At 73.5% G+C, this 57,444-nt stretch carries 50 protein-coding genes (1 of these 50 only partly in view); 32 read left to right on the forward strand and 18 right to left on the reverse strand.

Going from position 1 to position 57,444, the window contains the following annotated elements; all coding sequences use genetic code 11:
• The first annotated feature begins 179 nt into the window (after positions 1–179).
• Positions 180–662: a YbaK/EbsC family protein gene (locus RNC47_RS12680; protein ID WP_311598338.1), complete on the forward strand. Its 483-nt coding sequence runs from the start codon at positions 180–182 to the stop codon at positions 660–662.
• Positions 663–729: 67 nt separating this feature from the next.
• Positions 730–1,569, forward strand: a complete 840-nt coding sequence (locus RNC47_RS12685; RefSeq protein WP_311598339.1) for an arylamine N-acetyltransferase family protein — start codon at positions 730–732, stop codon at positions 1,567–1,569.
• Positions 1,570–1,573: 4 nt separating this feature from the next.
• Here the strand turns inward: RNC47_RS12685 and RNC47_RS12690 are convergent, their stop codons facing one another.
• The 5 genes from RNC47_RS12690 to RNC47_RS12710 are packed head-to-tail and all read right to left on the reverse strand — an operon-like array spanning position 1,574 to position 7,648.
• Complete coding sequence (locus tag RNC47_RS12690; protein ID WP_311598341.1) at positions 1,574–3,628, reverse strand: glycoside hydrolase family 31 protein; 2,055 nt, start codon at positions 3,626–3,628, stop codon at positions 1,574–1,576.
• Between the two features lie 48 nt (positions 3,629–3,676).
• Positions 3,677–4,513 carry a carbohydrate ABC transporter permease gene (locus RNC47_RS12695; RefSeq protein ID WP_311598342.1) on the reverse strand — a complete coding sequence of 279 codons (837 nt, stop codon included), beginning with the start codon at positions 4,511–4,513 and terminating at the stop codon, positions 3,677–3,679.
• 5 nt (positions 4,514–4,518) lie between these two features.
• Positions 4,519–5,400: a carbohydrate ABC transporter permease gene (locus RNC47_RS12700; protein ID WP_311598343.1), complete on the reverse strand. Its 882-nt coding sequence runs from the start codon at positions 5,398–5,400 to the stop codon at positions 4,519–4,521.
• Positions 5,401–5,402: 2 nt separating this feature from the next.
• Positions 5,403–6,617: a sugar ABC transporter substrate-binding protein gene (locus tag RNC47_RS12705; RefSeq protein ID WP_311598345.1), complete on the reverse strand. Its 1,215-nt coding sequence runs from the start codon at positions 6,615–6,617 to the stop codon at positions 5,403–5,405.
• A 47-nt stretch (positions 6,618–6,664) separates the two neighbouring features.
• Positions 6,665–7,648, reverse strand: coding sequence for a LacI family DNA-binding transcriptional regulator (locus RNC47_RS12710; protein WP_311598347.1), 984 nt, complete (start codon positions 7,646–7,648; stop codon positions 6,665–6,667).
• A gap of 270 nt (positions 7,649–7,918) precedes the next feature.
• Here RNC47_RS12710 and RNC47_RS12715 point away from each other — a divergent pair, with 270 nt between their 5' ends.
• A complete protein-coding gene (locus RNC47_RS12715) occupies positions 7,919–8,983 on the forward strand; it encodes a helix-turn-helix transcriptional regulator (protein WP_311598352.1) in 1,065 nt (354 codons plus the stop codon).
• A gap of 64 nt (positions 8,984–9,047) precedes the next feature.
• Here RNC47_RS12715 and RNC47_RS12720 read toward each other — a convergent pair whose 3' ends face one another.
• A complete protein-coding gene (locus RNC47_RS12720; protein WP_311598354.1) occupies positions 9,048–10,625 on the reverse strand; it encodes a class I tRNA ligase family protein in 1,578 nt (525 codons plus the stop codon).
• Positions 10,626–10,852: 227 nt separating this feature from the next.
• Here RNC47_RS12720 and RNC47_RS12725 point away from each other — a divergent pair, with 227 nt between their 5' ends.
• On the forward strand, positions 10,853–12,304 hold the full coding sequence (locus RNC47_RS12725) for an MFS transporter (RefSeq protein ID WP_311598355.1): 1,452 nt from the start codon (positions 10,853–10,855) through the stop codon (positions 12,302–12,304).
• A gap of 45 nt (positions 12,305–12,349) precedes the next feature.
• Here RNC47_RS12725 and RNC47_RS12730 read toward each other — a convergent pair whose 3' ends face one another.
• The 3 genes from RNC47_RS12730 to RNC47_RS12740 all read right to left on the reverse strand — a co-directional run bounded on the left by RNC47_RS12730 (position 12,350) and on the right by RNC47_RS12740 (position 15,896).
• The gene (locus RNC47_RS12730; protein WP_311598357.1) at positions 12,350–14,332 is read right to left on the reverse strand and encodes an APC family permease; all 1,983 of its coding nucleotides are present in this window, start codon (positions 14,330–14,332) and stop codon (positions 12,350–12,352) included.
• A 265-nt stretch (positions 14,333–14,597) separates the two neighbouring features.
• The gene (locus tag RNC47_RS12735) at positions 14,598–15,272 is read right to left on the reverse strand and encodes an RNA polymerase sigma factor (protein ID WP_311598358.1); all 675 of its coding nucleotides are present in this window, start codon (positions 15,270–15,272) and stop codon (positions 14,598–14,600) included.
• A gap of 39 nt (positions 15,273–15,311) precedes the next feature.
• A complete protein-coding gene (locus RNC47_RS12740; RefSeq protein WP_311598359.1) occupies positions 15,312–15,896 on the reverse strand; it encodes a hemerythrin domain-containing protein in 585 nt (194 codons plus the stop codon).
• A 176-nt stretch (positions 15,897–16,072) separates the two neighbouring features.
• Between RNC47_RS12740 and RNC47_RS12745 the strand changes: the two genes are divergently transcribed.
• From RNC47_RS12745 to RNC47_RS12780, 8 genes are all read left to right on the forward strand, one after another.
• On the forward strand, positions 16,073–18,826 hold the full coding sequence (locus tag RNC47_RS12745; RefSeq protein ID WP_311598360.1) for a LamG domain-containing protein: 2,754 nt from the start codon (positions 16,073–16,075) through the stop codon (positions 18,824–18,826).
• A gap of 261 nt (positions 18,827–19,087) precedes the next feature.
• Positions 19,088–19,921: a helix-turn-helix domain-containing protein gene (locus tag RNC47_RS12750; RefSeq protein WP_311598361.1), complete on the forward strand. Its 834-nt coding sequence runs from the start codon at positions 19,088–19,090 to the stop codon at positions 19,919–19,921.
• 6 nt (positions 19,922–19,927) lie between these two features.
• The gene (locus RNC47_RS12755) at positions 19,928–20,128 is read left to right on the forward strand and encodes a DUF397 domain-containing protein (RefSeq protein ID WP_311598363.1); all 201 of its coding nucleotides are present in this window, start codon (positions 19,928–19,930) and stop codon (positions 20,126–20,128) included.
• A 54-nt stretch (positions 20,129–20,182) separates the two neighbouring features.
• Positions 20,183–20,734, forward strand: a complete 552-nt coding sequence (locus RNC47_RS12760) for a Uma2 family endonuclease (protein WP_311598364.1) — start codon at positions 20,183–20,185, stop codon at positions 20,732–20,734.
• A 304-nt stretch (positions 20,735–21,038) separates the two neighbouring features.
• Entirely contained in the window at positions 21,039–21,443 is a 405-nt protein-coding gene (locus RNC47_RS12765) for an ATP-binding protein (protein WP_311598366.1), read from the forward strand.
• 127 nt (positions 21,444–21,570) lie between these two features.
• Positions 21,571–22,518 (forward strand): M56 family metallopeptidase, encoded by a 948-nt coding sequence (locus RNC47_RS12770; protein WP_311598367.1) that lies wholly within the window; start codon positions 21,571–21,573, stop codon positions 22,516–22,518.
• Between the two features lie 255 nt (positions 22,519–22,773).
• Complete coding sequence (locus tag RNC47_RS12775; protein ID WP_311598369.1) at positions 22,774–24,363, forward strand: multicopper oxidase family protein; 1,590 nt, start codon at positions 22,774–22,776, stop codon at positions 24,361–24,363.
• 45 nt (positions 24,364–24,408) lie between these two features.
• Positions 24,409–25,728: a geranylgeranyl reductase family protein gene (locus tag RNC47_RS12780; protein WP_311598371.1), complete on the forward strand. Its 1,320-nt coding sequence runs from the start codon at positions 24,409–24,411 to the stop codon at positions 25,726–25,728.
• Positions 25,729–25,735: 7 nt separating this feature from the next.
• On the opposite strand, the gene RNC47_RS12785 is transcribed toward RNC47_RS12780, so the two are convergent.
• Positions 25,736–27,562, reverse strand: a complete 1,827-nt coding sequence (locus tag RNC47_RS12785) for a protein kinase domain-containing protein (protein ID WP_311598373.1) — start codon at positions 27,560–27,562, stop codon at positions 25,736–25,738.
• A 97-nt stretch (positions 27,563–27,659) separates the two neighbouring features.
• The gene (locus RNC47_RS12790) at positions 27,660–28,205 is read right to left on the reverse strand and encodes a carboxymuconolactone decarboxylase family protein (RefSeq protein WP_311598375.1); all 546 of its coding nucleotides are present in this window, start codon (positions 28,203–28,205) and stop codon (positions 27,660–27,662) included.
• A 99-nt stretch (positions 28,206–28,304) separates the two neighbouring features.
• Between RNC47_RS12790 and RNC47_RS12795 the strand changes: the two genes are divergently transcribed.
• From RNC47_RS12795 to RNC47_RS12805, 3 genes are all read left to right on the forward strand, one after another.
• Complete coding sequence (locus tag RNC47_RS12795) at positions 28,305–29,306, forward strand: pirin family protein (RefSeq protein ID WP_311598377.1); 1,002 nt, start codon at positions 28,305–28,307, stop codon at positions 29,304–29,306.
• Positions 29,303–29,647 (forward strand): GNAT family N-acetyltransferase, encoded by a 345-nt coding sequence (locus tag RNC47_RS12800; protein ID WP_311598378.1) that lies wholly within the window; start codon positions 29,303–29,305, stop codon positions 29,645–29,647. Before RNC47_RS12795 ends, RNC47_RS12800 begins: the two co-directional genes overlap by 4 nt.
• 276 nt (positions 29,648–29,923) lie before the next feature.
• Entirely contained in the window at positions 29,924–30,844 is a 921-nt protein-coding gene (locus RNC47_RS12805; protein ID WP_394814767.1) for a lytic polysaccharide monooxygenase auxiliary activity family 9 protein, read from the forward strand.
• A 157-nt stretch (positions 30,845–31,001) separates the two neighbouring features.
• Here RNC47_RS12805 and RNC47_RS12810 read toward each other — a convergent pair whose 3' ends face one another.
• The 6 genes from RNC47_RS12810 to RNC47_RS12835 form a co-directional block, all read right to left on the reverse strand.
• Positions 31,002–31,691 (reverse strand): hypothetical protein, encoded by a 690-nt coding sequence (locus RNC47_RS12810; RefSeq protein WP_311598379.1) that lies wholly within the window; start codon positions 31,689–31,691, stop codon positions 31,002–31,004.
• The gene (locus tag RNC47_RS12815; protein ID WP_311598381.1) at positions 31,691–32,404 is read right to left on the reverse strand and encodes an SDR family NAD(P)-dependent oxidoreductase; all 714 of its coding nucleotides are present in this window, start codon (positions 32,402–32,404) and stop codon (positions 31,691–31,693) included. Before RNC47_RS12815 ends, RNC47_RS12810 begins: the two co-directional genes overlap by 1 nt.
• Positions 32,405–32,429: 25 nt before the next feature.
• Positions 32,430–33,200, reverse strand: a complete 771-nt coding sequence (locus RNC47_RS12820) for an SDR family NAD(P)-dependent oxidoreductase (RefSeq protein WP_311598383.1) — start codon at positions 33,198–33,200, stop codon at positions 32,430–32,432.
• Positions 33,193–34,539: an MFS transporter gene (locus RNC47_RS12825; RefSeq protein ID WP_311598385.1), complete on the reverse strand. Its 1,347-nt coding sequence runs from the start codon at positions 34,537–34,539 to the stop codon at positions 33,193–33,195. The genes RNC47_RS12820 and RNC47_RS12825 overlap by 8 nt, the downstream gene beginning before the upstream one ends.
• Positions 34,540–34,623: 84 nt before the next feature.
• Positions 34,624–35,511, reverse strand: coding sequence for a polysaccharide deacetylase family protein (locus RNC47_RS12830; protein WP_311598388.1), 888 nt, complete (start codon positions 35,509–35,511; stop codon positions 34,624–34,626).
• Positions 35,512–35,601: 90 nt separating this feature from the next.
• The gene (locus RNC47_RS12835; RefSeq protein WP_311598390.1) at positions 35,602–36,663 is read right to left on the reverse strand and encodes an asparaginase; all 1,062 of its coding nucleotides are present in this window, start codon (positions 36,661–36,663) and stop codon (positions 35,602–35,604) included.
• Positions 36,664–36,862: 199 nt separating this feature from the next.
• Here RNC47_RS12835 and RNC47_RS12840 point away from each other — a divergent pair, with 199 nt between their 5' ends.
• Both RNC47_RS12840 and RNC47_RS12845 read left to right on the forward strand, forming a co-directional pair.
• Entirely contained in the window at positions 36,863–37,888 is a 1,026-nt protein-coding gene (locus RNC47_RS12840) for a LacI family DNA-binding transcriptional regulator (RefSeq protein WP_311598392.1), read from the forward strand.
• Positions 37,889–37,922: 34 nt separating this feature from the next.
• Complete coding sequence (locus tag RNC47_RS12845) at positions 37,923–38,765, forward strand: SDR family NAD(P)-dependent oxidoreductase (RefSeq protein ID WP_311598394.1); 843 nt, start codon at positions 37,923–37,925, stop codon at positions 38,763–38,765.
• 22 nt (positions 38,766–38,787) lie between these two features.
• Here the strand turns inward: RNC47_RS12845 and RNC47_RS12850 are convergent, their stop codons facing one another.
• Complete coding sequence (locus RNC47_RS12850) at positions 38,788–40,002, reverse strand: ROK family transcriptional regulator (RefSeq protein WP_311598396.1); 1,215 nt, start codon at positions 40,000–40,002, stop codon at positions 38,788–38,790.
• Between the two features lie 216 nt (positions 40,003–40,218).
• Between RNC47_RS12850 and RNC47_RS12855 the strand changes: the two genes are divergently transcribed.
• The 15 genes from RNC47_RS12855 to RNC47_RS12925 form a co-directional block, all read left to right on the forward strand.
• Complete coding sequence (locus RNC47_RS12855; protein ID WP_311598564.1) at positions 40,219–41,727, forward strand: sugar ABC transporter ATP-binding protein; 1,509 nt, start codon at positions 40,219–40,221, stop codon at positions 41,725–41,727.
• Between the two features lie 70 nt (positions 41,728–41,797).
• Positions 41,798–42,832, forward strand: a complete 1,035-nt coding sequence (locus RNC47_RS12860; RefSeq protein ID WP_394814768.1) for an ABC transporter permease — start codon at positions 41,798–41,800, stop codon at positions 42,830–42,832.
• A gap of 108 nt (positions 42,833–42,940) precedes the next feature.
• Positions 42,941–44,008, forward strand: a complete 1,068-nt coding sequence (locus RNC47_RS12865) for a substrate-binding domain-containing protein (RefSeq protein ID WP_311598398.1) — start codon at positions 42,941–42,943, stop codon at positions 44,006–44,008.
• 64 nt (positions 44,009–44,072) lie between these two features.
• The gene (locus tag RNC47_RS12870; RefSeq protein WP_311598400.1) at positions 44,073–45,290 is read left to right on the forward strand and encodes a Gfo/Idh/MocA family protein; all 1,218 of its coding nucleotides are present in this window, start codon (positions 44,073–44,075) and stop codon (positions 45,288–45,290) included.
• 86 nt (positions 45,291–45,376) lie between these two features.
• Complete coding sequence (locus tag RNC47_RS12875; RefSeq protein WP_311598401.1) at positions 45,377–46,324, forward strand: sugar phosphate isomerase/epimerase family protein; 948 nt, start codon at positions 45,377–45,379, stop codon at positions 46,322–46,324.
• Between the two features lie 139 nt (positions 46,325–46,463).
• Positions 46,464–48,584: a PQQ-dependent sugar dehydrogenase gene (locus RNC47_RS12880; RefSeq protein ID WP_311598403.1), complete on the forward strand. Its 2,121-nt coding sequence runs from the start codon at positions 46,464–46,466 to the stop codon at positions 48,582–48,584.
• Between the two features lie 90 nt (positions 48,585–48,674).
• The gene (locus tag RNC47_RS12885; protein ID WP_311598405.1) at positions 48,675–49,856 is read left to right on the forward strand and encodes an inositol-3-phosphate synthase; all 1,182 of its coding nucleotides are present in this window, start codon (positions 48,675–48,677) and stop codon (positions 49,854–49,856) included.
• Positions 49,853–50,785: an SCO3242 family prenyltransferase gene (locus tag RNC47_RS12890; RefSeq protein WP_311598406.1), complete on the forward strand. Its 933-nt coding sequence runs from the start codon at positions 49,853–49,855 to the stop codon at positions 50,783–50,785. Before RNC47_RS12885 ends, RNC47_RS12890 begins: the two co-directional genes overlap by 4 nt.
• Positions 50,782–51,639: a sugar phosphate isomerase/epimerase family protein gene (locus tag RNC47_RS12895; protein ID WP_311598408.1), complete on the forward strand. Its 858-nt coding sequence runs from the start codon at positions 50,782–50,784 to the stop codon at positions 51,637–51,639. The genes RNC47_RS12890 and RNC47_RS12895 overlap by 4 nt, the downstream gene beginning before the upstream one ends.
• Positions 51,636–52,250, forward strand: a complete 615-nt coding sequence (locus RNC47_RS12900; RefSeq protein ID WP_311598411.1) for an EboA domain-containing protein — start codon at positions 51,636–51,638, stop codon at positions 52,248–52,250. The genes RNC47_RS12895 and RNC47_RS12900 overlap by 4 nt, the downstream gene beginning before the upstream one ends.
• Entirely contained in the window at positions 52,250–53,119 is an 870-nt protein-coding gene (locus tag RNC47_RS12905; protein WP_311598413.1) for a TatD family hydrolase, read from the forward strand. Before RNC47_RS12900 ends, RNC47_RS12905 begins: the two co-directional genes overlap by 1 nt.
• 33 nt (positions 53,120–53,152) lie before the next feature.
• Positions 53,153–54,343 carry a metabolite traffic protein EboE gene (eboE, locus tag RNC47_RS12910; protein ID WP_311598414.1) on the forward strand — a complete coding sequence of 397 codons (1,191 nt, stop codon included), beginning with the start codon at positions 53,153–53,155 and terminating at the stop codon, positions 54,341–54,343.
• A complete protein-coding gene (locus tag RNC47_RS12915) occupies positions 54,340–55,722 on the forward strand; it encodes an alkaline phosphatase family protein (protein WP_311598416.1) in 1,383 nt (460 codons plus the stop codon). Before eboE ends, RNC47_RS12915 begins: the two co-directional genes overlap by 4 nt.
• A gap of 43 nt (positions 55,723–55,765) precedes the next feature.
• Complete coding sequence (locus RNC47_RS12920) at positions 55,766–56,335, forward strand: Chromate resistance protein ChrB (protein ID WP_311598418.1); 570 nt, start codon at positions 55,766–55,768, stop codon at positions 56,333–56,335.
• 8 nt (positions 56,336–56,343) lie between these two features.
• Positions 56,344–57,444 carry the 5' portion of an MFS transporter gene (locus RNC47_RS12925; protein WP_449657347.1) on the forward strand. 45 nt of this gene lie beyond the right edge of the window, so the window shows 1,101 of its 1,146 coding nt (coding positions 1–1,101); it begins with the start codon at positions 56,344–56,346; the stop codon falls past the right edge of the window.

The following is a 57,444-nucleotide window of genomic DNA, read 5'->3' on the forward strand; positions in this document are numbered from 1 at the left end:
AGAAAGGGCGGGTGGGTGGGGGAAACACGCCCCGCGCGAAGCGCCGGGCATCCGGCGGCGGAGCCGCGCCCACCCACCGCCCTCTCCGGGCGGGTCGTCGCGCGGCCCGTCCCGCGCGCACCGCGCGGAGCGCGGAGTGCCTTTGCCGGCCGCTGTTCGGATGGCTACGCTCGCGAGCTGTGACGAGTACGGGTGCGACATCAGCCTTGGAGCGCGTGCGGGCGGGCCTGGTCGGCGCCGGCCACGCGGACGAGATCGTCGAGCTGGCCACCGAGGTGCCCACCGCTGCGGCCGCCGCGGAGCGGTTGGGTTGCCCGGTCGGGGCGATCGCCAACAGCCTGGTCTTCGAGGCCGACGGCGCGCCGCTGCTGGTGGTGGCCAGCGGCGGTCACCGGGTGGACGTGAGGAAGGCCGCGCGCCACCTCGGGGTGCGCAAGGTCAGGCGCGCCACCCCGGAGTTCGTGTTCCAGGCCACCGGCCAGCTGGTCGGCGGAGTGGCGCCGGTCGGTCATCCCGCGCCGCTGCGGACCCTGGTGGACACGGCGCTGGCCGACCACCCCGAGGTGTGGGCGGGGGCCGGCGTCTCGCACGCCATGTTCCGCACCACGTTCGCCCAGCTGGTCACGCTGACCGGCGGCGATCCGGTCGACGTGGGCCAGTGAGCCTCCGGCGACCAGGGCGACCAGGGCGACTAGTCTGTTCACCTGTTCGAACAGATGAGGGAAGAGCATGATCGACGTCGACGGGTACCTGGCCGTGCTGGGGGTGGACCGACCGGCGGCCCCGACCGCGGAGGCGCTGTGGGCACTGCACCGGGCACAGGTGGAGCGGGTCCCCTACGAGACCCTCGACAACCAACTGGGCCGCCCGTCGAGCATCGGCGCCGCGGAGTCCGTGGCCCGGATCCTGCGCGGGCGCGGCGGCTACTGCTTCCACCTCAACGGCGCCTTCGCCGCGCTGCTGGAGGCCCTCGGCTACGACGTGACCCTGCACCGGGCCGGGGTGCAGGACGAGGTCGAGGACCCCGAGGGCCCGGGCGGCGACCACCTCGCGCTCACCGTGGGGCTCGACGGCGAGCGGTGGCTGGTCGACACCGGGCTCGCCGGCGGGATGTACGAGCCACTGCCGCTGCGCGCGGGCACCTACACCCAGGGGCCGTTCACCTACGGGATGGCCCCGTCGGCGGTGGTGCCCGGCGGCTGGCGGTTCGCCCACGACCCGCGCGGCGCCTTCACCGCGATGGTCTTCGCGCCGGAGCCCGTGGAGCTGTCCTCCTTCGCCGCGGAGCACCGCCGGCTGTCCACGTCCCCCGAGTCCGGGTTCGTCCGGGTCCTCCAGGTCCAGCTCCGCGACGCCAAGGGCGTGGACATGCTGCGCGGCTGCGTGCTGCGCCGGATCGACGCCGGGGGCACGGAGGAGCGGACCATCGACGCGGCCGACGACTGGTACGACGTCCTGGCCGACGTGTTCCACCTGAACCTGACCGACGTCGCCGCCCCCGAGCGGGCGGCGCTGTGGGACCGCGTCCGCGCCGCACACCGGGAGTGGGAGGCGGCGGCGCGCCGGTGACGGGTCACTCCCCGGCGATCGGCAGTCGGGCCTCGTCCCGCAGCAGCAGCGGGATCCGGTCCAGCGGCGCGTCCAGCACCACGGTGGCGCCGCCCGGACGGGTCTCGCCGGTCCAGGCGCAGGTCCAGGTCGCGCCGGCCGGCAGGTAGACCTCCCGGCTGGTGGCGCCGGCCTCCGTGACCGGGGCCACCAGCAGGTCGGGGCCGAGCAGGAACTGGTCGGCGACGGTCCAGGCGCGGTCGTCGTCCGGGAACTCCAGGAACAGCGGCCGCATCACCGGCAGCCCTTCGCGGGCCGCGGTGCGCATCTGCTCGCCCACGTAGGGGCGGATGCGCTCCCGCACGGCCAGGTAGCGCGCCATGATGTCGTACGCCTCCTCGCCGTAGGACCAGACCTCGTTGGGGCCGCCGGTCATCGCGCCGCCGAGCGGCAGCCACGGCAGCCGGAAGCCGTGCAGCCGGAAGATCGGGCAGAAGGCGCCGAACTGGAACCAGCGGACCAGCACCTCGCGGTAGGCCGGGTCGTCCGGGTCGCCGCCGTGGAAGCCGCCGATGTCGGTGGTCCACCAGGGGATGCCGGAGATCCCGATGCTGAGCCCGGCGGCTATCTGGGCGCGCAGCGCGGCGAAGTCGGTGCCGATGTCGCCCGACCAGACCGCGGTGCCGTAGCGCTGGCTGCCGGCCCAGGCGGAGCGGCTGAACGACATGCCGTCGGTGTCGCCGGAGGAGGCCATGCCCTCGTGGAAGGTGCGGGCGATCTCCCTCGGGTAGAGGTTGGCGACCTCCTGTCCTTGGCCCGCGTGGTAGCGGAGGTTGGCCGGGTGGGCCGGCTTCATCTCCGGCTCGCAGGCGTCGAGCCACCACAGGTTGATGCCGAGGGACTGGTAGTTGGCGCGGACCTTCTCCCACACGAACGCCCGGGTGGCCGGGTTGGTGGGGTCGAGGAAGGAGACGGTGATCCGGTGGTCGGCGCCCTTGTCGACCCAGGTCGCGTGGGCCGCGGTGCCGAACTCGTTGGCGGCGAACAGGCCGCGGCGGGCCAACTCGTCGTAGTTCTCGCTCGACTGGTTGACGGAGGGCCAGATGGAGACCATCAGCTTGATGCCGAGCTCCGCCAACTCCCGGACCATGGCGGCCGGGTCGGGCCACTCGGCCGGGTCGAAGCGCCAGTCGCCGAGCCTGGTCCAGTGGAAGAAGTCGGCGACGATCACCGACATCGGCAGGCCGCGCCGCTTGTGTTCCCTGGCCACGGCGAGCAGTTCGTCCTGGGTGCGGTAGCGGAGCTTGCACTGCCAGAAGCCGGTGCCCCACTCCGGCATCTCGGGGGCGTGGCCGGTGGCGTCCGCGTAGGAGCGCAGGATGTCGGCCGGGGTGTCGCCGGCGGTGATCCAGTAGTCGATCTGGCGGGCCGCGTCGGCGACCCAGCGGGTGCCGGTCTCCACCAGCTCGACGCGGCCCACGGCCGGGCTGTTCCACAGCAGCCCGTAGCCGCGGTTGGAGAGCGCGAACGGGATGGAGATCTCGGTGTTGCGCTGCACCAGGTCGAGCACGGTGCCCTTGCGGTCGAGACGGCCCTGCTGGTGCTGGCCCAGGCCGTAGAGCCGCTCGCCCTCGTACGCGGCGAAGTGCTGTTCGAGGCGCCGGTAGCCGTGGCCGACGGGGGTGTGCACGCGGGTGCCCGGCCACCAGAAGTGGGCGCGGCGCTCGGCGAGCAACTCCCGTCCGTCGTCGGTGCGGACGAACCGCAGCCGGCCGTCGACGGTGAGCTCGGCGGTGAGGCGGCCGTTGACGAGCCGGGCTGGCGGGACGGGGTCGGTGGGCGAGCCGAGTCCGTTGGCGAACACCGTGAGCCCGGTCAGGTCGGGCACGGTGATCTCGGCCCGGCCGGCGGGGCGTTCCAGCAGCGCGCCGGGGATGTCGTCGCGGATCGGCCCGAGGGTGGCGCGGACCCGGACGGCGTCCGGACCCCAGGGTTCGACGCGCAACGTCTCGTGTTCGCCGGTCCATTCGAGGCCGCCTGCGTGCTCGGTGAACGTCGCGCCCGGGTCGGTGCTCGGCATGGTGTGGTGCTCTCCAGAGGGGTGGGTGCGGTGGGGGATGGGAGGTGGTCAGTCCTTGACCGAGCCGCCGGTGAGGCCGACCGAGATGTAGCGCTGGGCGACCACCAGCAGCACGGCGGCCGGCACCGAGGCGAGGACGGCGGAGGCCATCAGCGCGTTCCAGTCGGTGGCGTTGGCCCCGACGAAGCGGTAGATGCCGACGGTGACCGGGGTGATCGCGTCCCGCGAGGTGAGGGTGACGGCGAAGAGGAAGTCGGCCCAGGAGAAGAGGAACGCGAACAGGCCCGCGGTGATCACGCTGTTGCGGCTCATCGGCACGACGATCCGCAGGAAGGTGCGCCAGGCGCCCGCGCCGTCGAGCGCCGCCGCCTCCACCACCTCGGTCGGGATCTCCCGGAGTTGGGCGCGCAGCAGCACGGCGGCGAACGGCACGGACAGCGTGGACTGGGCGAACATCAGGCCGATGGTGTTGTTGAGCAGCCCGAGCTCGCTGTACAGCTCGAAGAGCGAGTTGGCCTTCACGATGCCGGGCAGCATCTGCACGATCAGCAGCACGAAGAGCAGCAGGGCCGCGTAGCGCAGCCGGAACTTCGCCAACGCCCAGGCCAGCGGCGCCGCGAGGGCCAGGGTGATCAGCACGTTGCCGCAGGCCACGAAGAGGCTGATGACCAGGTGCCGGCCCTGGGAGTCGAACGCGGCGCGGTAGCCGTCCAGCGTCGGGTGGTCGGGGAACCAGCGGGGCGGGATGCTCAGCAGCTCGTGGCTCGGTTGCAGCGAGGCGTTGAACATCCAGTACAGCGGGAAGAGCAGTACGCCGACGATCAGCAGCGCCAGCAGGGTCAGGCCGAGGCGGCGGGCGCCCGCCGTCGCTCTGGGTATGGACATGATGGCTACCTCCCGGCCTGTTCGCGGCGCACGGCCCGCAGGTAGACGAGCGCGAACAGCATGGCGATGACGATCAGCACGTTGCCGACGGCCGCTCCCTGGCCGAAGTGCAGTTGGGTGAAGGAGAGTTGGTAGGACCAGGTGGACAGCAGCTGGGTGGCGTCGGCGGGGCCCGCCTGGGTGAGGACCATGACGACGTCGAACGCCTTGACGGTGTAGACGAGTCCGAGCATCAGGACCACGGAGGTGACCGGGCGCAGCAGTGGCCAGGTGATGTGCCGGAACCGCTGCCAGGCACCCGCGCCGTCCAGGGCCGCGGCCTCGTAGAGCCCCGGCGGTATGGAGGTGAGACCGCCGTAGAGGATCACCATGTTGAAGGGGATGCCGATCCACACGTTGGCGATGACGACGGCGGCCATCGCGTGGTCGGGGCTGACCAGCCACGGCACCGGGTCGTCGATCAGCCGCAGGTTCAGCAGCACGTGGTTGAGCACGCCGTAGTCCTGGTCGAGCAGCCAGCGGAAGACGGTGCCGGAGACCAGCAGCGGCAGCAGCCAGGGCAGCAGGAGCAGGGCGCGCAGCACGCCGGCCAGCGGGAAGTGGCGGCGGAAGAACAGCGCGAGGCCGAGGCCGATGGCGAACTGGAAGGCCAGCGAGGCGACGGTGAAGACCAGGGTGTTCCACAGGGTGGTGGAGAACAGCTCGTCGCCGAACACCTCGGCGTAGTTGTCGAGGCCGGTGAAGGGGGCGCCGCCGTCGTAGAAGGACGTCACCGTGTAGTCCTGGAAGGACATCACGACGTTGGCGACCAGCGGGTAGCCGAAGAACACGGCCAGGTAGAGCACGGCCGGCACGTAGAAGCTGAGCCTGGCCAGGCGCGGGGTCATGGTCACGATGCGTCGGCCGCCTCTCGCTGGGCCCGGGCCAGGGCCTCCGCCGGGTCGAGCTGCCCGGTGGCGACCCGCTGCAGCGCGGTGGATATCGCCTGCGACACGGCCGGGTAGCCGGTGCCGAGGTCGACGGTGCGGGCCTCGGCGCTCGGGGCGCTGGCCACGAACGGCGCCAGGTCGGGCTGCTCACCCACCAGGCGCTCGGCCACGTCCGGATGGGCCGGCACGTCGGCCCGCAGCCGCGCCCACTCGTACATGTGGTCGGGGGACAGTACGCAGTCCAGCAACTCGACGGCCTGCTCCTGCCGTTCGCCGCGCGGCACGGCCCAGGTCTCGCCGCCGAGCGGGGTGGCGGGCCGGTCGCCGGCGTTCGGCGTGGGCAGCGGCACCACGCCGTAGTCCAGCTCCTCCTCGGCGTCGAGCGCGGCGAGCTGCCAGGAGCCGTTGATCATCATGGCGGCGTGCCCGCCGACGAACTGCTCGGCGACGTCGGACTGTTGCCAGTTGAGCGCCGAGGCGGAGACCGAGCCGTCGGAGAAGAGCGAGGCCCAGAAGGTGAGGGCGGTGACGGCCTGCGGCGAGTCCAGGTCGGTGAGTTCGGCGCCCGCGCCCCACAGGAAGGGCTCGAACTGCCAGGTGCCCTCCTCGGTGCCGATCGCCGAGAGCGCGAGGCCGTAGCGCGAGCCCTCGGTGAGCGCGGCGGCTGCCGCGCGCAACTCGTCCCAGGTGGTGGGCGGTTCGATCCCGGCCTCGGCGAAGACCGCCCGGTCGTAGAAGAGCGCCAGGCCGTTGACGCCGGGCGCGACGCCGTAGAGCTCGCCCTGGTAGCTGCCGGCCGCGAGCACGCTGTCGTAGAAGCCCTCGGTGTCGACGCGGCCGTCGAGCGGCAGCAGCGCCCCGGTCGAGGCCAGCTTGGCGAGGTCCGGGTTGTCGCTGAGCACCAGGTCGGGGAGGGTGCCGGCGGCGCCGTCGCGGAGCAGCTTGGGCACCAGCTGGGAGCGCGGCATGACCTCGCGCACCACGGTGACCCCGGTCTGCTCGCCGCAGGCGCGCAGGATCTCGGTGAGCGCCGTGTTGCCCGGCTCGGCGGTGTAGTAGTCCGCGACCGTCAGGGTGTTGGGCCCGGTCTGCGCGGTGATCAGGCCGCAGCCGGGGACCGTGGCCAGCACGGCGGCGGTGGCGGCGGCGGTGGCTAGGGAACGGCGGGCGGGCATGGCTGGTCCATGGGGGTGGCTCTCCGAAACGTGCGGTGGTGGGGATCTCAGTCGACGCGGCCCGGGGCGGGCGGCGCGGTGCTTCCCCTGGCGGTCAGTCGGGGGGTGAGCAGGACGGGCCCCGGGTCGGGTCCCCGCTCGGTCATCAACAGGTCCATCGCGGTGGCGGTCATCTCGCCGGCGGGCACCGCGACGGAGGTGAGCGGCGGGGTGCCGGCGGTCGCCACGGCGTCCGAGCCGAGCACCACGACGGACAGGTCCTCGGGGATGGCCCGGCCGTAGCCGCGCAGCAGCGGCGCCAGGTGCGGGGTGGCGGCCTCGTTCTGCACGATGAGCGCGGTGGCGCCCGGTCGTTCCTGGAGCACCCGGGTGAGGGTGCCGGCGGTGGCGTCCCAGTCGCCCTCGGTGGGGCGGTGGGTGAGCCTGACGTTCCTGGCCGCGGCCTGTTCCAGCGCGCCGGCGACCGTGCGCTCGGCGAACCCGGCCCGCCGCCGGTAGGCGGCGGGCGGGGCGCCGAGCAGGACGACCTCGCGGTGCCCGAGGTCGGCGAGGTGGTCGACGCACAGCCGGCCCGCGGCCCGGAAGTCGAGGTCGACACAGGCGAGGCCCGCCGGGTCGCGGGGCAGGCCGAGCAGCACGGTCGGCACCGGCAGCCGGCGGACGGTGTCCAGGCGCGGGTCCATGACCTCGATGTCCATCAGGATCAGCCCGTCGAGCAGCGCGGCGTCGAGCAGCCCGTGCTCCTCCTCCTCGGTCAGCAGCAGCACGTTGCGGCCGTGCCGGCGGGCGGCGACGCTCGCCGAGAGCATGAACTCGGCCAGCAGCGGCCGGTGCGTGCCGTCGTCGACGCGCAGCGCGAGGCCGACGATCCCCGCCCTCGTCCCGCGCGGCGGCCGGTAGCCGAGGCTGATGACGCTGTCCAGCACCCGCTGCCTGGTGGGCGGCGAGATGGGGCGCTTGCCGCTGAGCACGTAGGACACGGTGCTGACCGCGACGCCGGCGTGCCGAGCGACCTCGGTGATGCTGACCATGCCCTGCCTCCTCACGGGCGCGCGGAGGGAGCGTCGTCGAAACTCTTCGACGATCGATCGGGGAGCTCGTCCTCCGTGCGCGGCGTCGGCGACATTAGGGCGGGTTAAACGGGCTGTCCATAGCTTCGATCCGGTTTCGACGTATTTCGACGATCCGGCGGTTCCCCGGTCGCCGGCCGGTCCCGGGGCGTGCGGTGCCGGTGGCTAGGATTCCGTCGTCCTGACGGTCCGTTCTGTCAGGGATCGGATACGACGAGGGGGTACCGGCGTATGACGGGCAGGGCGGGGCGCAACCGGCGGTCGGCGGTCGGCGACGATCCGGTGATCGCCGTCTACCAGGAGATACGGGCGCGCGGTTCCGCCGATTTCGGCGAGGTCAGCGCGGAGCTCGGCCTGACCGCCGAGGAGGGTGAGGGGCACCGGGCCGAGCTGCTGCGGCTCGGGCTGCTCGTGCCGGCCGGCGCCCGGCACGCGCCGCGCGAGGAGTTGGACGGCGGCCGGCCGCTCCCCGGCGACCGGGACCGGGTGACGGCCGTGCTGCCGGAGATCGCGCTGCTGCGGGTCCTGGACCGGGAGCGGGGCACGCTGCGGGAGCACCTGGACCGGGCCGACCGGTTCCACGAGGTGGTCTCCGCCCTGACCCACCGTTTCCTGGCCACCGGCGGCGACCTGGCGGACCCGGAGACGGAGGTCGAGTTCGTCGCGGACTACCGCCGCATCCAGCAGTTCCTCAACGACATGGCCGACTTCGCCCGGCAGGACATCAGGACCCTGTCCCCGGCGGCCCCGGGCCGGGAGCTGCCGGAGCGCGTCCTCGACCGGGACCGGCGCGTCATCGGGCGGGGCGTCACGGTGCGGTCCATCTACAGCCGGCACGCCTGGGCCCAGCCGGACTCCGCCGACCTGATCGCCCGGCGCCGCGAGGCGGGGGTGGAGATCCGGCTGTCGACCGTGGTGCCGATGAACCTGGTGCTCGTCGACGACCACCTGGCCCTGGTGCCGGCCGACCCCGACGACCGGGACGCGGGCGCGGTGCTGGTGCGCGGGCCGGCACTGGTCCGCTCCTACCGGGCCTTCTACGAGCACTGTTGGTACGCGGCGGCACCCTGCCCCGAGGGCGACGCCGCGCAGCGCGGAGTCCAGGCGTTGACGGAGCAACAGCACGCGGTGCTGCGGATGTTGGGGGCCGGCATGAAGGACGAGCGGATCGCCCGCGCGCTCGGCGTGTCGCTGCGCACCGTGAGCCGGCTGGTCGCGGAGCTGATGCAGGAGCTGAACACGGCCAGCCGGTTCGAGGCGGGGGTGCGGGCCGCCCGGCGCGGCTGGCTGGACTGACGCGTCCGCGCCGGCACCCGGGACGCCGTCCGCGCCGGCGTCCGCGCCGGCGCCTCAGCCGCACTCAGCTGCCGAAGACCGGCGCCGGCGGGGGCGGCAGCCGGGTCCCCGGCGGGGGCGGCGTCAGGGCGTGCTCGTCCACCCGGCGGACCGCCGGCAGGCGGAGCGCGGCGGCCAGCCTGGCGGCTCCCTCCGGCATCACCGGCCAGGCCCACGCCGCCAGCGCCGCGGCCACCGCGAGCTGCGCCACCAGGGCCGCCTGGTGGCGGCGCGCGCCCTCGGGACGGTCGCGGTGGTGGTGGGCGTTGGCGTGCCCGAAGTCGGCGGCCTGGTGGACGACCTCGTCGAGCAGGGCCAGCACGCGGCGCGGGTCGAACTCCTCGGGCCCGTACGCCTCCCGCAGGTCGGCGGCCGTGCGCAGCAGCCGGTCCCGCAGCCGCTCCCAGCCGGCGCCCCCGGGCTCCACCGCCGGCACGACGCCGCCGCAGTCCGTCCGCACGGCGCCGAGCAGCCGCTCGAGCCACGCCTCCCACGGCTCGCGCAGGACCTGCCAGGACCGTTCGAGGTCGGCCGCGCGGAACGCCGTGGGCCGGGTGCCTGGCCGGTCCCGCAGCACGTGGCGGCGGAGCGTGTCGGAGCCCCACTCGGTGACCAGGTCGAGCACCCAGGCCCCGTGCCGGCTGCCGTGCGAGAGCGGCCGGCCGTCGAGCTCGTATGGGTCGTTGAGGCGCAGGGTGGTCGGCAGCTTGAGGCCGCGCGCGATCTGGAGGGCGGGCAGCACGACCGCCTGGTCGAAGGCGTGCGAGAACCCGGCGAAGGCGATGGCGTGTTCCGGCGGTGGCCGGTCGTCGGGGCCCCAGGCGTGGAGCTGGGCGGCGGCGTTCTCGAAGGCGGTGTCGATCCGCTGGTCGGCGTAGCCCTCGACCGGGACCGGCAGGCCCCATCGGGACGGCCGGGTGACGGCGGGGGAGGGCAGCGCGTCCTCGACCAGGTCCTCGCAGAGCGCGGCCAGCCGGGGCGACAGGTCGGAGCTCGACCAGTAGTCGGTGAGCTGGTCCCTGAGCGGTTCGAGCAGCAGGTGGAGGCGCCGGAGGCGGCGCGTGGTCGGCGGCGCGGCGCAGACCGCGCAGCGCGGTTCGACGAGTTCGCCGCCGGGCCGGGAGCAGGCCCGGCAGACGTCGCCGCCGCGCGTGGCGCCGCAGCGCGGGCAGCCGCCGGTGACCAGGGTGCCGTACAGCCAGGTCTCGCAGGCCGGACAGTAGGGCAGCGGCCGGGTCCTGGCGACGATCAGGCCCTCGGCGTGCAGCCGGCGGAACGTCTCGCCGAGCCAGGCGTGGAATCCGACGTCGGCGGCCGGGTGCGTGACCAGGTCGAAGGCGACGCGGGCGTGGGCGAGGTCGGCGACGATCGCCTCGTGGTAGCCCTCGGCGATGTCGCCGGGATCGCGACTCGCGCGCCTGGCCCGCAGCTCGACCGCGTCGGTGTGCTGGGCGGTCGCGGTGGTGAGGCGCACGGTCCTGCCCTCGGCGCGCAGGAAACGGCTGAGCACGTCGGCGGCCACGTAGGGCCCGGCGAGGTGGCCGACGTGCAGCTCGCCGTGGGCGCCGGGCGGGGAGGCGGTGATCCAGAGCGGCCCGCTCACTCGGAGCTCCTTTCTGGGACGGACACGGCCGGGACGTGCCCCGGCCGACACGGTCAAGACTCCCAGCGGAGGGGGCGTCGTCGCACGTCAGAGCGGTGTCGGAAGCACGCAACTGCGTGTGCGCGCCAGCGGGGTGAGGGACCGACAGCGTTTGCGGATATACCCCGGGGGGGTATAGTCTCCCCGTGTTTCCAATATACCCCCCGGGAGTATGATAGGTGAGTGGGATGTCCGTGTCGAACGCGCCGGATCCGCGCCGCTGGGCGGCCCTGGCGTTCATCGCCCTGGCGCAGTTCATGGTCATCATGGACACGTCGATCATCGGCGTGGCCCTTCCCGAGATGCGCACCGATCTCGGCTTCACCCAGGGCGACCTGTCCTGGGTCTTCAACGCGTACGTCATCGCCTTCGGCGGCCTGTTGCTGCTGGGCGGCCGGCTGTCCGACCTGTTCGGCGCCAGACGGGTGTTCAGCCTTGGCTGGGCGGTCCTGGCTGTCGGCTCGCTGGTCGCCGGCCTGGCCGGCGAGGTGTGGGTGGAACTGGCGGGACGCGCCGTCCAGGGCGCCGGCTCGGCGCTGATCGCGCCCTCCGCGCTGACCCTGCTGATGACGCTGTTCGGCGGCAACCCGCGCGAGTTGCCCAAGGCGTTCGCGCTGTACGGCGCCGCCGCGCCGGCCGGCGGCACCGCCGGCGTCTTCCTCGGCGGCGTCATCACCGAGTACGCCAGCTGGCCCTGGGTGTTCTACATCAACATCCCGGTCGCCCTGCTGACCCTGGCGGTCACCCCCCGCCTGATGCCCGCCGCCCCGCCGGCGCGCGGCCGCGTCGACATCCTGGGCGCGCTGACCGTGACCGCGGGGCTCGGCACCGTCGTCTACGCCGTGGTCCGTGCCCCCGAGGCCGGCTGGGGAGCGGCGTCCACCTGGCTCCTGCTGGCCGCCGGCACCGTGCTCACCGGTCTGTTCGTCGCGCTCCAGGCCCGGCTGCGCGAGCCCCTGATGCGGCTGACCATCCTGCGCACCCCCAACCTGGCCGCCGCCAACCTGGCCCAACTGCTGCTGGCCGGCGCCTGGATCCCGATGTGGTACTTCCTCAACCTCTACCTCCAGCAGGTCCTCGGCCTCGGCGCCTTCGCCTCGGGCTCCGCGCTGCTGCCGATGACCGGCGCGATCATGCTCATGATGATCGTGGTGGCCCCGCGGCTCCAGGAGCGCTTCGGCGCCCGGACGATGATCGGCACCGGCATGCTGGCGCTGTCGGCCGGCATGCTGTGGCTCTCCTTCGTCCGCCCGGACGGCGGCTACGCGGTGGACGTGCTGCCGGCGTCGCTGGTCGCCGCCGTCGGCATGTCGCTGGCCTTCGTGCCCTCCCTCGGCACCGCGATCTCCGCGGCCCGTCCCGAGGAGGGCGGCCTGGCCTCCGGCATCGTCAACACCAGCTACCAGATCGGCTCCGCGCTCGGCCTCGCCGCGATGACCGCGGTGGCCGCCGCCCGGGGCGCCGAGGAGCTGGACGACGTCACCGCCCTGACCGACGGCTTCTCGGCCGCCTTCCTCGGCGCCGCCGCCATCGCCGCCGCCGGCGCGCTGCTGGCCCTGGCGACCCTGCGGACCGGCGGCGGCGCGGCGGAGGCGACCGGCGAAGGCGGCCGGGAGCCCGCCGTCGCCGGCACCCGCTGAAGGGCGCCACGGCAGGTCGCCCACCGCCGTCCGCGGTGGGCGACCTCAGCCGACGTGGATGCGGGGGCGGCGGGAGAGCTGCCGCTCCGCGCGGCGCAGCACCTCGCGGGTGACGGGGGCGACCTCGCCGTCGCCGAAGACCAGGAACCGCAGCAGGTGGCCGAGCGGATGGCCCTCGGTCCAGTTGAAGTAGGCGTGCGGCACGGCGCCGGTGCGGTCGCGCAGGTGCAGCAGCACGGCCGCGATGGTGTTGGGCACCACAGGACCGTCCACCCGCAGGATCTGGTAGCCGTGGCGCTCCTCGCCCCGCACGGTGACGTCGGCCGTGAAGTCGGACGAGTCGGGCACCGTGACCTCCAGGAACAGCACCGGGCCGCCGTTCGGGATGTGGGTCTCCTCCCGCTGGCTGTACTCCTTCTCGCGGTACTCGGCGGCGTCCCGCTCGTCCGGCTCGTTGGCGATGATCCGCAGACAGCCGTGGGCGGCGGCGTGGTCGATCATCCTGGCGGCCGCGTCGTCGAGGCTGATCTCACCGGTGCGCAGCTCGAAGGCGCGGTGGATCCGGGAGAAGAACGAGGTCAGCAGGATGCCGAGGATGAACAGCGAGGCGATGCGGATGCCGTCGGGCCGTTCGATGACGTTGACGACCAGCGTGTAGGCGAAGACGGCGGCGATCGCGCCGAAGCCGAGGGACGCCCGGCGGTGGCCCTTGCGCCGCGCCGAGATGGTGGCGGCGGCGGAGGCCGAGACCATCAGCACCAGCACGCCGGTGGCGTAGGCGCCGCCCTGCGCGTCGACGTCGGCGCGGAACAGGATGGTGATGGTGAACGCGATCACCGTGAACAGCAGCACCAGCGGCCGCACCGCCCGGGTCCACTCCGGGGCCATGCCGTAGCGGGGCAGGTAGCGCGGCACCAGGTTCAGCAGCCCGGCCAGCGCCGAGGCGCCGGCGAACCACAGGATGGCGATGGTGGAGACGTCGTAGAGGGTGCCGAACGCCTCGCCGAGGTAGTCGTGGGCCAGGAACGCCAGCGCCCGCCCGTTGGCCTCGCCGCCCGACTCGAACTCCGCGGCCGGTATCAGCAGCGTGGTGGCGAGGCTGGACACCAGCAGGAAGCCGCTCATGATCAGCGCGGCCGTGGTGAGCAGCTTCCTGGTGTCGCGGATCCGGCCCGCCGGCCGGTCCTCGGTGTCCGTGGCGTCGCCACGGACCTGCGGCATCACGGCGACGCCGGTCTCGAAGCCGGACATGCCGAGCGCCAGGCGCGGGAAGACCAGCAGCGCCACGCCGACCATCAGCCAGGGCGACGAGTGCTCCGCGGCGGCGGCGTCCCACCAGTCGGTGACCACCACGGGCTCGGTCAGCACGTGCCAGGCGGCGGTCGCCAGCACGATCGTGTTGAGCGCCAGGTAGACCGCGACCAGGACCACGGCGACGCCGATCGCCTCCCGGAAGCCCTTGAGGAAGACGGCGCCGAGCCCGGCGATCAGCAGCAGCGTGATCCACACGTTCCCGTCGTGCATGAAGGACGGCGCCAGCGGGTTCTCCACCACGTGCGCCGAGGCGTCGGCGGCCGAGAGCGTGATGGTGATCATGAAGTCGGTGGCGGCGAACCCGAGCAGCACGAGCACGAACACCTTGCCCGACCACCACGGCAGCAGCCGCTCCAGCATGGCGATGGAGCCCTCGCCGTGCGGGCTCTCGCGGGCCACCCGCCGGTAGACCGGCAGCGCGCCGAGCAGCGTGAGGCCGATCAGCACCACGGTGGCGAGCGGCGAGAGCAGGCCGGCGGCGAGCGCGGCGATGCCCGGCTGGTAGCCGAGGGTGGAGAAGTAGTCGACGCCGGTCAGGCACATCACGCGCCACCAGCGGTGGCCGCGGTGTTCGGCGGGGACCGTGGCATGCGGTCCTGGGTGGCGGGCGGTCCGCTCGCTCAGTCCGTCGAGCAGCCACGCCCTCAGCCGGCCGGGGCCGCGGGGCGACGGGACGTCGTCCACCTCGGGCGACTGCACGGTGGCACTCGCCATCGTCGTACACCTCTTCGTCTCGTGCCTGCGTTCCCTCGTCCGGGGCAGGGCAACGAAGAGCGAGTATCGGCGATTCGGGTGACGGGTGGCGGGCGGTCTTCACGCGTTCATAACGCCCCCGGGTCTTCCCCTCCGGCCGGTCCCCGGGGTGCCCGCGGAGCCCCCCGTGGCCGCTGAGCCGGGGGAAGGCGCCGGCACGCGGTCGTTGGGGCCTACCTGGCGCGCGCCCCACCGCCCGCCGATACCGGAAAACCCATACGAGACCTTAACGGGAGGTACCGTCCGGTGCGGCGTCCTCCGCGGGGTCCAGCAGGAGGTCGACGACGGCGACGTCCACCACCCGCACGTCGAGCCCGAGCCGGTCGCGCGCCGCCTCGGTCACCCGCTCCCTGAGCCGCCCGGCGAGCTCCGGCACCGTCCAGCCCAGGCCGGCCGCCACCTCCAGCCGGACCCGGAGACCCCCGTCGGCCGGGTCGGCGAGCGGGGTGATCCGGCAGCGGCCGGCGCGCACCCCGGGCAGCGCGTCGGCGACCGCGCGGACGGCCCGCGCCGCGGCCAGCCCCTCGGGGCCGCCGGGCCGCGGCTCGCGGCGCACCAACGCCATCACGGCGGCGGCCACGGCCTCCTCGCCCGCCTCCTCGGCCGCGGGGCGCCCGGTACGCGTGCAGCGGCTCGTGACGATGCCCCGGATCCACCGCGGGAACGGGTCCCGCCCCCGGTACTCGGGCAGCCGCCGCCACGCCTCGACGAAGGCGTCCCGGACGGCCCCCTCGGCCCCCGCGCGGTCCCCCAGCAGCCGGCGGGCCAACGGCAGCAGCACCGGCAGGTGCCGCCGCAGCAGCGCCTCGAACGCCTCCTCGTCCCCCTCGCCGGCCCGGACGGCCAGCAGCGCGTCGGGCGTCGCCACCCGCTCGGCCTCCCGCACCTCGGCTCCCTCCACCCTGCCGTCCCGGGCCGAGCAGCCTACTGGGTTCGGTCGTCAGCGGGAGGCGGAGGTGATGGCGTCCCTGGTGCGGTCCACCAGGGAGGCGAAGGGCCCCACGGCGAACTGCCTCATCGGCTTGCCGGCGGCCGACGGGTGCGGCCTGGTGGGCGCGACCTTCTCGGCCGCCCGCAGCATCCGGCCCATCCGCTGCAACTGCTCCTCGCTGCGGCCGGCCCTGATGGTGGGGAACTCCTCGTTCTCCTCCTTCTCGGCGTGCGCCACCACCGCCCGCTCGAAGTCGGCGAACTCCCGGTCGAAGTCGGCACTGGTGACATCCATCCGCTCCAGCGACACCAGGACCTCGTTCGCCTCGTGCTCCTCCTCGTTGCGCGCCTCGACCTCGGCCTTGCCCGCCGTGTCCTTGGCGACCGGCCGGATGACCATCTCCTCCGCGGTCTCGTGCACCGCGAGCAGCGCCCGCAACTCGTCGAACGCCTGCTGCTTGACCTCCCCCCGCGCGCCCTTGACCTCGGCGAACAGGTCACGGATCCGGCCATGCTGCTCCAGCAGGATCCGCACCACGTCACCCTCCGGCAACTCGGCCGCCTTCCTCCGGTCGGCGTCGCCCTCATGCGCCATGGAGCTCACTTCCCTTCTTGCCGCGCCTTCTTCGCGTATGGCCAGTAACCCCACGAACACCAGTCAAACCCGGCACTGCCGGGACCGCGAGTCGACGCCGAGCGCGGCCGCCCGGCCGCCGCGCGCCGTTGCGTAGCCGTGTGTACACCGAATGTTCACCTCCGCCGCAGATGTCCATGTCGCAGCTGTCCATGGAGTTCGGCGGGGTCTGTGCGCCGCCAGCCAGCCCGGCTCAGGTCAGGACCCGTGGCCAGGTGTACGCGGCCGATGTCACCGACGCGGACGGTGACCGGGTGGCCGTGGAGTTCCGCGCCTACTGGGACACCGGCGACGGCCAGGGGAACGTCGTCCGCTGGGCTCCTGGTCTGAGCACTTTCAACGCTTCCGGCTCCGGCTTCTCGATGACCCTGCCCAGTGGCCTGCCGCGGGACGGCCACGTGCAGTGGGAGGCCAGGTCCTACGACGGGGCGGAGTACTCGCCCTGGTCGTCCACGGCTCCCCAGGAGCGGTGCGAATTCGTCTACAACACGAGCGTTCCGCCGACTCCCAGCGTCACCTCGTCCGAGTACCCGGCGTCCAACCCGGCGGATCCGGCTGACCCGTGGCACGACGGGGTGGGCAGGTACGGTTCCTTCACCTTCGCCAGCACGGACACCGACGTCGTCCGTTACCGCTACCGCTTCGCGTCCGGTGACCAGGTGGGCGACTCCCATGACGTGCTGACCTCGGGTGGCGCGCCTCGTACCGTTCGGCTGGTCCCGGATCAGCGAGGTGACAACCGCCTCTACGTCCGTGCGGTGGACTCCGCTGGGAATTCCTCGGCGGAGCGGAGCTACGTCTTCCGCGTCGGTGCCGGCACCCCCGAGCGTGCGGTCTGGGACCTGGACGAAGAGGCTGGCACCGCCTCCGTCCAGGGCGAGGGCGCGCCCTGGACCGCCGCGTTGACGGGTGACGCCCACGCCGGCGCCGAGGGCGTCCTGGGCTCCGCCCTGCGCCTCGGCGGAGAGAGTGGGTACGCCCGGACATCGAACTCGGTGGTGGACACCTCGGAGAGCTTCTCCGTATCGCTCTGGGCCCGCCTCCCCGAGTCGGGAGTGACCGGTACCGGCACCGCGATCTCCCAGGCCGGCAACCACGCCTCCGGCTTCGACCTGTCCGTCGACCCCGCGACCGGCGGCTGGTCCTTCGGTCTGGCGGCCTCGGACGCGAGGGACGCCGCGGTCACCCGTGCCCAGCAGGACTCGGCGGCGCGCGTCGGGGAGTGGACGCACGTCGCCGGGGTGGTCGACGCCTCGGCCGACGAGGTGCTGCTGTACGTCGACGGCCGTCGGGTCGGCGCGGCGCCGTTCGACCACGAGACGTGGGAGGCACGCGGCGCCACCGCGTTGGGCGCGCGACTGAGCGGCCGGAGCCAGAACGAGGACCAGTTCTTCGAGGGCGACCTGGACGAGGCGCAGTTCCACGACTACGGCCTGACCGCGGACCAGGTCGCCGGTCTTGCCGACCAGCGACCCGTCACCACGGGCGGGCGTCCCGCCAGCGTCATCTGGTCCTTCGAGGAGTCGGCCGACGCCACCAGGATCTCCGGTCGTGCCCAGACGGTCGAGGCCACCGCGAGCGACGGGGTGACGCTCGGCGCCGAGGGAGAACACGGCCCCTCCGCCCGCTTCGACGGTGCGACGGGGGTCGTCGCCGCGAGCCAACCGGTCGTCGACACCGCCGGCTCGTTCGCCGTCTCGGCCTGGGTCAACCTGCCGTCGGACAAGGCCGACCGGACCATGGTCGTGGCCGCGCAGACGGCGGACGACGGTTCCGGTTTCGCCCTCGTCCACGCGCCGGGCGGGCAGGGCTGGACGATGCGCGGCCGGGCCGCCGGGGGCACGGTCATCGAGGCGAGTCAGTCCCCGTGTCCCTCCTCCACACCCAACTGCGTGGCGGCGGGCCTCGGCACCTGGACCCACGTCGTCGGCGTTCACGACCTGGACGCCGAGGGGCTGCGGGTCTACGTCAACGGCGAGTTGGCCGGAAGCGCCCCCTTCACCGGAGCCGTGTCGTCCACCGGCCGGTTCACCCTCGGCGCGGTGGAACGACAGGGGGATGGACAGACCGACCACCTCAGCGGGCGGATCGACGATGTTCGACTCTTCGACCGGGTGGCAACGGCCTACGAGGTGCGACGGCTGGCGATTAGGAACTCCGAGGTCGCCGGCCGCTGGATGTTCGAGTCGACCGAATCGGGCGTCACCCCCGATGACTCCGTGCGCGCCAACCCGCTCATTCTCGGCGGGGACGCGAGCATCGGCCCCGGCTGGATCGACTACAACGCCTTGGTGCTGGACGGCGTCGATGACCACGCCTTCACGGACACCATTCCCGTGGACACTTCCGACAGTTTCACCGTCGGCGTCTGGGCCCAGGCCGCAGAGGTTGCGAGCGAGGGCATGACCCTGGTGAGCGGCCCGGGGGCCAACAACAGCGCCTTCAGGCTGCGGTTCGAGCCCGACCCCGAGAGGGAGGGACACGGGCAGTGGGAAGCTGTGCTGCCGGCCGCCGACGCGGCTGGGACAACGGAGGTTCGAGTAGCGAACAGCCAGTTCCTCGACGTGCGCGACTGGAACCACATCGTGCTGTCCTACGACGCCCCACGCCGCCAGGCGCGACTCTACGTCAACGGCCATCTGCAGCAACTCCCGTGCGATGATCCGGGGACCGATCCGTGTGGACGTTCCTGGGCCGACGGCGTCATGACGTACGAGGCCGCCGGCTCGCTCGAGGTGGGCCGCACCGGAGTGGGCGGCTCCTGGGGCGAGCACTGGGCCGGTTCGATCGACGATCTGTGGTTGTTCCAGGGAGCGTTGAACGACCAGCAGGTGGCCTGGCTGGCGTCGAGTTTCTTCGGCACGCCCACCGAGGTCCCCCCGGGTGCCTGAGCGCGATCACACCTGCTGATCCACCGCGTGCCCGGCCGAACGGCCGGGCACGCGGCGCGTTGGAGTGGTCGAGGGCGCGCGCCAGGCGGCGGCCGCCGGGAGGAGAGGGGGCTGAAGTGAGGGCTTGGCCGTTTCCACCTGGAGTAACACGTCGCGGTGGTTGCTGCCGTGCGGCTCGAGCATGACGCTTTCCGTAATCGGTCCACTACGGAGATCGCTCAGTCGCGGGTAGGGTCGGCCGTGTTCGAGGAGGGGGTAGTGATGGCCTCACGTAAGCCAGAACCGCAGAGACTCGCGCCGGCGCGCCTGCAGTACATGGAGGAGCTGTCCCGGCTCCGCGAGGAATCCGGCATGTCGCTCGGGCAGTTGTCGGAGGTCTCGAAGTACGACCGGTCCTACCTCCACAAGTTGGAGCGGGGCGAACGCCTCGGGGACCTGGAGACGGCCAGGCGGCTCGACGAGGTGTACGGCTCGAAGCGGAGCCTCCAGAACCTCTGGAAGCTCGCGAAGGACGACGCCTATCTCGGTCGCTACCAGCGCTTCATGGCGTTGGAGCCCACGGCCAAGGTCATGCAGATCTACGTGCCGCAGACCATCCCGGGTCTGCTCCAGACCGAGGAGTACGCCAGGGAGCTGCTGTGGTCCACGCCGCATCACCCGGACGAGGAGGACGGGCTGGAGGAACAGCTCGCGCTCCGCATGGCCCGGCAGCAGATACTTCGCAGCGGCGAGTCCGTGCAGGCGCATCTGCGGGTCATCCTCGACGAGGCCGTGCTCCGGCGGCCGTTGCGGGACCGTGAGGCGTGGAAGCGGCAGCTTCAGCGGCTGCTCGACGAGGCGGAGCTGCCACACGTCACCGTGCAGGTGCTGCCGTTCGCGGCCGGGGTGAACGATCTGCTCGGCGGTGCGGTGACCGTCCTGTGGCTGCCGTACGGAGAGGAGGCGGCCTATCTGGAGGGCAGCAAGTCCGGCGAGGTGATCGAGGAGCCGGAGGAGGTGGAACGGCTCAAGCTGTCCTACGATCGGCTGCGAGACCTCGCGCTACCTCCGCAGGACTCCGTGGAGTTCATCCGATCCCTCCTGAAGGACGGCTAGAGAATCATGCGAGCCCGTCGACCCGAGCCGAGCACCGCCCGGTGGCGCAAGAGCAGTTACAGCAATGGGGGACAGAACAACTGCGTCGAGGTGGCGGACGGCTTCGCTGCCGTGGTCCCCGTCCGTGACAGCAAGACCCCCGAGGCTCCGGCCCTGGTCTTCCCCGCCGGCGCGTGGGCGGCGTTCGTGCGAAGCGCGAAGAGCTGACTCCGGCGACCGCGCGTTGAGGACGACGGGACCGACAGCGGGTACAGGGGATCGATGAACCCGCGCCGCTTCGAATTGCTGGAGCAGGCCCGCCGTGCCCTGCCGACGAATGTCAAAGTTGAACTCAGCGGGGATGCGATCGTCATGCAGGCTTCCCCGCCCGCCCTGCACCAGCGCAACCTTGCGATCATTCAGCGCCAGTTCGATGCCCACTGCCCTGAGGGGTTCTTCGGCTCGGGCAACAGTGATATCGCCACCGAGCGAGTCGGCAAGGTGCGGAACCCCGACCTCACCTATCTGCCCGACGCGGCGGTCGATCTTCCGCAGCATGACGTCCCGGCCGAACTGGCCTTGATCGCGGTGGAACTGGTCTCGCCGAGCAACCCGGAGAACAACTGGGTGGGGAAGTTGCGCGACTATCCGGTGATGGGCGTCCCGCTGTATCTGATCGTGGACCCGAGGGTGAAAACCGTGACGCTGTTCTCGGAACCCGAGAACGGCCGCTACCGCTGCCGGAGGGACGCGAACTTCGGCGAGACGGTTCACATTCCAGAGCCGTTTGGCTTCGCCCTGCGAACGGAGTCGCTGCTGCCGGCAACGGACTGACGGTGGCGCGGAAGGCCGCGTCCCGGTCGATCAGGGAGGGGCAAGGGGGGAGCCTACTGTTCGCACCCCGGATCGCCGTCTACGGCCGGGGAGTTGGGCGGCACGGCGCGCACCCTGGGTTCCTTCGGCCGCACCGGGAGTGAGGCGACGTAGTGCGTCCTGGCCGTGTTTGGGGGCGTGGATTGCCCTAAACGGCGTAAATGTGTCGAGGTGGCATGCATGGTCTCCGCCGGCGCGCGGCACTCGTTGGGGTGTCGGTAGGCGAGGACCGGGAGGCGAATTCATGGCTACTGGTGGCGATGTGATGCGAGTTGCCGCGTGGGACGAGTTCACGAGGAGCCTGCCGTGTGCGGCGCGCAGTGCCGCCGAGGCGCGGGCGCTGGTCAGGGCGGCTTTCGGGGCCTGGGGGTTGGAGGGGGTGGTCGACGACGGGGTGTTGCTGGTCTCGGAGTTGGTGGGGAACGCGGCGGAGCACACCAGGTCGCGGCAGATCAGGGTGACCGTCAGCCGGCCGCACGTGGACGTGGTGCGGATCTCGGTGGTGGACCGGTCGGGGACGATGCCGGTGCCGCGGCGGGCCCGGGAGGGGGACCAGGGCGGGCGGGGGCTCGCCGTGGTGGACGCGTTGACCACGCGGTGGGGCGTGGACTCCCTGGCGTGGGGGAAGCGGGTCTGGGCGGAGCTGCGGAGCGATCGGAGCCTGGTGTGACGGGACCCGCGGCAGGGGCCTCGGCGGCTGCCGGTCTTTCCGCCCGCATCGTCTTCACCGCACGGCTGTTCGCCCGGCAGAATGGGGGTGCCAAGCATCAGCCCACCCAGGTGACGGAGCCTGCCGCGTGATCCTCGTCCTGTCGCTGCTCGCGGCCGTGGCCGCGACCGCCGCCGTCCCCGGTGCCCGGATGCTGACCCGGGCCGCCTGGCCGGAGCGGGAGCCCAACACCGGGCTCTGGGTGTGGCAGTGCCTGGTGGCCACCGTGCTGCTGTGCTGCCTCGCCGCGCTGCTGCTCAGCGCGGCGGCCGTGTTCGACACCGTCCGCGTCCACCTCTTCGCGCCGGCCCCCGAGCCGGTCGCCGCGGCCTACGACCTGACCGCGGCGCCGCCCTGGACGGCCGTCGTCGCGCTGCTGCTGACCGGGGGCGCCGCCTGGACCGCGGCGATGCTCGCCCGTGAGCTGTACGAGGGGCGCCGGCGCCGGCTCGCGCGCCGCGCCCAACTTCGTCGGCGCGCCCCCGAGCTGCCGGCCGGCCTCGGGGCGGAGCGCGCCGAGCGCGGGCCGCTGCTGGTGCTCGAGGACGAGTACCCCGACGCCTGGCTGCTGGCCGGCACCCCGCCCCAACTCGTGGTCACGACCGGGGCGTTGCGTCGCCTCACCGGACGGCAGCTGGACTCGGTCCTGGCCCACGAGCTCGGCCACGCGCGGGCCCGCCACGACTGGCTGCTGCACCTGTCGGCGGCGCTGTCCTTCGGCTTCCCCGCCGTGCCGCTGTTCGCCCACTTCCACGAGCAGACGCACCGCCTGGTGGAGCTCGCCGCGGACGACACCGCCTCCCGCCGCTGCGGCCACCGGGACGCGGCGCTGGCCCTGATCGAGCTCAACGCGCACCGCGGCGTGCTGTCCTGCGCCAGCCCGGGGCGGCTGCTCGCCCACCGGGTGCGGCGGCTGCTCGACCCGCCGCCCCGCCTGGAGGCGGTGCCGCGCTCCGCCACCACGGTGCTCGCCTCCCTCGCCCCGCTGGTGCCGCTGCTCATCACCTTCGGCCCCGGGCTCGCCGCCCTCCGCTGACGGCCGTCGTAGCCCTACCGGGTGTCGGCCGCTCGGTTGAACTCGTTCCGCGTGGCCTGGGAATTCCCCTGAAAAGGAGTCAGCTTTCGCGACGAGCGGATTCTCTTCTTTGATATGGGCCGATTGTGATGGCAATGTCCTGTGTCGTCACTCAAGGCGCGTTATGTCGCCCTCCGGCGCGGTGCTCCCGGATCCTGGTCCCAGGGAACTCAGGCGGCGCCGGCCCAGGCATTGCAGCGAAAGGCCCTGTCGCATATGAGCGCAGCACGGTTCGGAATCAGACGGCGCGCCTTCCTCGCGCGCGCCGCGATGGGCATGGGGGTGGGCGTCGCCGCCCTCACCGGGCGCGCTCCAGGAGCCTGGGCCAGCCCCCGGGACATCGCGGAACGGACCGCTCCGAGGAGGGCCGCCGCCGAGGAGGCCACGGAGAACCCGCTGCGGATCCCGCCGCTCGCCCCCGCCGTCCAGGACGGCGACACCCGGGTCTTCGACCTCGTCGCCGCGCCCGGCAGGCTGGCCATCATGCCCGGTGGCGAAAGCGAGACGTGGGGGTACAACGGCCCGATCCTCGGCCCCACCCTGCGCGTCAGGAGGGGCGAGAAGATCCAGATCCACGTCCACAACGAGCTCGGCGAGCCGACCACCGTGCACTGGCACGGCATGCGGCTGCCGGCGGACAGCGACGGCGGCCCGCACCAGATGATCGAGGCCGGCGCCACCTGGTCCCCGACCTGGTGGGTCGACCAGCCGGGCTCGACGCTCTGGTACCACCCGCACCCGCACGGCAGCACCGAGGTGCACGTCTACCGCGGCCTCGGCGGCCTGCTCTACATCGACGACGACGAGACGACCAGCGACCTCCTCCCCAACCGCTACGGCGAGGACGACGTCCCCCTCATCGTGCAGGACAAGACCTTCGACGAGCAGGGCCAGATCGTCGAGACCGGCCGCCGCGGCGTCGGCATGCTCGGCACCACCCTGCTGGTCAACGGCCAGTACCGGCCCACCTTCCGGGTCACCTCGGAGCTGACCCGGTTCCGGATCCTCAACGCCTCCACCGCCCGCAGCTACAACTTCGGCTTCTCCGACGGCCGGTCGTTCCACCTGATCGCCAGCGACGGCGGCCTGCTCGACGCGCCCCTGAAACTGAACCGCGTCCAGCTCACCCCGGCGGAACGCGCCGAGATCGTGGTCCGCATGGCACCGGGCGAGCGCGTCACCCTCCACTCCTACCCGCAGGACCTCGGCGCCCCCAACGTCCCCACCGGCGCCCAGCACGAGTTCGACGTGCTGCCGCTGATCGCCGCCGACGAGCTGCGGCCCTCGCCGGAGCTGCCCGAGCGGCTGACCGAGGTCCAGCGGATCGACCCCGAGCACGCCGTGACCAGCCGCGAGTTCCTGCTGCACCGCGACCGCATCAACGGCGAGCCTATGGACATGACCCGGATCGACGAGGTCGTCACCGTCGACACCATCGAGATCTGGGACGTGGAGAACGTCAGCCGCCTCCCGCACAACTTCCACGTCCACGGCATGCAGTTCGAGGTGCTCAGCTACAACGGGCAGCCGCCGCCACCCGAGCTCACCGGCTGGAAGGACACCGTGTTCGCCCCGCCGGGCGTCCCGATGCAGCTCATCATGCGGTTCGACAAGTACACCGACCCGAACCTGCCGTACATGTACCACTGCCACCTGCTGTGGCACGAGGACTCCGGCGTCATGGGCCAGTTCGTGGTCGTCGAGCCGGGCGAGGAGGCGGGCACCGTCACCACCGGGCTCGACTGGCCGGAGTCGGGCCGGCCGACGCTCCAGTCGCCGCACCCGCACCACGGCGGGCATGGTTGACCGGACCGCGGGGCTGGGTAGCCAGTGCCTCGGAGGAGGATGCCCGTGGTTGACAGACCGATCGTGTCCGAGTCGAACGTCTCCCGGCCGGACGTGTCCGAGACCGCCGACGTCATCGTGGTGGGCGCAGGACCGGCCGGCTCCGCCGCCGCCTACCACCTCGCCCGGCACGGCCGGGACGTGCTGCTGCTGGAGAAGTCGGAGTTCCCGCGCGAGAAGGTCTGCGGCGACGGCCTGACGCCGCGCGCCGTCCACCACCTCATCCGGATGGGCGTCGACACCGAAGGCCCCGGCTGGCACCGGACGCGCGGCGTGCGGTACTGCTCCCACGGGGCGCGGGTGGAGATCGACTTCCAGGAGAACGCCCGCTACCCCGGCTACGGCCTCAGCCGTTCCCGGCACGACTTCGACGACCTCCTCGCCCGCCGGGCGGCCGAGGCCGGCGCCCGGCTGCGCACCGCCACGCAGGTCACCGAGCCCGTACTCGACCGGGCCGGACGGGTCAGGGGCGTGCTGGCGAAGGCCGGCGACGGGGTGGCGCGCTTCGAGGCGCCGCTGGTGATCGCCGCCGACGGCGGTTCGGCCCGGCTGGCGCTGGCGCTCGGCGTGGAGCGGCTGCCGCGCCGGCCCATGGCCACCGCCATCCGCCGCTACCACCGGTCGGAGGGCGGCCACGACGACCCCTACTTCACCATCTGGGGCGACATCGACAGCCGCCCCGGGGGCCCGCCGCTCCCCGGCTACGGCTGGATCTTCCCCATGGGGGACGGCCGGGTGAACGTGGGGCTCGGGATCGTCCACGGCGCGCCGGCGGGCCGGACCGACACCCGGCGGGCGCTCGACCAGTGGCTGCCGCGCACCCCGCCCGAGTGGGGACTCGCCGACCCCGCCTCGGTCGACGGGCCGGTGCGCGGCGCCGCCCTGCCCATGGGCTTCAACCGGCTGCCGCACTACACCCGGGGGCTGCTCCTCGCCGGCGACTCGGGGGGCATGGTCAACCCCTGGAACGGCGAGGGCATCGCCTACGCCATGGAGGCCGGCGAGTTGGCCGCCGAGGTGGCGGCGACGGCGCTGACCCGCCAGGACGGCGCCTCGCGGGAGCGCGCGCTGCACCGCTACCCCCACGAGATCCACCGCCGCCTCGGCCGCTACTACCGGCTCGGCAACCTGTGGGCGGCGGTGTTGACCAAGCCGTCCTTCACCTCGCTGCTCAGCCGCCGGATCGTCACCTCGCCCACCGCCATGCGCCACCTGACCCGGCTGATCGCCAACACCACGGACGACGGCCGCGAGCTGCCGGACCGCCTCATCAACGCCCTGGTCCGCGCCGTCCCGGCCCCGGCCCCGAGGGCCCGTCGGCGGTGACGCTGCCTCAGAACCGCAGCGACCAGGAGTTGAGGGTGCCGGAGTCGGAGGAGAGGGTGTCCTCGACGCGGAGGGTCCAGGTGCCGCTGGCGGTGGCGGCCGAGGCGTCGAGCGTGTACTCGTGGGGTTCGTCGTAGGGGTCGAGTTCGAAGGTGGTGCCGTCGGGTGAGACGAGCTGGATGTCGAGGTCGTTGATGTAGGTGTGGCTGATGTCGATGGTCACGCCGAGCGTTCCTGGCGCGTTGCCGGTGACGCCCGCGACCTCGATCGTCGACTCGACCGAGCCGAGGTCCTCGATCGTCATCGACGTCGTGTTGTCGAACGTCCCGCCGCCCGAGGAGGTCGGCTGCTCCCCCTGCTGGGAGCCGAAGTCCAGGGACCAGGAGTTGAGGGTGCCGGAGTCGGAGGAGAGGGTGTCCTCGACGCGGAGGGTCCAGGTGCCGCTGGCGGTGGCGGCCGAGGCGTCGAGCGTGTACTCGTGGGATCCGTCGTAGGGGTCGAGTTCGAAGGTGGTGCCGTCGGGTGAGACGAGCTGGATGTCGAGGTCGTTGATGTAGGTGTGGCTGATGTCGACGGTGACGCCGAGCGTTCCTGGCGCGTTGCCAGTGACGCCCGCGACCTCGATCGTCGACTCGACCGAGCCGAGGTCCTCGATCGTCCTCGACGACGCGTTGCCGAACTCCCCGGGACCCCACGAGGTCGTCTCGGACCCCCGGTCCTCCTCCCGGTCGCCGACGACCTGCACGATCACGAGCGTGCCCAGGGCGACGGCCAGGGCGACGGCCAGGAACCAGCCCAGCCACCTCGCCCCGGAACCGCCGCCGGTCGGCGGCACCCCGGCGCCGCCGACCGGCGGCGCGTAGGGCGACAGCGGGTGCGCCACCGGGGGCGTCGACACCGCCCGCGGCGGGGCCAGGGCCGTCGCCGTGGGCAGGGCCTCCGGCGGCAGCGGCGCCTTCTCCGTGACGACCGCGGTCGGCGGGGCGGCCTCGCGCCGCGACTCCGTCTCCGCCGGCGGGGAGTCGAGCAGCGCGAGCGCCTCGGCCACCGTCGGGCGGTCCTCGGGCGCCTTGGCCAGCAGCCGCGTGATGAGGGGCGTCAGCGGCCCGGCACGCCGCGGCGGCGGGGGTTCCTCGTAGGCCACCGCGTGCAGCGACGCCGGCGTGGAGTCACGATCGAAGGGTGAGGCGCCCTCGACGGCCTCGTGCAGGGTCACCCCCAGCGAGAACAGGTCGCTCGGCGCCTCGCTCTTCCGGCCGAGGACCCGCTCCGGGGCCATGTAGGGCACCGAGCCGATGACGGCGCCTGTGACGGTGAGCGAGACGTCCGTCTCGTGGGTGGCGATCCCGAAGTCGGTCAGCAGGATCCCGCCGTTGTCGGCGAGCAGGACGTTGGCCGGCTTGATGTCGCGGTGCACGATCCCTGCCCGGTGCGCCGCGTCGAGCGCGTGCAGCATGGCCCTGGCCACGTCGGTGGCCTCGTCGGCGGAGAGCGGGCCCGACTCCCGCAGGCGCTCGCTCAGGGACCGCCCCACGACGAGCTGCATGACGAGCCACGGGACGTCGTCCTCGACGACCACGTCGTACACGCTCACGATATGCGGGTGGTCGCGCAGCCGCGCGGCGTTGAGGGCCTCGCGCTCCGACCGCCTGAGCCGCTCCTCCTGCTCGACGGGCGACGCGGACGGCGGCACGGACAGCCCCTTGACCGCCACGTCCGCCTGGAGTCGCCGGTCGTGCGCCTTCCAGACTCTCCCGAACCCGCCGCTGCCGATCGGCTCGACGAGCTCGTAGCGCCCGCCGATCACCTTCCCCGGTCCCACGGCGCGGTCCACGCTCAGTACCCCCCGTGCGGTCTAACGAACGCGTGGTGAAACAGGGTAGAGCAGAGCGTCACGTCAGGCCATGGGATCGGCTCCGCCCTTGCCCCGGTCACTGCTCCTGGGTGCTCGCCCGGACCGGGTGCTTGCTGAGGATGGAGACCCGGTTGAAGGCGTTCATGGCGATCGCGACCCAGATCACCGCGGAGATCTCGTCCTCGTCGAGGGCCCGCCGCGCCACCGCGTAGGCGGTCTCCTGGGCGACGGCGTCGCGCGGGTCCGTGGTGGCCTCGGCCAGGGCGAGCGCCGCCCGCTCGCGCGGCGAGAACAGCTCGGTGTCGCGCCAGGCCGGCAGCACGCCGAGGCGCTGCGAGGTCTCGCCGGCGCGCAGCGCGGCGCGGGTGTGCAGGCTGAGGCAGTAGGCGCAGCCGTTGAGCTGGGAGACCCGGATGTTGACCAGCTCGACGAGCCGCCGGTCGAGCCCGGCGTCGGCGGCCGTGGCCCGGACCGCCTCGGCGGCCTGGCGGAACGCCTGGTAGGCGGCCGGGCTCTGCTTGTCGACGAAGACCCGCCGACCCTGGCCGTGCCGGTGGCCGTTCCCCCGGGCCTGGTCCTGCGCCTGCTCCTGCTCCTGCTCCTGCTCCGCCATGTCACTCATTCCGTCTCCCTCGCGTGGTGGCACAGTGGGTCTGTCATCGAGCCATGATATTTGGTTGAATATGAAACCACATTGGCCGCGGTCGAGCGGAGGAGCCAGGTGAGCAACGTCGAGCTGAAGCCCACGGAGACGCGGTGCGGGCCCGCGCCGGGTGACGAGGGCGCCCGCGTCGAGGTGCTCACGGCACGCTCCGTCCCCCTCGGCGGCCCGCGCGCGATGACCGTACGACGCACCCTGCCACAGCGGGCCAGGACGCTGATCGGCGCCTGGTGCTTCGCCGACCACTACGGTCCCGACGACGTCGCCGAGTCCGGCGGCATGGACGTCGCCCCGCACCCGCACACCGGCCTGCAGACGGTCAGCTGGCTGTTCAGCGGGGAGATCGAGCACCGCGACAGCATGGGCAACCACGCGTTCGTCCGCCCCGGCGAGCTCAACCTCATGACCGGCGGGTACGGCATCAGCCACTCCGAGGTCTCCACCGACCGGACCACGCTGCTGCACGGCGTCCAGCTGTGGGTCGCCCTGCCCGAGGCCCACCGGAACGCGCCCCGCGACTTCCAGCACCACGCGCCCGAGCCGGTCGCCCTCGACGGCGGCCAGGCGCGCGTCTTCCTCGGCACCCTGGCCGGCGTCACCTCGCCCGTGCGCACCCACACCCCGCTGCTCGGCGCCGAACTCGTCCTCGACGCGGGCGCGTCCGTCACCCTCGCCGTCGACCCGGAGTTCGAGCACGGCGTCCTCGTCGACCAGGGCGCCGTGCGGGCGGCGGGACAGCCGCTGGCCGCTTCGGAGTTGGGCTTCCTCGACACCGGCGAGCGGGAGCTGACGCTGGTCAACGAGGCGGACGCGCCGGCCAGGTTGATCCTCCTCGGCGGGCCGCCGTTCGGCGAGGAGATAGTGATGTGGTGGAACTTCATCGGCCGGGACCACGCCGACATCGTCCGGGCCAGGGAGGAGTGGGAGCGCGCCTCCGAGCGTTTCGGCGCCGTCGAGGGGTACCCGGGGGAGCGCCTGCCGGCCCCCGCCCTGCCCAACGCCACCATCACCCCGCGCCGCAACCCCGCACCGCGACCCCACCCAGGGAGAGGCGACCGATGACCGAGCCAGCCACCGAGCCCACCCCGCGCGTCGCGCGGGCCGCCGACCGCGACCGCTACGAGATCAGCGTCGGCGACGAGCCGGCCGGCCTCGCCGCCTACCGGGACCGCGGCGACCGACGCGTCTTCTACCACACCGAGATCGCCGACGCCTTCGGCGGCCGCGGCCTCGCCGCCACGCTGGTCACCGCCGCGTTGAACGACACCCGCGCGGCGGGCATGCGGATCGTGCCGGTCTGCCCGTACGTCGCCAAGTACCTCAAGAAGCACGAGGAGTTCGCGGACATCACCGACCCGGTCGACCGGGAGGTCCTGGCCTGGCTCAAGGAGACCCTGGGCTGAGCCCACCCGCGAGAAGGCCGCGCAACCGCGCGGTTCCCGCCGGGAGTTCGCCGTCCCGGCGGGGAGCCGGTTCGCGGTGGGCGCGGCGTGAGCGCCGCGGCTTTCAGGCGAACAGACGCTTTCGGAACGGGCCGGCTGACGCTACGTTGGCTATGGGAGCGCTTCCATGCGCGGTCGCAGTACCGGCGACGGGCCGTCGGTGCACCGAGGGGCCAGCCAGCGAGCCGGTGCTGTCGGCTGCCTGCCTAGGCAGACGACTCTTCCAGAGGAGAATCAGTGTCGATTCAACCCCCCACCGGCCGGAGAAGCTCTCCGGTCCGCAAGTTCCGCCTGGCGAGCGTCCTGGGAGTGGGGCTGCTCGCTCTCGTGATGGCGTCGCTTCCGTCCCCGGCGTCGGCGCACGGGGCCACCATGATGCCGGGCTCGCGCACGTACCTGTGCTACCTGGACCTGCAGCGCAACAGCAGCACCCAGATGCCGACCAACCCGGCCTGTGCCAACGCGGTCCGGCAGTCCGGCACCACCCCGCTGTACAACTGGTTCGCCGTGCTCGACTCCAACGGCGGCGGCCGGACGACCGGTTACATCGCGGACGGCACGCTGTGCAGCGGCGGCAACCGCGGCCCGTTCAACTTCTCGTCCTACAACGCCACCCGCACCGACTGGCCGGTCACGCACCTGACCTCGGGCGCGAACATCGAGCTGCGGCACAGCAACTGGGCGCACCACCCGGGCCGGTTCGACGTCTACATCACCCGGCAGGGCTGGTCCCCGAGCCAGTCGCTCGGCTGGGGCGACCTGGAGCGGATCAGCTCCGTGACCAACCCGCCGCAGCGGGGCAACGTGGGCAGCGAGGCGGGCCACTACTACTGGAACGTCCAGCTGCCCAGCCGCAGCGGCTCGGCGCTGATGTTCGTGCACTGGATCCGGTCCGACAGCCAGGAGAACTTCTACTCCTGCTCGGACATCGTCTTCGACGGCGGCAACGGCCAGGTCACCTACGGCAACGGCCAGACGCTGAGCGCCGAGGAGGTCGCCGAGGCGGCCGACGCGGCGACGAACGCCACCTCCTCGGCCCAGTCGAGCCACGCGGGCCACGGCGAGCAGGCCACCGAGGCCTCCTCGCCCACCAGCGTCCCGCTGGCGCTCCGGGTGCTGCAGCGGGCGCGTGACGCGTCGTTCGACCTGATGCGTTAGGCCCTGCCGGCCGGAGTGCCGGACGCCCGGGGAAACAGGCCGGCCTGACGGTCGTTCCGACGTGCGGGGCGCTTCGGCCCGCGGCAGGCGAAGCGTTTCGAAAGGGCCCGCCCGGTGGATCCAGGGGATCCGCGGGGCGGGCCCTGAACCTTGCCCGCTACGCGGGCCGGCGCCCGGCGGTGGTCGCCCTGACCACCTGTCCGGCCCGGATCTCCAGCTCCAGCTCGGCGTCCGGGGCGAGCGGCAGGCGGGCGGCCAGTGGGGTCGTGGTGAAGGCGCCGGCCTGGCGGCACCACTCGACCCAGGCCAGCAGGTCGGCGGCGCGCTCCGGGCCGGCGTCGGCGAAGTCCACGGGGGACGGGGCGGGTCGGGCCCACGGCGCGGTGCCTCCCGAGATGCCCGCCAGGTAGTGGCGCAGGGCGGGCGGCCCGGTGGCCAGGGAGGCGAGGAGGGGGAGCGCGGCCTCGTCGGTGGGGGCGGTCCAGCGGCCGTCCGCGCCGGTCACCGGCGGCGCGCCCGGGGCGATCCGGAGGTGGACGGGGGTTCGGGCGTCGGGCGGTGGGACGGTCAGCCGGCCGGACGGCTGGCCCGGGTCAGGGGCCGGCGGCGCGGGCGGGGCGCCGACCGCGTGCCGCAACGCGCCCACCAGCGTGGTGAGTTGGTGGCAGGGCACGGTGGAGCCGGTCGGGGTGGTGATCAGCCAGCCGCCGGGGCGGGCGACGGCCCGCAGGCCACGGCGGCCGGCCAGCCGGGTCGCCGCGGCGGCCAGCGCCGCCCGCGCGGGTGGGCCCGCGTGCAGGCCGCGCGCCCAGTCGGTCGGCTCCCGTCCGCCGCAGCCCCCGCACATCAGGGCATCACGTCGCCCGAGTTGGGGCCGAGCGTCTGCCCGACGTAGAGGTTGCCGCCCGGATCCGCGGCCAGCAGCACGGCGGTGGGGGCCACCTCCTCCGGGCGACCGAAGCGGCCGAGCGGCAACTCGGCCCGCTTGGCGCGCTTCCAGTCCTCGGTGATGCCGTCGACCATCGGGGTCTCCACGGGCCCCGGGGCGATGGCGTTGACCAGGACGCCGTGTCGGGCGACCTCCAGGGCCAGGGACTTGGTGAGGCCGATCACGCCGGCCTTCGCCGCGGCGTAGTGGGCGAGGCCGACGCCGCCCTTGATGCCCAGCTGGGAGGCGATGTTGATGATCCGGCCGCCGCCGCGGGCGATCATCCCCGGCACCGCGTACCGGCAGCACAGGAAGACGCCGGTGAGGTCGACCGCGATGGTCTCCGCCCAGGTCGCCGCCGACATCTCGGCCAGCGGCGACTCGGTCAGGATGCCGGCCGAGTTGACCAGCACGTCGAGGCCGCCGAGGCGGCGTTCCGCCTCGGCCACGGCGGCCGAGACGGACGCCTCGTCGGTGACGTCGAGCCGGATGGCGGACGCGTCGCCGGGCACGGGGTGGCGGTCGGCGACGATGACGCGGGCGCCCTCGGCGGTGAACGCGGCGGCGATGGCGGCGCCGATGCCGCTGGCGCCGCCGGTGACGAGGGCGGTGCGGTCACGAAGAACAGCCATGGTGGTCCTCGGGGTTCAGGGAGGTTCAGGCCGGCATGCGGACGGTGAGGCCGCCGTCGACGACGATCTCCTGGCCGGTCAGGTAGGACGCCTCGGGCGAGGTGAGGAAGCGGATCACGGCGGCGACCTCCTCGGGGCGACCGGCGCGCCCGAGCGGGATGCCGGCGCCGGCGCGGTCCAGGCCCTCGGGGCCCAGGGAGTTGACCGGGTCGAGGGACTGCGGGGTGACGACATAGCCGGGGACCACGGTGTTGACGCGGACGCCGCGCGGCGCGAGCTCCACCGCCAGGCTGCGACACAGGCCGAACACCCCGGACTTGGCCGCCGCGTAGTGCGCGTGCTCGCCCCAGCCGTAGACGCCGCCGGCGATGGAGGAGACGGCGACCATCGCGCCGGGCCCCGTCATCAGGGCGGCCGCGGCCCGCAGGGTGCGCAGCACGCCGGTCAGGTCGACCTGGAGCAGATCGTCCCAGGCCGCGTCGTCGAGCTCGGCCAGCGAGGCACGGCGGAGCACCCCGGCGTTGGCCACCGCGATGTCGAGCCGGCCCCAGGTGTCGACGGCACGCCGGGCGAAGGCGTCGACCTGGGCCGTGGAGCGCACGTCGACCTCATGGACGACGCACCGGCCGCCGACCGACCGCACGGCGGCGGCCGTCTCCTCCGGGTCGTGCGGGTCGCCGGGGTAGGCGCCCACGACGGTGGCCACGCCGCGTTCGGCGTACGCGACGGCGAGGGCGCGGCCGATGCCGCTCGCGGCGCCGGTGATGAGGGCGACCTGGGAGGGGGCGTCAGTCATCGAGGGTCTCCACGGGACGGGCGGCGAACATCACGAAGCCGGAGAGGAAGGTGCCGACGGCGCCGACGAGCAGGGCCGCGCCGTTCCAGCTCACGTCGGCCGCGAGCAGCGCCGTCACGATGAGGCCGGCGACGATCGCGCCCGGCTGCGACAGGGCGTTGAGGAAGGCGGTGCCGGTGGCGCGGCAGCGGGTGTCGTAGCACTCGCCCATGTAGAACAGCAGCGCGGCGTAGGGGCCGACGAGGAAGAACATGCCGAGCGAGTAGAGCGCCACCACGAGGAAGGTGCCGTTCGCGACGGTGAGGGTGAGGGCGAAGAAGAGCCCGGAGAGGATCCAGCCGACGCCCACCACGTTGCGGCGGCCGAAGCGGTCGCCGACCCAGCCGTGGAAGACATAGCCCAGGTAGCCCACGGCGTTGATGACGATGAGCATCACGAGCGAGCCGGTGAAGCTGACGTCCTTGCCCTCGGTGAGCACGGTGGTGCCGAGGACGCTGAAGACCTGGATGCCGAACCAGTTGACGATCCACGCGAAGCCGAGCACCAGGGTGTTGCGCAGCGCCGGGCCGCGGAAGATGGCGGCGAGCGGGGCCGACTCCTCCTCGGCGACGCCGTAGGAGCGGGCGAGTTCGCGGGCCTCGTCGGCCCGGCCCCGCTTGCGCAGCTCGCGGAGTTTCAACTCCAGCTCGAACTGCGGGGACTCCTTGAGGCCGCGCCGGGCGAGGGCGATGACCAGGGCGGGGAAGACGGCGATGAGGAAGCAGCCGCGCCAGCCGACGATGGGGAGGAAGACGGCGACGAAGGCGGCGGCGAGCAGTACGCCGAGCGGCCAACCGCCCTGCACCAGGCTGTAGACGAGGCCGCGCCGCTTCTTGATCTTCTCGTCCTCGGTGACGGCGTAGATCTCGTTGAGGTAGGTGGCGTTGACGGCCTGCTCGGAGAGGCCGAGGCCGCCGAGCGAGCGGACGCCGACGAGGTAGCCGGCGCCTGGGGTGACGGCGGTGGCGGCGGAGGCGAGGGCGGTGCCGGAGACCGTGAGGATCATGCCCCTGCGGCGGCCTATCCGGTCCACGACCGGGCCCACGCCGAGGGCGACGACGGCCGTGCCGACCGAGATCAGGGTGGAGATGAACGAGGCGCGGGTGTCGCTCCAGCCGAAGTGGTCGGACATCTCGGGCAGCAGGGTGCCGAACAGGATGTAGTCGTAGACGGCGAACAGCCAGGCGAGGAAGGCGATGAAGGTGGCCTTGCGGGTGGCGCGGACGCCGACCCGGGGGAAGGTTCTGGTGGCGGGCGGCGGGGCCGACTCGGCCACCGCGCGGGGTGACGCTGGGGACATGGGCGTGCCCTTCCGGGAGCGGGGGACGGAGAAGGGAGGGGAGGGGGAGTGAGGGGACGGGGGCAGGGAGCGCGGGGAGGGGGATCAGGCGCGGGGGGAGCGGGCCTTGAAGTCGGAGGCGATCTCGTCGAAGGTCGACCAGCGCACGCCGTCGTGGCCGTTGATGTACTCGATCAGGCGCTCCAGCATCAGGAGGTTCTGCGGGCGCCCCGAGACGTCGGGGTGGATGGTCATGGTGAAGGCCGCGTAGTCCATCTCGCGGTGGACCCAGTCGAACTGGTCGCGCCAGGACTCCTCTAGGTGCCGGGGGCTGACGAAGCCGTGGCTGTTGGCGCTGGCCTTGACGAACATCATGGGCGGCAGGTCGTCGAGGTACCAGTTGGCCGGGATCTCGACGAGGTCGGTCTCCTCGCCGCGGACCAGCGGCTTCATCCACTCGTGGGCCGGGCGGGAGTAGTCGATCTTGGTCCAGCTGTCCCCGACGCGCACCCGGTAGGGCGTGAAGTCGTCGTGCATCAGGGAGTGGTCGTAGGTGATTCCGCGTTCCAGCAGCAGCTCGTTGGTGACCGGGGAGAACTCCCACCAGGGGGCGACGTAGCCAGTCGGGCGGCGCCCGGTCACGCTCTCGACCAGCTCGATGCCGCGGTCGAGGACGGCGCTCTCCTGGTCCCGGGTCATGGCGATCGGGTTCTCGTGCGAGTAGCCGTGGACGCCCACCTCGTGCCCGGCGTCCACCACCATCCGGGTCTGGTCGGGGAAGGTCTCGATGGAGTGGCCCGGGATGAACCAGGTCGTGGGCAGCTCGTAGCGCTCGAAGAGGCGCAGCAGGCGCGGGGTGCCGACCTCGCCGGCGAACATGCCGCGCGAGATGTCGCAGGGCGAGTCCTCGCCGCCGTACGAGCCGAGCCAGCCGGCGACGGCGTCGACGTCGACGCCGAAGGCGACACGGATGTCCTTCTTGACGTTCGTCATGATCGGTCCTTGCTTTCGGGGGTATGGGCGGAGTCGGTGGCCGGGGAGAGTGGTGGGGAGCCGCTTCCGGGGCGGCGCGAGCGGGGCGGGTCAGGTCAGGTCGGGGACGGGAGAGGGGTGGTCGGATGCGCGGTGGGCGGTGAGCGGGTGCGGGGTGGGCCCGGGGGAGACGCCGGCCAGGAGCGGCAGGTCGCGGGTGGCGCGCGCCGGGTCCCGGTCGCGGGCCAACAGGGCGATGAGGAGGATGCGGGCCTGGGCGGGGCGCAGGCTGCCCAGCGGGACCGCGCCGGCCTCGATCAGGTCCACGCCACCGCCGTTTCCGTAGAGCGCCGCCACCGGGCCGGCGTGCACGCGGGTGGAGAGGCCGACGACGACGCCCGCGGCGGTCAGCCGGGCGACGGCGGCGCAGACGGCGTGGTTGGCGTTGCCGGCGCCGGTGGCTTCGAGCACCACACCCTGGGCGCCGGCGGCGGTGACCGCGTCCAGGGCCACGGTGTCCGAGCCGGGGTAGCAGGGGACGATGTCCACCCGCACGCCGTCCAGGTCGAGTTCGCCGAGGGGCAGCCCGGGGAGCCGGACGGGCCGGGCCGTCAGGGTCACCACCCCGTCGCGCACCAGGCCGATCGGGCCCGAGTCGGGGGCGGCGAAGGCGGCGGAGGCCAGGGTGTGGGTCTTCCGGGTCCCGCGCGCCGGGTAGATCCGGCCGTCGAAGACCACCAGGGCGCCGAGCCGGGCGGCCTCCGGTGCGGCGGCGACGCTGATGGCGTCCGCGAGGTTGCGCGGTCCGTCGGTGTCGACGGCGCTGGCGTCCCGTTGCGCGCCGGTGAAGACGACGGGTCTGGCGTCCTCGTGCACCAGGTCGGCCAGGAAGGCGGTCTCCTCCAGGGCGTCGGTGCCGTGGGTGACGACCACCCCGAGGACGTCGGGGTCGGCCAGCGCCTCGTGGGCGCGGGCGACGATCGCCGCCATGTCGCCGGGGGTGAGGAGGTAGCTGCCCACGCGCAGCACGTCGACGCCCTCGACCGGCACGCCGGGCTCGCCGGCCAGCCGGGCCAGCAGCGTCCCGGCCCCGTCCACGGCCCGGCTCGCGCCGCGCCCGTCCGGGCGCGAGGCGATGGTTCCGCCGGTGGTGAGCACTACGACCCTGCGCACTGGGCGCCTCCCGAGGTTGGGCGAGCGGTTTGGCCAATCGATTGGGCCAATCGATTGCGTCAGTGTGCACGGCCTTCCTGTCGCGGTCAATTACCCCGCTGTTACGATCGCGGGAAACCACCGTCCCCCCGAGTGCACGCCTGGCACCTGGCGCGCCCGCCCGGCGTCGGTGACCCCTGCAGCGGAGGCGCGATCAGCCATGGCCACGGACCCGCACCGGCCCCAGGTGACCCTGCGGACGCTGGCCGACCAGCTGGGGCTGCACGTGTCGACCGTCTCCCGGGTCCTGCACGCCAAGCCGGACGAGGGCCGCAGGGCCGCCTCGCCGGCCACTATCGCCCGGGTCAGGGAGCTCGCCGACCGGCTCGGCTACCAGCCCAACCCGCACGCCACCAGCCTGCGCACCCAGCGCAGCAACCTCGTCGGGGTGCTCGTCCCGCGGCTGTCCGACCTGGTGCTGGCCACCATCTACGAGGGGATCGAGGAGGCCGCCTCCGAGCGCGCCCTGTCGACCTTCGTCACCAACACCCGTGACCAGCCCCGGCTCCAGCGGGAGCACACGGAGATGGTGCTGGCCCGCAGGGTGGACGGCATGATCTTCGGCGACGCGCACGCGGACGGCGCCTTCCTCACCGAGACGGCGGCCAGGGGGGTGCCGTTCGTGCTGGTCAGCCGGCATGTCGCCGACCATGTCGCGGTCACCTGCGACGACCGTCTCGGCGGGCGGCTCGCGGCCGAGCACCTGCTCTCCCTCGGGCACCGGCGGATGGCGGTGCTCGCCGGCGAGCCCTACGCCAGCACCGGCATCGACCGCACGGCGGGCTTCGTCGAGGCGTGCCGGGAGGCGGGCGTGACGGTGCGTCCCGAGCACGTGGTGCACTCGCCGTTCGACGCGGCGGGCGGCCGGGCGGCCACCGAGCGGCTGCTGGCGCTGCCGGGACCCGCGCCCACCGCGATCTTCGCGGCCAACGACTTCGCCGCGATCGGCGCCATGGGCGCGCTGCGCGACCACGGCCGTCAGGTCGGCTCCGACGTGGCGGTGATGGGCTTCAACGACACGCCGCTGGCCGCCGAGTTGCCGGTGCCGCTGACCAGCGTGCGCTCCCCGATGCACGAGATGGGCCGCCGGGCGCTGGAACTGCTGGCCCGGTTGATCGCCGGCGAGCCGGCGGAGTCGGAGCGGCTCATCCCCACGCTGAAGGTCCGCGCCTCCACGACCGGCTGACCCCCACCCACTTCGTCGAACGGGAGGACCACCCGTGACCGAGTCCACCGACCCGCCCCGCACCGTTCTCGTCACCGGAGCCACCGACGGCCTCGGCAGGGCCCTGGCCCACGACCTGGCGGCCAGCGGCGCCGAGCTCATCCTGCACGGCCGCAGCCGGGAGCGGCTGGACCGCCTCGTCGCTGAGTTGGTGGCGGGCGGCGCCGGCGAACCCCGGACCGTCGTCGCGGACTTCGCCGAGCTCGCCCAGGTCCGCCGGATGGCCGAGGAGGTCCGTGCGACGGCCGGGCGGCTCGACGTGCTGGTGAACAACGCCGGCGTCGGCGGCGGCGAGCCGGACGGTCGCACCCGCCGCACCAGCGCGGACGGCCACGAGCTGCGGCTGGCGGTCAACCACCTCGCCGGATTCCTGCTGACCCTCGAACTGCTGCCGCTGCTCCGGGCGTCGGCGCCGGCCCGGGTGGTCAACGTGGCGTCCCTCGGCCAGCACCCGATCGACTTCGGCGACCTGATGCTGGAGCACGGCTACGACGGTTGGCGTGCCTACCGCCAGAGCAAGCTGGCGCAGATCATGTGCGGCTTCGAGCTCGCCGGCCGGCTGCCCGCCGAGGAGGTGACCGTCAACAGCCTCCACCCCGCCACCTACATGCCGACGAAGATGGTGCTCGCCGACCTCGGCAGCAGCGTCGACACCCTGGAGGAGGGCGTGGCGGCCACCCGCCGCCTCGTCCTCGCCCCCGAACTCGCCACGACCACCGGCCGGTTCTACGACCGGACCCGGGAGAGCCGGGCGCACGCCCAGGCGTACGACGCCGCGGCCCGGCGGCGGCTGTGGGACAGGAGTGTGGAGCTCACCGGGGCTCCGACGCCCGCCTGAGCCGCGATCCGGTGACCGGGCGTCAGGCCGTGACCGGGTCGGCCGCCTCGGGGGTCATCAGGTAGCGGGGGAGGTGGGCCGGGGCGAAGGCGTGCTCGACGACCATGGCGGCGGCGCCGTAGACGCCGGCGCGCTCGCCGGCGCGGGACTGGACGATGCGCAGGTCCTGGGTGGCCAGCGGCAGTGAGCGCTGGTAGACGACCTCGCGGATGCCGGCGACGAGGTGCTCGCCGGCCTGGGAGAGGGCGCCGCCGATGACGATCACCGAGGGGTTGAAGAAGCTGACCGCGGTGGCCAGCACCTCGCCGATGTGGCGGCCGGCCTGGCGGACCAGCTTCAAGGTGGTGACCGAGCCGTTGCGCGCCAGGGCGACCACGTCGGCGCTGGTGCGGGCCTCGTTGCCCAGCTCGGTGAGCCGGGCGGCGAGCGCGGCGCCGCTGGCGACGGCCTCCAGGCAGCCGGTGTTGCCGCAGCGGCACGGCACGTCGGCCTCGTGCGGGAGCTGGACGTGGCCCATGTCGCCGGCGGCGCCCTGGGAGCCGCGGTGCAGCCGGCCGTCGGCGATCAGGCCGCTGCCGATGCCGGTGGCGATCTTGACGAAGATCATGTGCTGCTGGTCGTGCCACTGCGTGCGGTGCTCGCCGAGCGCCATCAGGTTCACGTCGTTGTCGACCAGCGCCGGGGCGCCGACCAGCTCCTCCACGAAGCCGGGCACGTCGAAGCCGTCCCAACCGGGCATGATCGGCGGGTTGGTGGGCTTGCCCGAGGCGTGCTCGACGGGGCCCGGCAGGCCGAGGCCGATGCCGAGCAGGTCGGCGCGGCCGCGCCCGGCCCTGGTCAGCAGCCCCTCGCCGTGCTCGGTGACCTGCTTGAGGACCGTCTCGGGGCCGGCCGCGACGTCGAGCGCCAGGTCCTCCTCGGCGAGCACGGTGCCGGACAGGTCGGTGATCGCGGTCTTGGCGTGGGTGGCGCCGATGTCGGCGGCCAGCACGACGCGGGCGGCGGCGTTGAAGACGAAGGTGGACGGCGGTCGCCCGCCGGTGGAGGGCGCGTTGTCGGTCTGGGTGAGCAGCCCGGAGCCGAGCAGCGTGTCGACGCGCTCGGCGATGGTCGAGCGCCCCATGCCGGTCTCGGCGACCAGCTCGGCTCGGGTCCGCGGCCGGCCGTCGCGCACGAGCCAGAGCAGCGCGGCCGTGCCCGCCGCCTGACCGGCGGGGAGGGAGCCGTTCTCCGCCATGGTGGCCCTGCCCTTCTGTCGCCTGCGGACCTTAAGTGCGTGGTCAACGATACAACGTAGGGGGCTTAGTTCAGTTACCGCACAAGCTTCGATCAGAAACAGCTGTGCTTTCTATTGACGTCCGGTAAAAGCCTTCCTACCTTGTCGCCCATGACTGGCCCCCCGAAGACGTCCGGCCCGTCCGCGGCGGAGGACGTACGTGAACCGCTGTTGGCGATGCACGGAATCGTCAAGCACTTCCCCGGCGTGAAGGCCCTCGACGGCATCGACATGGACGTCCTGCCGGGCGAGGTGCACTGCCTCCTGGGCCAGAACGGCGCAGGCAAGTCCACCCTCATCAAGGTCCTGGCCGGCGCCCACCAGCCCGACGCCGGGCGGATCCTGTGGCGCGGAGAGGAGGTCCGCTTCCCGCGCCCGATGGCGGCCCTGGACCGCGGCATCGCGACCATCTACCAGGAACTCGACCTGGTGGACGGTCTGTCCGTGGCCGAGAACGTCTACCTCGGTCACGAGCGCGCCCAGTTCGGCTTCACCGCGCGTGGCGAGATCAACGCCGCCACCGGTGAGCTGCTGCGCCGCCTCGGCCACCCCGAGATGTCCCCGACCCAGGAGGTCGGCTCGCTCTCCGCGGCCGGCAAGCAGATCGTCAGCATGGCCCGCGCCCTCTCGCACGACGCCCAGCTGATCGTGATGGACGAGCCCTCGGCCGTCCTGGACCAGGAGGAGGTCAACCGCCTCTTCACGGTGATCGCCGACCTCGCGGCGCAGGGCATCGCGATCATCTACATCTCGCACCGGCTCGAGGAGATCCGGCGGATCGGCGACCGGATCACCGTGCTCAAGGACGGCCGCACTGCGGCCTCCGGGCTGCCGGCGGCCGACACCCCGACCCCCGAGATCATCCGGCTGATGACCGGCCGGTCCATCGAGTACGTCTTCCCCGAGCGCGCCGCCGCGTCCGAGGTGCCGGCCGAGCCGGTGCTGGAGGTGGAGGGGCTCAGCCGGAAGGGCGAGTTCACCGACGTCGGGTTCAGCGTGCGGCCGGGCGAGATCGTCGGCCTCGCCGGGCTCGTCGGCTCCGGGCGCTCCGAGATCCTGGAGACCGTCTACGGCGCCCGCAAGGCCACCGCCGGCACCGTGCGCGTCGCCGGCCGGACGCTGCGCCCCGGCCGGGTCGGCGCCGCGATGGCCGCCGGGGTCGGCTTCTGCCCCGAGGAGCGCAAGAGCCAGGCCCTGATCCTCGGCGACGCCGTCTACCGCAACGTCACGCTCGCCAGCCTGGCCCGCTTCCACCGCGCCGGCTTCATGGACAACGCGCGGGAGCGCCGCGCGGCGAGCGAGCACACCGAGGCGCTCGACGTGCGCCCCGCCGGCGTCAACCGCCCGGTGGGCAACCTCTCGGGCGGCAACCAGCAGAAGGTCGTGCTGGCCCGCTGGCTGCTGCGCGGCTGCAAGGTGCTGCTGCTCGACGAGCCGAGCCGCGGCGTGGACGTCGGCGCGCGCGCCGAGATCTACGCCCTCATCCGGGACCTCGCCGACCAGGGCATCGGCGTGGTGCTGGTGTCCAGCGAGATCGAGGAGGTCATCGGCCTCTCCGACCGGGTGCTGGTGATCTCCGACGGCCGGGTCGTCGCCGAGTCGGCCGCCGAGGACATCGACGAACACCGGGTCCTCGACCTGGTGATGGAGGGCGAGCTGGTGCCCGCGGGAACCGAACGAGCATGAGTGGCGAGCAGCCGCGACCCGGCGCCGGCCGTCGCCGCGGCAACAGAGAAGCGAACGAGGAGAGTTCACAGTGAGCGCTCAGACAGAAGCCGAGCAGCGGCCCGGCGACGCCGTGCGGGTCGCGCCGCAGGGCGCCGCGCGGATCGGCGCGCTGCTCTCCAGCCCGGCCGGCCGCAACCTGGGCCTGGTCATAGCCCTGCTGCTGCTGTGCGTGATCGGGGCCGCGACGGCGGGGGACCGGTTCGCCTCCTTCGACAACATGATGACGATCCTGCGCCTGGCCTCGGTGGTCGGCGTGGTCAGCGTCGCCATGACGTTCGTCATCACCGGCGGCGGCATCGACCTGTCCGTGGGCGCGGTGCTGGCGCTGGCCTCGGTCTGGGCGACCACGCTGTCCACCCAGCAGATGGCGGCCGACTTCCACTGGATCGTGATGGTCACCACGGCCCTGCTGGTGGGCGCCGGCGCGGGCCTGATCAACGGGCTGCTGATCGCCTACGGCCGGATGGCGCCGTTCATCGCCACCCTCGCCATGATGGCGGCGGCACGCGGCCTCGCCGAGCTCATCTCGGACCGGCAGACCCAGGTGGTGACCGAGACCGGGCTCATCGACTTCTTCGGCGCCGAGGTGCTCGGCGTCCCGGTCCTGGTGATCATCTTCGCGCTGACCGCGGCCGGCGGCTGGGTGCTGCTCAACCGCACCACCTTCGGCCGCCGCACCCTCGCGGTCGGCGGCAACCCGGAGGCGGCCCGGCTCGCCGGCATCGACGTCCGCCGGCACAGCGCCATCCTCTACCTGCTGCTCGGCCTCGCCTGTGGCCTGGCCGCCGTGATGATCCTGGCCCGTACCACCGCCGGCACCTCCACCCACGGCGGCCTGATGGAGCTCGACGCCATCGCCGCCGTGGTGATCGGCGGCACCCTGCTCAGCGGCGGCCGCGGCACCGTCGTCGGCACCGTCTTCGGTGTGCTGATCTTCACCACGCTCACCAACGTGTTCACCCTCAACAACCTCGACTCCTCCACGCAGGCCGTCGCCAAGGGCGCGATCATCGTCGCCGCGGTGCTGCTCCAGCAGCGCGTCTCCGGGCGAGGCACCCCGTAGGGCGAGCCGCGGCCGACGCGTCGCCCGTCGAGCCCTGATCCAGGGGCCCGACGTCCGCCATCCCTCTTTCTCTTACTCACCACCCCTTCGTCCTGACCGGAGACAGCCATGTCCAGAAACCTCCCCCGCAGCGGCGCGCGCCGGATCGTCACCCGGGTCGGCGTCGGCCTGGCCGCGGTCGGCCTGCTCGCCGCCTGCACCAGCAACACGCCCGAGGAGAGCGAGGAGGAGACCGACGGCGGGCAGCAGAACGCCGCCAGCTCCAACGACGAGCCCGGCGAGAACGTCGTGATCGGCTTCTCCGGTCCGCAGGCCGACCACGGTTGGCTGGCCGCCATCAACACCTTCGCGGAGCAGGCCGCCGAGCAGTACTCGGACGTCGAGCTGCGGATGGCCGAGGGCACCAACGACCCGTCCACCCAGATCAGCCACATCGAGACCTTCATCAACGACGGCGTCGACGCCATCGTGCTGCTGCCCACCGACGGCGCCGCGCTCACCCAGGTGGCCACCCAGGCCATGGAGGCCGGCATACCGGTGGTCAACGTGGACCGTGAGTTCTCCGACGACGCCGCCGCCCGCACCACCATCCTCGGCGACAACTACGGCATGGGCGTCTCCGCCGGCGAGTACGCCTGCCAGCTGGTCGCCGAGAACAACCTCGGCGACGACGCCGTCATCGCCGAGATCGCCGGCATCGACTCGCTGCCGCTCACCCAGGAGCGCTCCCAGGGCTTCGCCGACGCGCTCGAGGCCTGCGGGCAGGACGTCGACAACCGGGTCGCCGCCGAGTTCACCGTCGAGTCGGGCGAGGAGGCCGCCTCCAACCTGCTCCAGGCGGCGAACGAGATCGACATCATCTGGAACCACGACGACGACCAGGGCGTGGGCGTCAAGGCCGCCTTCGACAACGCCGGCCGCGACGAGTTCTTCTTCATCGGCGGCGCCGGCTCGGCCAACGCGATGCGCTGGATCCAGAGCGGCGAGATGGAGGCCACCGTCATCTACCCGGCCACCCAGGCCGGCGACGGCATCAAGCTCGCCCGGCTGATCGCCCAGGACCGTGGCCTGTCCGACCTGGTGCAGGTCGAGGTGCCGCGCCGCATCGTGCTCGACGCCCCCGTGGTGACCGCCGAGAACGTCGAGGAGTACCTCCCGATGGGCTTCGAGTCCTGACGGCCGGAGGCACGACGGCCGCAGGCACAGCCGGAGGTCCCCACTCCCCGACGACGGAGGTCGCATGAGCACGCTCAGCAGCTCGAACAACCGCCCACGCACCGCCCCACCGGCCGCCGGCGAGACGCTCGGCATCGGCATGGTCGGCTACGGCTTCATGGGCATGGCCCACTCCCAGGGCTGGCGCAACGCCAGAAGCTTCTTCGCCCCGCCGCTGCGCCCCCGGCTCGCCGCCCTCGGCGGCCGGAACCGGGAGGCGGCCGGCGAGCTGGCCGACCGGTTCGACTGGCCGGTGGTGGAGACCGACTGGCGGGCGCTGGTGGCGCGGGACGACGTGCACCTCGTCGACGTCTGCACCCCGGGCGACACGCACGCCGAGATCGCCGTCGCGGCCCTGGAGGCCGGCAAGCACGTGCTGTGCGAGAAGCCGCTGGCCAACACCGTCGCCGAGGCCGAGGTCATGGCGGAGGCGGCGGCCAAGGCCAGGGAGCGCGGCGTGCGTTCGATGCTCGGCTTCACCTACCGGCGGGTCCCGGCCCTCACGCTGGCCCGCCGGCTGGTGGCCGAGGGCCGGCTCGGGCGGCTGCGGCACGTGCGGGCCCGCTACCTCCAGGACTGGCTGACCGACCCGTCGGCGCCCTACACCTGGCGGATGTCGAAGGAGCGGGCCGGCTCCGGCGCGCTCGGCGACATCGGCGCGCACGCCGTCGACCTGGCCCAGTACCTCACCGGGGAGCTGGTCACCGGGGTCAGCGCCGTCGTCGACACCTTCGTGCGCGAGCGGCCCCTGCCGGACGGCGGCGGCACCGGCGAGGTCACCGTCGACGACGCGGCCGTCTTCCTCGGCCGCTTCGACGGCGGCGCGCTCGCCAGCTTCGAGGCCACCAGGTACGCCACCGGGCGCAAGAACGCGCTGCGGATCGAGCTCAACGGCGACCGCGGCAGCCTGGCGTTCGACCTGGAGGAGCTCAACGTCCTCCACTTCCACGACGCCACCGTCGACCAGAACGTCCAGGGCTTCACCCGGATCCTGGTCACCGAGCCCACCCACCCCTACATCGAGGCCTGGTGGCCGCCGGGCCACGGCCTCGGCTACGAGCACGCCTTCGCCCACCAGGCCGTCGACCTGCTGACGGCCATCGCCGACGGCACCGACCCGGAGCCGTCCTTCGAGGACGGCCTGCGGGTGCAGCGGGTGCTGGCCGCCGTCGAGGAGTCGCACGAGGCCGGCGGCGCCTGGACCACGCTGCCCGCCCCGACCACGCCGGCCACCGCTCCCTGACCCTCCCCAAGGCGCCGCGGCCCGGGCCCACGAGCCCGGGCCGCGCGACCCCCCATGTGAACCACCAGAGAAACACAGGAGCCGTCATGTGCTACGGATTCGACGGAGACAGATCCCTCACCGACTCGCTCGCCGCGCGCGGCCTCGGGCGCCGCACGCTGCTGCGCGGCGCGGCCCTGGGCGCCATCGGCGCCGGCGCGGCCTTCGCGGCCGCCCCCGCGGCGCTGGCGGCCCAGCCCCAGGGCGGCGGCGGCCACGGCCACTCGCTGGTGCCCCGCAACAAGATCAGCGTCCAGCTCTACACCCTCCGCTCGGACCTGGGCGGCGCCGCCGGCTACGACGCCACCCTGCGCTCGCTCGCCCGCATCGGCTACCGCAAGGTCGAGCAGGCCGGCTACTACGGCCGCACCGCCACCGAGCTGCGCCGCTTCCACGACAGCCTCGGCATCCGCACCACCTCGAGCCACGAGGGCATCAGCGCGGACGACGCGGCGCTGCGCACCAAGCTGCGGAACGCCCTGATCCTGGGCCAGAAGTACGTCAACGTGCCCTACCTCAACTCGGCCAACGCCGAGGACTGGTACGCCTGGGCCGAGCGGATGAACGTCGAGGCCCGCGCCGCGCGCCGCCTCGGGCTGCGCTACGGCTACCACAACCACGCCCACGAGTTCACCACCGACCTGGGCCGTGGCCGCACCCCGTGGGACATCCTCACCCGGGAGCTCGACCCGCGCTACGTCCACCTGGAGATCGACCTGTACTGGACGGTCAGGGCCGCCGTCGAGCTCGGCGAGCGCGACCCGGAGCGCTTCTCGCTCGACGTCATCCGCCGCGCGCCGCAGCGCGTCATCCAGTTCCACGTCAAGGACCGCAGCGCCGCCGACGGCGACATGGCCGACCTCGGCACCGGCGTCATCGACTTCCCCCGCATCTTCCGGGCCCACAAGGTCGACGAGTACATCGTCGAGAACGACACCCCCGACGTCACGCCGCTCCAGTCGGCCGAGGTCGGCTACGACTACCTCGGCTCCTGACGCGCGACCAGGGCCACTTCGCCACCCCTCGCTCCTGGTGGCGGCCCACCGGCCGCCACCAGGCAACGCCCCGCCGGCTCGCTGGCACCGAACGGCAGGGCGATCGAACCGCCGGCCACACGCGCACGAAGAGGAAGCAATGCGAAGAAAAACCATTCCAGCCCTCGTGGCGGTGATGGCGGGCGCGCTGCTGAGCGTACCCGCTACCGCCAACGCCCACGAGGGGCACGAGCCGACCCCCGACGCGCCCCAGACCGCCGAGTTCCAGAAGGTCACCCTCAACGACACGCCAGGCGAGCCCATCGACCTCGCCGTCCTGCCGGACGGCCGCGTGATGCACACCACCCGCGGCGGGCAGGTGTGGATCAACGACCCCGACAACGGCCTCAACACCCTCGCCGCCGAGCTCGACGTGTACGAGCACGACGAGGAGGGCCTGCAGAGCATCGCCATCGACCCGAACTTCAACGGTCGCGGCAACAGCTGGGTCTACCTGTACTACGCCCCACCGCTGGACACCCCCGTGGACGACCCGGCCACCCCGGACGTCAACGAGGGCGACGCGCCCCTGACCGGCACCCCCGAGGACTTCGAGCCGTTCGAGGGCTACACCCAGCTCTCCCGCTTCCAACTGCGCGGCGACACCCTCGACCTGTCCACCGAGCAGCGGATCATCGAGGTCCCCGCCACCCGGGGCATCTGCTGCCACGTCGGCGGCGACATCGTCTTCGACAGCGACGACAACCTCTACCTCTCCACCGGCGACGACTCCAACCCGTTCGCCTCCGGCGGCTACACCCCCATCGACGAGCGGACCGACCGCAACCCCGCCTACGACGCGCAGCGGACCTCCGCCAACACCAACGACCTGCGCGGCAAGGTGCTGCGCATCAAGGTCAACCGGGACGGCTCCTACTCCGTTCCGCGCGGCAACCTCTTCCGGCCCGGCACGGAGGGCGCCCGGCCCGAGATCTTCCTGATGGGCCTGCGCAACCCGTTCCGGATCGAGATCGACCAGGAGACGGACGCGCTCTACGTCGCCGACTACTCGCCCGACGCGCGCGTCGCCGACCCGGGGCGGGGCCCGGACGGCACCGGGAAGTGGTTCGCGACCACCCGGGCCGGCAACCACGGCTGGCCCTACTGCGTGACCCCCGAACTCCCCTACGTCGACTACGACTTCGCCACGAACACCTCGGGCGAGCCGTTCGACTGCGCCGCCCCGGTGAACGAGTCGCCGCACAACACCGGGCTGCGTGAGCTGCCGACCGTCGTCCAGCCGCAGATGTGGTACGGCTACGGCGAGTCGGAGAACTTCCCCGAGCTCGGCACCGGCGGCATCGCCCCGATGGCCGGCCCCGCCTACGAGTACGACCGGCGGGTCGCGGCCCGCAACAGCGCCCGCGCCTGGCCCCAGGAGTACGAAGGGCACCCGCTGTTCTACGAGTTCAGCCGGGACCGGATCTGGGGCTTCGACGTCGACCGCCGCAACAACCTCAACGGCATCGAGGAGGTCCTCGCCGACCTGGACTTCTCCTCGCTGATCGACATGGAGTTCGGCCCCGACGGCGCGCTCTACGTGCTGGAGTACGGCAAGGGCTTCTTCGCCGAGAATCCGGAGGCCCAGCTCGCCCGCATCGACTACATAGGACGCGACGGCAACCACACCCCGGTGCCGCGCGCCTCCGCCGACGTCACCGGCGGACACGCGCCGCTGACCGTGAACTTCTCCAGCGAGGGCACCGAGGACGCCGACGGCGACCGGCTGCGCTACGCCTGGGACTTCGACTCCGACGGCCGGATCGACTCCCGGGAGGCCAACCCGACCTTCACCTACTCCGAGGACGGCGTCCATCTCGCCTCCCTCCGGGTGACCGACCGCACCGGCCGCGCCGCCAACGCCGAGGTGGAGATCGTCATCGGCAACGACGTGCCGCAGGTCTCCTTCGTCACCCCGGCCGGCGGCGAGGAGTTCTCCTTCGGTGACACGATCGCCTACGAGGTGACCGTCACCGACGACCAGCCGTTCGACTGCTCGCGGGTCTCCGTGACCTACACCCTGGGCCACGACACGCATGGTCACCCGCTCACCACCGCCCGCGGCTGCGTCGGCTCGATCACGACCGCCCTGGACGACTCGCACGACCCGGAACACGACGACCTGCGGGGCGTGTTCACGGCCAGCTACACCGACCCCGGCGTGAACGGGCTTCCCCCGCTCACCGGCACCGCCGAGGTGACCCTCGTCCCGGTCGGCTGACCGGGACCGGGTGAGCCCCGGCCGGGCCCCGGGTGACACCGGGGCCCGGCCGGGGCAATCCCATGGAAACACCGACCAGGAGGTCCGCACATGTCCGCGCTGTCCCCTCCCTCTCCCGCTCCCCGGATCGGCGTCTGGTTCGTCGGCGCCAGGGGCTCGGTGGCCACCACCGCCACGGTGGGCGCCCTCGCCCTGCGCGCCGGCCTCGGCTCGCCCGACGGCTGCGTGGCCGAACTCCCGGAGGTGGCCGCCGCCCGACTGCCCGGGCTCGCCGAACTGATCACCGGCGGGCACGAGTTGGGGCACGGCTCGCTGCCCAAGCGGGCCGAGGAGCTGGCCGCCGGCGGCGTGTTCCCCGCCCAGCTCGCCCGCGCGCTCAGCGCCGAACTCGCCGAGGCCGACAGCCGAATACGCCCCGGCGCGGGCCCCGGTGGGGAGACCCAGCGGGCCGCCGCGCGCCGCATCGCCGACGACATCACCGCGTTCCGGGACCGCCACGGCCTCGACCGGGTGGTCGTCGTCGACGTGTCGAGCACCGAGCCGCCCGCCCCCGACCACCCGGCGCTCGCCGACCTCGACGCACTCGAACGCGCCCTGGACGCCGGCGAGTCACCGCTGCCGGCCAGCTCCCTGTACGCCTACGCCGCCTACCGGGCCGGCTGCCCCGTCGTCGCCTTCACCCCGAGCCCTGGCCCGCGCCCGCCGGCGCTCGTCCAACTCGCCGCCCGCGAGGGCCTGCCGTGGGCCGGCTCGGACGGCAAGACCGGCGAGACCCTGCTCAAGTCCGCGCTGGCCCCGATGTTCGCCAGCCGCGCCCTGACCATCCGCTCCTGGACCTCGGTCAACCTCCTCGGCGGCGGCGACGGCCGCACCCTCGCCGACCCGGCGGCGGCCGAGAGCAAGCTGCGCACCAAGGGACAGGGCCTGGAGGCCATCCTCGGCCGGCCGGTCGACGGGCCCATGCACATCGACTACGTCGCCGACCTCGGCGACTGGAAGACCGCCTGGGACCATGTCTCCTTCGAGGGCTTCCTCGGCACCCGCATGACGCTCCAGTTCACCTGGAGCGGCTGCGACTCGGCGCTGGCCGCGCCGCTGGTGCTCGATCTGGCACGGCTCACGGCGCGCGCCGCCGAGGCGGGCGAGACCGGGCCGCTCGCCGCGCTCGGCTTCTTCTTCAAGGACCCGGCGGGCGACGGCGTCGCGCACGACCTCGGCACCCAGTGGCGCGCCCTCACCGAGTGGTGCGCGGCGCTCGGGGAGCGGGCGTGAGGGCTCGCGACGCGGCCGAACTCGTCCGGCTGCCGGCCGCGTTGACCGCGCCGGGCGACAGCCTGGCCGGCGCGGCGGCGGCCGGCTGGCCCTACGGCCGCCGCAGCTGGGCGGCGCCGGCCGCGTCGGTGTGCCTGTACCTGGCCGGTATGGCGCTCAACGACTTCGCCGACTGCGACCTGGACGCGCGGGAGCGGCCCGAGCGCCCGATTCCCTCAGGCCGCGTCGACGCCTTCGAGGCGCTCGGCCTCGCCACGGCGCTGACCGGCGCCGGCCTCGGCCTGGCCGCCGTGGCCGGCGGCCGCCGCGCCCTGCGGGTCGCGGTGCCGCTGGCCGGAACCGTGTGGGCCTACGACCTGTGGGCCCAGCGCACCGCCGCCGGGCCGGCGTTCATGGCCGCCGCCCGCGGCCTCGACGTCCTGCTCGGCGCCGGCGGCCACGCCTCGGCGGCGGCCGTCCCCGCACTCGCCATGGCCACCCACACCGCCGGCGTCACCACCCTCAGCCGCGGCGAAGTCCACGGCGCGCCTCGCGCCGCGGCGTTGGCCGCCGTGGCGGGCACCGCCACGGCGGCCGGCCTGGCCACGCTGGGCGCGCTCCGCGCGGCACGAGGCCCGGCGGCCGGCGGAGCCGCCGCGGCCGGCCGGCTCCGCCGGCTCGCGGGCCGTGCCCGCGCGGCCGCCCCCGCCGGAGGCGGCGTCGTGGCGGCCGTCGTGTACGCGCGCTCCGTCGGGCGGCCGCAGCTGGCGGCCGTGCGGGCGGTGGGGGACGCGCGGGCCGCGCGGGGCGCCACCGGCGCCGGGGTGCGGGGCGGCATCGGCCTGCAGGCCGCGTTGGCCGCCGGCGCCGGCGCGCCGGCCGTCGCCGCCGCCCTGTCGGCGCTCGGTCCGCTCGCCCGTCTCGCCTCGCGAAAGGTGTCCCCGACATGACCGGCCTCCGCTTCGGCTACGGCACCAACGGCTTCGCCAACCACCGGCTCGACGAGGCCCTGGCCGTCATCGCGGGACTCGGCTACGACGGCGTCGCGCTGACCCTGGACCACCCGCACCTGGATCCCTTCGCGCCCGATCTCGCGGCCCGCACCGCCGCGTTGGCGCGCCGTCTCGACCAACTCGGGCTCGGCGTCGTCGTGGAGACCGGGGCGCGCTACGTCCTCGACCCCCGGCACAAGCACGAGCCCACCCTCGTCTCCGCCGAGGGCCGCGACCGCCGCGTCGACTACCTCGGCCGGGCCGTCCGGGTCGCCGCCGACCTCGGCGCCGACGCCGTCTCGTTCTGGTCCGGGACGCTGCCCGCCGGCACCACCCCCGAGGAGGGCTGGCGGCGCCTGACCACCGGCACCGCCGAGGTGCTGGCGACGGCCGAACGGCACGGCGTGGTCTGCGCGTTCGAGCCGGAGCCCGGCATGTTCGTCGACACGCTCGGCGGCGTCGCCGAACTGCGCCGCCGGCTCGGCGACCCGGCCGCGCTGCGGGTGACGATCGACCTCGGGCACACCGTGTGCAACGAGGACGCGTCGACGGCCGACTGCGTGCGCGGCGTCGGCCCGCTGCTGGCCAACGTGCAGGCCGACGACATGCGGCGCGGCACGCACGAGCACCTGGAGTTCGGCGACGGCGAGATCGACCTGCCGGCCGCACTCGGCGCCCTGCGCGAGATCGGCTACCGGGGGCTGGTCGCCGTCGAGCTGCCCCGGCACGCGCACGCCGCGCCCACCGTCGCCGCCCGCGCGCTGGACGCGCTCCGCAAGGCGGAGGCGGAGACGGAGGCGGTGGCCCGATGAGCGCCGAGCACACCGAGCGGCTCTTCCCGCTGGCGGCCGAGGTGGCCGCGGACCCCTCCCGGCTCAGGGTCCTCTTCCCCGCCGTGGGGCGGCTCGTCGGCCGGGGCCCGACCGACCCGGACGACCCGGAGGGGCTGCGCGTGCCCCGGATCGAGGACCGGGCCCGGGCCGCCCTGGTGGCCGCCGTCGCCGCGTCCAGCCGCCTCTCGCCGACCGAACTCACCACCATGCTCACCGAGTTGTACGAGGACGGCGACGGCGACGAGAAGCGCGCCGTGCTGCGCGCCCTCGACGACGTCGACATCCCGGGGCTGCTCGGGCTCGTCGAGGACGGGCTGCGCAGCAACGACCCGCGCCTGGTCGCGGCCGCCATGGGCCGGTACGCCGACCGCCACCTCGGCGCGGACGTCTGGCGGCACGGCGTGCTCAAGTGCCTGTTCGTCGGCGTGCCGTTGGATGCCGTCGCCGCCTGGACCGGCCGCGTCGACGACGAACTCGCCCGCATGACGGCCGCGTTCGTCGCCGAACGGGAGGCCGCCGGCCGCCCCGTACCCGAGGACGCCCGCCGCATCCTCGCCCTGTACCGCCCGCACCCCGAAGGAGAGCGCTGATGCGCATCTTCGACCCGCACATCCACATGACGTCCCGCACCACCGACGACTACCAGGTGATGTACGACGCGGGCGTGCGCGCCGTGACCGAGCCGGCGTTCTGGCTCGGCCAACCCCGCACCTCCGTCGGCTCGTTCAAGGACTACTTCGACGGCCTGGTCGGCTGGGAGCGGTTCCGGGCCGCCCAGTTCGGCATCCGGCACCACTGCACCGTCGCCCTCAACCCCAAGGAGGCCAACGACCCCCGGCTCGCCGGGGTGTTGGACCTGCTGCCGCGCTACCTGGCCAAGGACGGCGTGGTGGCGGTCGGCGAGACCGGCTTCGACTCCATGACCGAGGCCGAGGAGACCATCTTCGTCCGCCACCTCGGCCTCGCCGCCGAGCACGGCCTGCCCGTGCTGGTGCACACCCCGCACCGCGACAAGGCCGAAGGCACGCGCCGCAGCCTGGAGTTGGTCGCCGCCTCCGGGCTGCCGCCGGAGATGGTGCTCATCGACCACCTCAACGAGGTGACCGTCGGCCTGGTCGCCGAGTCCGGCTGCTGGATGGGCTTCTCCATCTACCCCGACACCAAGATGGACGAGCACCGCATGGTCAAGGTCCTCGCCGAGTACGGGCTCGACCGCATGATCGTCAACTCGGCCGCCGACTGGGGCCGCAGCGACCCGCTGAAGACCGCCAAGACCGGCGCCGCGATGCGCGAGGCCGGCTTCGACGAGGACGCCGTGGACCGGGTGCTGTGGCGCAACCCGGTGGCCTTCTACGCCCAGAGCGGCCGGCTGCTGCTGGACGAGGCCGGCGACGGGGCGGCGGACGCCACCGCCACCTTCGAGGGCAACTCGATCCTGCGCGGCCAGCGGCCGGCCTGAGACACCGAGCCCGAGACACCGAAAGGAGCCGCCATGACGTTCCGGCACCGCGACGGCACCCGCGTGCACCTCGCGTACTGCACCAACGTCCATCCGGCCGAGGACGCCGAAGGGCTGCACCGCCAGCTGCGCGTCTTCGGCGCCGGCGTCCGCGCCAGACTCGACGCGGACCGGATCGGCCTCGGCCTGTGGCTGCCCGCCCCGCTGGCCGCCCGCCTCGCCACCGAACCGGCCGAACTCGACCGGCTGCGCCGCGCCCTGGACGAGCACGGCATCGAGGTCGTCACCCTCAACGCGTTCCCCTACCGCGGGTTCCACGCCCCCGTCGTCAAGAAGGCCGTCTACCGACCCGACTGGACCGAGGAGGAGCGGCTCGGCTACACCCTCGACTGCGCCCGGGTGCTGACCGGGCTGCTGCCCGACGACGCCGCCCGCGGCAGCGTCTCCACCGTGCCGCTGGCCTGGCGCGAGCCCTGGGACGCGGGCCGGCACGGCGCCGCCCGCGCCATGCTCGACCGGCTGGCCGAAGGACTCGCCAAGCTGGAGGCGGAGACCGGCCGCACCGTCCGCGTCGGCCTCGAACCGGAACCCGGCTGCATCGTCGAGACCGTGGCCGAGGCCGTCGAACTGCTGGCCGGCGTCGACACCCGGCGGATCGGCGTCTGCCTCGACACCTGCCACCTCGCCGTCGCCTTCGAGGACCCGGCCGGCGCCGTGGCCGCCCTCGCCGAGGCCGGCCTGCCCGTCGTCAAGGCGCAGGTCTCGGCGGCCCTGCACGCCGCCGAGCCGGCCGACGCCGACACCAGGGCCGCGCTCGCCCGCTACACCGAGGACCGCTTCCTGCACCAGGTCCGCGAACTGCCCCCGGGCGACGGCGCGGTGGCGGCCCGCGACGACCTGCCCCAGGCGCTGGAAGGTCCCGCGGCGCTGCCCGGCAGCGGCCCCTGGCGGGTGCACTTCCACGCCCCGCTGCACCAGCGCCCCGAACCGCCGCTGGACACCACCAGTGACCACCTGGAGCGCACCCTGGCCGAACTGTTCGCCGGACCCGAGCCGCGCACCGACCACCTGGAGGTGGAGACCTACACCTGGTCCGTGCTGCCCGAGCGGTTCCGGCCCACCGGCGACGCCGAGCTCGCCGCCGGACTCGCCGCCGAACTGCGCTGGGCCGCCGGCGCGTTGGGCCGCGCCGGCCTGACCGAGACCGAGAAGGAGACGGCATGACCACCGCCCGACGCGTCCTGCTGCTCGACGTCGTGGGCCTCACCCCACGGCTGCTGGAACACACCCCCAACCTGCGGGCCGTCGCCGAACGCGGCTGGCAGGCCGAACTGGAGACCGTGCTGCCCGCCGTCACCTGCTCCGTGCAGTCCTCCATGCTCACCGGGCTGCCGCCCGCCGGGCACGGCATCGTCGGCAACGGCTGGTACTTCCGCGACCTCGGCGAGGTCCACCTGTGGCGGCAGCACAACCGCCTGGTGGGCGGCGAGAAGGTGTGGGAGACCGCGCGCCGCGCCCAGCCCGGCTACAAGGTGGCCAACGTCTGCTGGTGGTACGCGATGGGCGCCACCACCGACTGGACCGTCACCCCGCGCCCGGTCTACCACGCGGACGGCCGCAAGTCCCCCGACTGCTACACGCGGCCGACCGAGCTGCACGACGAACTCACCGAGGAGCTCGGCCCGTTCCCGCTCTTCCACTACTGGGGGCCGACCGCGTCGCTGCGCTCCAGCGAGTGGATCGTCGCCGCCACCCGCCGCCTGATGCCGCGCGCCGACCTGACGCTGTCCTATGTGCCGCACCTCGACTACGACCTCCAGCGGTACGGCCCCGACAGCCCGCAGGCCGCCCGCGCCGCCGCCGACGTGGACCGGGTCCTGGCACCGCTGCTGCGGGACGCGCGGGAGACCGACACCCGGGTGGTGGTCGTCAGCGAGTACGGCATCACCGCCGCCAGCCGCCCGGTGCACGTCAACCGGGCGCTGCGCCGGGCCGGGCTGCTCGAGGTCTACACCCAGGAGGGCATGGAGTACCTGGACCCGTGGGCCTCCCGGGCCTTCGCGGTGGCCGACCACCAGGTGGCGCACGTCTACGTCGACGACCCGGCCGACGTGCCGGCCGTCGCGAAGCTCTGCGCCGACCTGCCGGGCGTGGAGCAGGTCCTGGACCGGGACGGGCAGGCCAGGTACGGGCTCGACCACGAGCGCTCGGGCGAGCTGGTGCTGGTCGCCGAGCCCGAGTCGTGGTTCAGCTACTACTACTGGCTGGACGACGCACAGGCCCCCGACTTCGCGCGCGGCGTGGAGATCCACCGCAAGCCCGGCTACGACCCGGCCGAGCTGTTCTTCGACCCCGCCGACCCCCGCGCCAGGCTGCGCGCCGGCGTCGGCCTCGCCCGCAAGAAGCTGGGGCTGCGCTACACCACCAACGTCGTCCCGCTCGACGGCCGTTGGGTCGGCGGCACGCACGGCCGCCTCCCCACCGACCCGGCCGAGGGACCCGTGCTGCTCTGCGACACCCCCACCGGCCACCGCGACCGGATCGCCGCCACCGAGGTCCGCGACCTGGTGCTGGAGTTGGCGGGGCTGCCGAGAAAGCCGTGACAGGCGCTTCCGATCATGATGTAGCAGGCGTTACATTGCCCAGGTGGAAGACGTAACGCGGGCCCAGTGGGTCGTGCTCATCGTGCGGTTGCCGGCGCAGCCCTCGCGACACCGGGTCGCGGTGTGGCGGGAGCTGCGCCGGGTCGGCGCCCTCTCGCTCGGCCAGGGGGTGTGGGCCGCGCCCGAGGTGGCCGTGTTCGCGGACGGCATCGAGCGGGCCGTGGCCATGACGGAGCGGGCCGGCGGCGAGGCCGTGGCGCTGCGCGCCGGCGGGCGCGGCCCGGCCGACGCCGAGCGGCTGCGGGACATGTTCGCGGCGGCGCGCGCCGAGGACTGGGCGGAGTTCGTCGCCGACTGCGGCAAGTACCTCGCGGAGCTGGAGAAGGAGACCAGGCAGGCCAAGTTCACCCTCGCCGAGCTGGACGAGGAGGAGCAGAGCCTGGAGCGGCTGCGCCGCTGGCACCGCGACCTCCGGGCCAAGGACGTCTTCGGCTCCCCGGGCGCCGCCGAGGCCGAGGAGCGGCTGGCCGCCTGCGTCCGCCGCTTCGAGGAGTACGGCGAGCGGGTCTTCGCCCATCTGCACGCCTTCGACGCGCCGGGGGACGGGGCATGAGAACCGCCATGTGGCCGCTGTACGCGGCCGGCTTCACCACCGCGTTCGGCGCGCACGGCATCGCCGCCAACCTCGGCCAGGGCGAGGAGGACCTCGCGACCTCGCTCCTCTACCTCGGCCTGCTGCTCGCCCTCTACGACGGCGCCGAGGTCGTGCTCAAGCCGGTGTTCGGCACCCTGGCCGACCGGGTCGGCGCCCGGCCCGTGCTGCTCGGCGGCCTGGTGGCGTTCGCCGCCGCCTCCGCGCTGTTCGTGGTGGTGCGCGATCCCGACTGGCTGTGGGCGGCCAGGCTCGGTCAGGGCGCGGCGGCCTCCGCCTTCTCGCCGGCCGCCTCCGCGCTGGTCGCCCGCCTCAACCCGGCCGCCAAGCACGGCCGGGCGTTCGGCTCCTACGGCTTCCACAAGTCCATCGGCTACACCGCGGGGCCGCTGCTCGGCGGCGCGCTGATCTGGCTCGGCGGCCTCACCCTGCTCTTCGCGGTCCTCGCGGCGCTGGCCGCCACGGTGGCGGTGTGGGCGGCCCTTGCCGTCCCGGCCGTGCCGCCGCTCCCCAAGGAGCGCCAGACCGTGCTCGGCCTGGTGCGGCGGCTCACGGACGGCGCCTTCCTGCGGCCGGTGGCCGCGCTCGCCGCCGCCACGGCCGCGCTCTCCGCCGGCGTCGGCTTCCTGCCGCTCTCCGGCGCCGCCGCCGGCCTCACCCCGCTGGCCACCGGCGCCGCCGTCTCGGTGCTCGCCGCCTGCGCGGCCTTCACCCAGCCGTGGGCCGGCCGCCGACTCGACGGCGGCCGACTGACCACGCGGTCCGGGCTGATAGCCGGCCTGCTGGTGACGGCCGCCGGCCTCGGCGCCGCGACGCTGCCCGGCGCCGTCGGCGTCCTCGCCGGCGCCGCCCTGATCGGCGCCGGCACCGGCGTCATCACCCCACTCGGCTTCGCGGCCCTGGCGGCCGCCACGCCCAGGGAACGCCTCGGCCAGACCATGGGGACCGCCGAACTCGGCCGCGAACTCGGCGACGCCGGCGGCCCCCTGCTGGTGGCGGCCATCGCCGCCACCGCGACCCTGACCTGGGGCTACGCGACCCTGGCCCTGCTGACCGCCCTCCTCCCCCTC

It is taken from the genome of Streptomyces millisiae (assembly GCF_031845425.1).
In the GTDB taxonomy this organism is placed as follows: Bacteria; Actinomycetota; Actinomycetes; order Streptomycetales; family Streptomycetaceae; genus Streptomyces; species Streptomyces millisiae.

Coding starts and splice junctions, on each gene's coding strand:
- RNC47_RS12725 (WP_311598355.1), top strand. CDS start 10,853: ATGTCCGTGTCGAACGCGCCGGATCCGCGCCGCTGGGCGGCCCTGGCG.
- RNC47_RS12715 (WP_311598352.1), top strand. CDS start 7,919: ATGACGGGCAGGGCGGGGCGCAACCGGCGGTCGGCGGTCGGCGACGAT.
- RNC47_RS12880 (WP_311598403.1), top strand. CDS start 46,464: ATGCGAAGAAAAACCATTCCAGCCCTCGTGGCGGTGATGGCGGGCGCG.
- RNC47_RS12885 (WP_311598405.1), top strand. CDS start 48,675: ATGTCCGCGCTGTCCCCTCCCTCTCCCGCTCCCCGGATCGGCGTCTGG.
- RNC47_RS12800 (WP_311598378.1), top strand. CDS start 29,303: ATGACCGAGCCAGCCACCGAGCCCACCCCGCGCGTCGCGCGGGCCGCC.
- RNC47_RS12765 (WP_311598366.1), top strand. CDS start 21,039: ATGCGAGTTGCCGCGTGGGACGAGTTCACGAGGAGCCTGCCGTGTGCG.
- RNC47_RS12730 (WP_311598357.1), bottom strand. CDS start 14,332: ATGGCGAGTGCCACCGTGCAGTCGCCCGAGGTGGACGACGTCCCGTCG.
- RNC47_RS12740 (WP_311598359.1), bottom strand. CDS start 15,896: ATGGCGCATGAGGGCGACGCCGACCGGAGGAAGGCGGCCGAGTTGCCG.
- RNC47_RS12870 (WP_311598400.1), top strand. CDS start 44,073: ATGAGCACGCTCAGCAGCTCGAACAACCGCCCACGCACCGCCCCACCG.
- RNC47_RS12810 (WP_311598379.1), bottom strand. CDS start 31,691: ATGTGCGGGGGCTGCGGCGGACGGGAGCCGACCGACTGGGCGCGCGGC.
- RNC47_RS12855 (WP_311598564.1), top strand. CDS start 40,219: ATGCACGGAATCGTCAAGCACTTCCCCGGCGTGAAGGCCCTCGACGGC.
- RNC47_RS12815 (WP_311598381.1), bottom strand. CDS start 32,404: ATGGCTGTTCTTCGTGACCGCACCGCCCTCGTCACCGGCGGCGCCAGC.
- RNC47_RS12690 (WP_311598341.1), bottom strand. CDS start 3,628: ATGCCGAGCACCGACCCGGGCGCGACGTTCACCGAGCACGCAGGCGGC.
- RNC47_RS12775 (WP_311598369.1), top strand. CDS start 22,774: ATGAGCGCAGCACGGTTCGGAATCAGACGGCGCGCCTTCCTCGCGCGC.
- RNC47_RS12750 (WP_311598361.1), top strand. CDS start 19,088: ATGGCCTCACGTAAGCCAGAACCGCAGAGACTCGCGCCGGCGCGCCTG.
- RNC47_RS12830 (WP_311598388.1), bottom strand. CDS start 35,511: ATGACGAACGTCAAGAAGGACATCCGTGTCGCCTTCGGCGTCGACGTC.
- RNC47_RS12915 (WP_311598416.1), top strand. CDS start 54,340: ATGACCACCGCCCGACGCGTCCTGCTGCTCGACGTCGTGGGCCTCACC.
- RNC47_RS12685 (WP_311598339.1), top strand. CDS start 730: ATGATCGACGTCGACGGGTACCTGGCCGTGCTGGGGGTGGACCGACCG.
- RNC47_RS12825 (WP_311598385.1), bottom strand. CDS start 34,539: ATGTCCCCAGCGTCACCCCGCGCGGTGGCCGAGTCGGCCCCGCCGCCC.
- RNC47_RS12840 (WP_311598392.1), top strand. CDS start 36,863: ATGGCCACGGACCCGCACCGGCCCCAGGTGACCCTGCGGACGCTGGCC.
- RNC47_RS12895 (WP_311598408.1), top strand. CDS start 50,782: ATGACCGGCCTCCGCTTCGGCTACGGCACCAACGGCTTCGCCAACCAC.
- RNC47_RS12700 (WP_311598343.1), bottom strand. CDS start 5,400: ATGACCCCGCGCCTGGCCAGGCTCAGCTTCTACGTGCCGGCCGTGCTC.
- RNC47_RS12755 (WP_311598363.1), top strand. CDS start 19,928: ATGCGAGCCCGTCGACCCGAGCCGAGCACCGCCCGGTGGCGCAAGAGC.
- RNC47_RS12850 (WP_311598396.1), bottom strand. CDS start 40,002: ATGGCGGAGAACGGCTCCCTCCCCGCCGGTCAGGCGGCGGGCACGGCC.
- RNC47_RS12695 (WP_311598342.1), bottom strand. CDS start 4,513: ATGTCCATACCCAGAGCGACGGCGGGCGCCCGCCGCCTCGGCCTGACC.
- RNC47_RS12760 (WP_311598364.1), top strand. CDS start 20,183: ATGAACCCGCGCCGCTTCGAATTGCTGGAGCAGGCCCGCCGTGCCCTG.
- RNC47_RS12820 (WP_311598383.1), bottom strand. CDS start 33,200: ATGACTGACGCCCCCTCCCAGGTCGCCCTCATCACCGGCGCCGCGAGC.
- eboE (WP_311598414.1), top strand. CDS start 53,153: ATGACGTTCCGGCACCGCGACGGCACCCGCGTGCACCTCGCGTACTGC.
- RNC47_RS12705 (WP_311598345.1), bottom strand. CDS start 6,617: ATGCCCGCCCGCCGTTCCCTAGCCACCGCCGCCGCCACCGCCGCCGTG.
- RNC47_RS12900 (WP_311598411.1), top strand. CDS start 51,636: ATGAGCGCCGAGCACACCGAGCGGCTCTTCCCGCTGGCGGCCGAGGTG.
- RNC47_RS12905 (WP_311598413.1), top strand. CDS start 52,250: ATGCGCATCTTCGACCCGCACATCCACATGACGTCCCGCACCACCGAC.
- RNC47_RS12875 (WP_311598401.1), top strand. CDS start 45,377: ATGTGCTACGGATTCGACGGAGACAGATCCCTCACCGACTCGCTCGCC.
- RNC47_RS12865 (WP_311598398.1), top strand. CDS start 42,941: ATGTCCAGAAACCTCCCCCGCAGCGGCGCGCGCCGGATCGTCACCCGG.
- RNC47_RS12710 (WP_311598347.1), bottom strand. CDS start 7,648: ATGGTCAGCATCACCGAGGTCGCTCGGCACGCCGGCGTCGCGGTCAGC.
- RNC47_RS12790 (WP_311598375.1), bottom strand. CDS start 28,205: ATGAGTGACATGGCGGAGCAGGAGCAGGAGCAGGAGCAGGCGCAGGAC.
- RNC47_RS12745 (WP_311598360.1), top strand. CDS start 16,073: ATGTCGCAGCTGTCCATGGAGTTCGGCGGGGTCTGTGCGCCGCCAGCC.